At 64.3% G+C, this 56,608-nt stretch carries 54 protein-coding genes and 1 riboswitch; of the genes, 44 read left to right on the top strand and 10 right to left on the bottom strand.

What is annotated here, in order from left to right; genetic code table 11:
* Positions 1-136 precede the first annotated feature (136 nt).
* Positions 137-733, top strand: a complete 597-nt coding sequence (locus tag ACWICV_RS09585; RefSeq protein WP_365942829.1) for a cysteine hydrolase family protein — start codon at positions 137-139, stop codon at positions 731-733.
* Entirely contained in the window at positions 724-1,062 is a 339-nt protein-coding gene (locus ACWICV_RS09580) for a hypothetical protein (protein WP_105656083.1), read from the top strand. Before ACWICV_RS09585 ends, ACWICV_RS09580 begins: the two co-directional genes overlap by 10 nt.
* Before the next feature lie 74 nt (positions 1,063-1,136).
* Here ACWICV_RS09580 and ACWICV_RS09575 read toward each other — a convergent pair whose 3' ends face one another.
* Positions 1,137-1,592: a DUF421 domain-containing protein gene (locus ACWICV_RS09575; protein ID WP_454090339.1), complete on the bottom strand. Its 456-nt coding sequence runs from the start codon at positions 1,590-1,592 to the stop codon at positions 1,137-1,139.
* Positions 1,592-2,128, bottom strand: a complete 537-nt coding sequence (locus ACWICV_RS09570) for a hypothetical protein (RefSeq protein ID WP_454090340.1) — start codon at positions 2,126-2,128, stop codon at positions 1,592-1,594. Before ACWICV_RS09570 ends, ACWICV_RS09575 begins: the two co-directional genes overlap by 1 nt.
* 190 nt (positions 2,129-2,318) lie before the next feature.
* Here ACWICV_RS09570 and ACWICV_RS09565 point away from each other — a divergent pair, with 190 nt between their 5' ends.
* From ACWICV_RS09565 to ACWICV_RS09415, 31 genes are all read left to right on the top strand, one after another.
* Complete coding sequence (locus ACWICV_RS09565; protein ID WP_454090341.1) at positions 2,319-2,969, top strand: 4a-hydroxytetrahydrobiopterin dehydratase; 651 nt, start codon at positions 2,319-2,321, stop codon at positions 2,967-2,969.
* Between the two features lie 141 nt (positions 2,970-3,110).
* Complete coding sequence (locus tag ACWICV_RS09560; RefSeq protein WP_454090342.1) at positions 3,111-4,361, top strand: amidohydrolase; 1,251 nt, start codon at positions 3,111-3,113, stop codon at positions 4,359-4,361.
* A gap of 256 nt (positions 4,362-4,617) precedes the next feature.
* A complete protein-coding gene (locus ACWICV_RS09555; protein ID WP_332731553.1) occupies positions 4,618-6,351 on the top strand; it encodes an ABC transporter ATP-binding protein in 1,734 nt (577 codons plus the stop codon).
* Positions 6,352-8,439, top strand: a complete 2,088-nt coding sequence (locus tag ACWICV_RS09550; protein ID WP_454090343.1) for an ABC transporter ATP-binding protein — start codon at positions 6,352-6,354, stop codon at positions 8,437-8,439.
* 421 nt (positions 8,440-8,860) lie between these two features.
* Positions 8,861-11,068 carry an acyl-CoA dehydrogenase gene (locus ACWICV_RS09545; protein ID WP_454090344.1) on the top strand — a complete coding sequence of 736 codons (2,208 nt, stop codon included), beginning with the start codon at positions 8,861-8,863 and terminating at the stop codon, positions 11,066-11,068.
* A gap of 127 nt (positions 11,069-11,195) precedes the next feature.
* Positions 11,196-13,349 (top strand): acetate--CoA ligase family protein, encoded by a 2,154-nt coding sequence (locus ACWICV_RS09540; RefSeq protein WP_454090345.1) that lies wholly within the window; start codon positions 11,196-11,198, stop codon positions 13,347-13,349.
* 81 nt (positions 13,350-13,430) lie between these two features.
* A complete protein-coding gene (locus ACWICV_RS09535) occupies positions 13,431-14,036 on the top strand; it encodes a TetR/AcrR family transcriptional regulator (protein WP_402471425.1) in 606 nt (201 codons plus the stop codon).
* A gap of 49 nt (positions 14,037-14,085) precedes the next feature.
* Complete coding sequence (locus ACWICV_RS09530) at positions 14,086-14,898, top strand: VOC family protein (protein ID WP_402471422.1); 813 nt, start codon at positions 14,086-14,088, stop codon at positions 14,896-14,898.
* Between the two features lie 45 nt (positions 14,899-14,943).
* Positions 14,944-16,149 carry a thiolase family protein gene (locus ACWICV_RS09525; protein WP_454090346.1) on the top strand — a complete coding sequence of 402 codons (1,206 nt, stop codon included), beginning with the start codon at positions 14,944-14,946 and terminating at the stop codon, positions 16,147-16,149.
* A gap of 18 nt (positions 16,150-16,167) precedes the next feature.
* On the top strand, positions 16,168-16,602 hold the full coding sequence (locus tag ACWICV_RS09520; protein WP_365942819.1) for a Zn-ribbon domain-containing OB-fold protein: 435 nt from the start codon (positions 16,168-16,170) through the stop codon (positions 16,600-16,602).
* Positions 16,599-18,065 (top strand): aldehyde dehydrogenase family protein, encoded by a 1,467-nt coding sequence (locus tag ACWICV_RS09515; RefSeq protein WP_454090347.1) that lies wholly within the window; start codon positions 16,599-16,601, stop codon positions 18,063-18,065. The genes ACWICV_RS09520 and ACWICV_RS09515 overlap by 4 nt, the downstream gene beginning before the upstream one ends.
* A 116-nt stretch (positions 18,066-18,181) precedes the next feature.
* Positions 18,182-19,669 carry an MFS transporter gene (locus ACWICV_RS09510; protein WP_365942817.1) on the top strand — a complete coding sequence of 496 codons (1,488 nt, stop codon included), beginning with the start codon at positions 18,182-18,184 and terminating at the stop codon, positions 19,667-19,669.
* Between the two features lie 318 nt (positions 19,670-19,987).
* A complete protein-coding gene (locus ACWICV_RS09505) occupies positions 19,988-20,329 on the top strand; it encodes a hypothetical protein (protein ID WP_454090348.1) in 342 nt (113 codons plus the stop codon).
* A 209-nt stretch (positions 20,330-20,538) separates the two neighbouring features.
* Entirely contained in the window at positions 20,539-21,429 is an 891-nt protein-coding gene (locus tag ACWICV_RS09500; RefSeq protein WP_402471413.1) for a MaoC/PaaZ C-terminal domain-containing protein, read from the top strand.
* A 149-nt stretch (positions 21,430-21,578) separates the two neighbouring features.
* Complete coding sequence (locus ACWICV_RS09495) at positions 21,579-22,181, top strand: TetR/AcrR family transcriptional regulator (RefSeq protein ID WP_454090349.1); 603 nt, start codon at positions 21,579-21,581, stop codon at positions 22,179-22,181.
* Between the two features lie 763 nt (positions 22,182-22,944).
* Positions 22,945-24,126 carry an acyl-CoA dehydrogenase family protein gene (locus tag ACWICV_RS09490; protein ID WP_365942812.1) on the top strand — a complete coding sequence of 394 codons (1,182 nt, stop codon included), beginning with the start codon at positions 22,945-22,947 and terminating at the stop codon, positions 24,124-24,126.
* Positions 24,123-25,259 carry an acyl-CoA dehydrogenase family protein gene (locus ACWICV_RS09485; protein ID WP_454090350.1) on the top strand — a complete coding sequence of 379 codons (1,137 nt, stop codon included), beginning with the start codon at positions 24,123-24,125 and terminating at the stop codon, positions 25,257-25,259. Before ACWICV_RS09490 ends, ACWICV_RS09485 begins: the two co-directional genes overlap by 4 nt.
* Positions 25,256-26,770: an MFS transporter gene (locus ACWICV_RS09480; RefSeq protein WP_454090351.1), complete on the top strand. Its 1,515-nt coding sequence runs from the start codon at positions 25,256-25,258 to the stop codon at positions 26,768-26,770. The genes ACWICV_RS09485 and ACWICV_RS09480 overlap by 4 nt, the downstream gene beginning before the upstream one ends.
* Positions 26,767-28,479, top strand: a complete 1,713-nt coding sequence (locus ACWICV_RS09475; RefSeq protein WP_454090352.1) for an AMP-binding protein — start codon at positions 26,767-26,769, stop codon at positions 28,477-28,479. Before ACWICV_RS09480 ends, ACWICV_RS09475 begins: the two co-directional genes overlap by 4 nt.
* Positions 28,476-28,994, top strand: a complete 519-nt coding sequence (locus tag ACWICV_RS09470; RefSeq protein WP_454090353.1) for an FAS1-like dehydratase domain-containing protein — start codon at positions 28,476-28,478, stop codon at positions 28,992-28,994. The genes ACWICV_RS09475 and ACWICV_RS09470 overlap by 4 nt, the downstream gene beginning before the upstream one ends.
* Positions 28,994-29,446: a Zn-ribbon domain-containing OB-fold protein gene (locus ACWICV_RS09465; RefSeq protein ID WP_454090354.1), complete on the top strand. Its 453-nt coding sequence runs from the start codon at positions 28,994-28,996 to the stop codon at positions 29,444-29,446. The genes ACWICV_RS09470 and ACWICV_RS09465 overlap by 1 nt, the downstream gene beginning before the upstream one ends.
* Positions 29,443-29,874 carry a MaoC family dehydratase gene (locus tag ACWICV_RS09460; RefSeq protein WP_454090355.1) on the top strand — a complete coding sequence of 144 codons (432 nt, stop codon included), beginning with the start codon at positions 29,443-29,445 and terminating at the stop codon, positions 29,872-29,874. The genes ACWICV_RS09465 and ACWICV_RS09460 overlap by 4 nt, the downstream gene beginning before the upstream one ends.
* Complete coding sequence (locus ACWICV_RS09455; protein ID WP_454090356.1) at positions 29,871-31,046, top strand: lipid-transfer protein; 1,176 nt, start codon at positions 29,871-29,873, stop codon at positions 31,044-31,046. Before ACWICV_RS09460 ends, ACWICV_RS09455 begins: the two co-directional genes overlap by 4 nt.
* Positions 31,039-31,683, top strand: coding sequence for a PaaI family thioesterase (locus ACWICV_RS09450; protein WP_454090357.1), 645 nt, complete (start codon positions 31,039-31,041; stop codon positions 31,681-31,683). The genes ACWICV_RS09455 and ACWICV_RS09450 overlap by 8 nt, the downstream gene beginning before the upstream one ends.
* Positions 31,684-31,855: 172 nt before the next feature.
* Positions 31,856-32,626, top strand: a complete 771-nt coding sequence (locus ACWICV_RS09445) for an electron transfer flavoprotein subunit beta/FixA family protein (RefSeq protein WP_402471386.1) — start codon at positions 31,856-31,858, stop codon at positions 32,624-32,626.
* Positions 32,627-32,638: 12 nt separating this feature from the next.
* Positions 32,639-33,613 (top strand): electron transfer flavoprotein subunit alpha/FixB family protein, encoded by a 975-nt coding sequence (locus tag ACWICV_RS09440; RefSeq protein ID WP_454090358.1) that lies wholly within the window; start codon positions 32,639-32,641, stop codon positions 33,611-33,613.
* Positions 33,614-33,632: 19 nt separating this feature from the next.
* Entirely contained in the window at positions 33,633-34,568 is a 936-nt protein-coding gene (locus ACWICV_RS09435) for a cytochrome b/b6 domain-containing protein (RefSeq protein ID WP_454090359.1), read from the top strand.
* Positions 34,569-34,805: 237 nt separating this feature from the next.
* Entirely contained in the window at positions 34,806-36,137 is a 1,332-nt protein-coding gene (locus ACWICV_RS09430) for an SH3 domain-containing protein (RefSeq protein ID WP_454090360.1), read from the top strand.
* Between the two features lie 140 nt (positions 36,138-36,277).
* Positions 36,278-37,042 (top strand): aquaporin Z, encoded by a 765-nt coding sequence (gene aqpZ / locus ACWICV_RS09425; RefSeq protein ID WP_365942799.1) that lies wholly within the window; start codon positions 36,278-36,280, stop codon positions 37,040-37,042.
* A 138-nt stretch (positions 37,043-37,180) separates the two neighbouring features.
* Positions 37,181-37,951: a CPBP family intramembrane glutamic endopeptidase gene (locus ACWICV_RS09420; RefSeq protein ID WP_105662070.1), complete on the top strand. Its 771-nt coding sequence runs from the start codon at positions 37,181-37,183 to the stop codon at positions 37,949-37,951.
* Between the two features lie 3 nt (positions 37,952-37,954).
* Positions 37,955-39,154 (top strand): MFS transporter, encoded by a 1,200-nt coding sequence (locus ACWICV_RS09415; RefSeq protein ID WP_454090361.1) that lies wholly within the window; start codon positions 37,955-37,957, stop codon positions 39,152-39,154.
* A gap of 41 nt (positions 39,155-39,195) precedes the next feature.
* On the opposite strand, the gene ACWICV_RS09410 is transcribed toward ACWICV_RS09415, so the two are convergent.
* Positions 39,196-40,029, bottom strand: coding sequence for a hydrolase (locus ACWICV_RS09410; RefSeq protein ID WP_454090362.1), 834 nt, complete (start codon positions 40,027-40,029; stop codon positions 39,196-39,198).
* A 152-nt stretch (positions 40,030-40,181) separates the two neighbouring features.
* Between ACWICV_RS09410 and ACWICV_RS09405 the strand changes: the two genes are divergently transcribed.
* Positions 40,182-41,522 (top strand): MATE family efflux transporter, encoded by a 1,341-nt coding sequence (locus ACWICV_RS09405; protein ID WP_332595220.1) that lies wholly within the window; start codon positions 40,182-40,184, stop codon positions 41,520-41,522.
* 29 nt (positions 41,523-41,551) lie between these two features.
* Here the strand turns inward: ACWICV_RS09405 and ACWICV_RS09400 are convergent, their stop codons facing one another.
* From ACWICV_RS09400 to ACWICV_RS09390, 3 genes are read right to left on the bottom strand one after another with little or no spacing between them, the layout of a single operon-like run.
* Positions 41,552-41,707, bottom strand: coding sequence for a hypothetical protein (locus ACWICV_RS09400; RefSeq protein ID WP_166650859.1), 156 nt, complete (start codon positions 41,705-41,707; stop codon positions 41,552-41,554).
* The gene (locus tag ACWICV_RS09395) at positions 41,685-42,047 is read right to left on the bottom strand and encodes a hypothetical protein (protein WP_454090363.1); all 363 of its coding nucleotides are present in this window, start codon (positions 42,045-42,047) and stop codon (positions 41,685-41,687) included. Before ACWICV_RS09395 ends, ACWICV_RS09400 begins: the two co-directional genes overlap by 23 nt.
* Positions 42,048-42,067: 20 nt before the next feature.
* The gene (locus ACWICV_RS09390; RefSeq protein ID WP_105656097.1) at positions 42,068-42,703 is read right to left on the bottom strand and encodes a GntR family transcriptional regulator; all 636 of its coding nucleotides are present in this window, start codon (positions 42,701-42,703) and stop codon (positions 42,068-42,070) included.
* A 130-nt stretch (positions 42,704-42,833) separates the two neighbouring features.
* On the opposite strand from ACWICV_RS09390, the gene ACWICV_RS09385 reads away from it, so the two are divergent.
* From ACWICV_RS09385 to rraA, 6 genes are all read left to right on the top strand, one after another.
* On the top strand, positions 42,834-44,147 hold the full coding sequence (locus ACWICV_RS09385; protein WP_448939049.1) for an MFS transporter: 1,314 nt from the start codon (positions 42,834-42,836) through the stop codon (positions 44,145-44,147).
* A gap of 34 nt (positions 44,148-44,181) precedes the next feature.
* The gene (locus ACWICV_RS09380; protein ID WP_454090364.1) at positions 44,182-45,402 is read left to right on the top strand and encodes an alpha-hydroxy acid oxidase; all 1,221 of its coding nucleotides are present in this window, start codon (positions 44,182-44,184) and stop codon (positions 45,400-45,402) included.
* Between the two features lie 56 nt (positions 45,403-45,458).
* Positions 45,459-46,052 (top strand): DUF308 domain-containing protein, encoded by a 594-nt coding sequence (locus ACWICV_RS09375; RefSeq protein WP_402471367.1) that lies wholly within the window; start codon positions 45,459-45,461, stop codon positions 46,050-46,052.
* A 38-nt stretch (positions 46,053-46,090) separates the two neighbouring features.
* On the top strand, positions 46,091-46,384 hold the full coding sequence (locus ACWICV_RS09370; protein WP_286134039.1) for a hypothetical protein: 294 nt from the start codon (positions 46,091-46,093) through the stop codon (positions 46,382-46,384).
* A 207-nt stretch (positions 46,385-46,591) separates the two neighbouring features.
* A complete protein-coding gene (locus ACWICV_RS09365; protein WP_454090957.1) occupies positions 46,592-47,986 on the top strand; it encodes an amino acid permease in 1,395 nt (464 codons plus the stop codon).
* An 83-nt stretch (positions 47,987-48,069) separates the two neighbouring features.
* Positions 48,070-48,546, top strand: a complete 477-nt coding sequence (gene rraA, locus ACWICV_RS09360; RefSeq protein ID WP_454090365.1) for a ribonuclease E activity regulator RraA — start codon at positions 48,070-48,072, stop codon at positions 48,544-48,546.
* Positions 48,547-48,562: 16 nt separating this feature from the next.
* Here the strand turns inward: rraA and ACWICV_RS09355 are convergent, their stop codons facing one another.
* Complete coding sequence (locus ACWICV_RS09355) at positions 48,563-48,871, bottom strand: hypothetical protein (RefSeq protein ID WP_105656103.1); 309 nt, start codon at positions 48,869-48,871, stop codon at positions 48,563-48,565.
* A 291-nt stretch (positions 48,872-49,162) separates the two neighbouring features.
* Positions 49,163-49,714 (bottom strand): CGNR zinc finger domain-containing protein, encoded by a 552-nt coding sequence (locus ACWICV_RS09350; protein ID WP_454090366.1) that lies wholly within the window; start codon positions 49,712-49,714, stop codon positions 49,163-49,165.
* Positions 49,715-49,838: 124 nt separating this feature from the next.
* On the opposite strand from ACWICV_RS09350, the gene ACWICV_RS09345 reads away from it, so the two are divergent.
* The 4 genes from ACWICV_RS09345 (at position 49,839) to ACWICV_RS09330 (ending at position 54,141) form a co-directional block, all read left to right on the top strand.
* Positions 49,839-50,816 (top strand): EamA family transporter, encoded by a 978-nt coding sequence (locus ACWICV_RS09345; RefSeq protein ID WP_332595217.1) that lies wholly within the window; start codon positions 49,839-49,841, stop codon positions 50,814-50,816.
* A gap of 126 nt (positions 50,817-50,942) precedes the next feature.
* Positions 50,943-52,466: a GMC family oxidoreductase gene (locus ACWICV_RS09340; protein ID WP_454090367.1), complete on the top strand. Its 1,524-nt coding sequence runs from the start codon at positions 50,943-50,945 to the stop codon at positions 52,464-52,466.
* A 170-nt stretch (positions 52,467-52,636) separates the two neighbouring features.
* Positions 52,637-53,089 (top strand): MarR family winged helix-turn-helix transcriptional regulator, encoded by a 453-nt coding sequence (locus tag ACWICV_RS09335; RefSeq protein ID WP_454090368.1) that lies wholly within the window; start codon positions 52,637-52,639, stop codon positions 53,087-53,089.
* Complete coding sequence (locus tag ACWICV_RS09330) at positions 53,086-54,141, top strand: FUSC family protein (protein WP_402471361.1); 1,056 nt, start codon at positions 53,086-53,088, stop codon at positions 54,139-54,141. The genes ACWICV_RS09335 and ACWICV_RS09330 overlap by 4 nt, the downstream gene beginning before the upstream one ends.
* Here ACWICV_RS09330 and ACWICV_RS09325 read toward each other — a convergent pair.
* Complete coding sequence (locus ACWICV_RS09325) at positions 54,125-54,448, bottom strand: 4a-hydroxytetrahydrobiopterin dehydratase (protein ID WP_359185145.1); 324 nt, start codon at positions 54,446-54,448, stop codon at positions 54,125-54,127. The two genes, ACWICV_RS09330 and ACWICV_RS09325, sit on opposite strands and share 17 nt — an antisense overlap.
* Positions 54,449-54,616: 168 nt before the next feature.
* Positions 54,617-56,119 (bottom strand): D-serine/D-alanine/glycine transporter, encoded by a 1,503-nt coding sequence (gene cycA, locus ACWICV_RS09320; RefSeq protein ID WP_454090369.1) that lies wholly within the window; start codon positions 56,117-56,119, stop codon positions 54,617-54,619.
* A 321-nt stretch (positions 56,120-56,440) separates the two neighbouring features.
* A riboswitch (glycine riboswitch) is annotated at positions 56,441-56,539 on the bottom strand.
* Positions 56,540-56,608: the final 69 nt, after the last annotated feature.

The following is a 56,608-nucleotide window of genomic DNA, read 5'->3' as shown; positions in this document are numbered from 1 at the left end:
GCTTCGACAGTTTCGAATGCGCCATCCACGCCATGGCCGAAAGGTGTGCGCACTGCGGTTGCGCCATTCTGGGCCACGCCGTCCACCACGGCTCGAAGGCGTACTGCTGCCAGCACTGCGCCGAACATGCTGAGCCATGAGCGCGACAAGCGACTTCAGCCACCCCGCGCTGCTGCTCATTGACCTGCAAGAAGGATTCTTCGAGGATCCGGCTCTGGCACTGGCCCGCCAGGATCTGGCAGCCCGCTGCAACCAGTTGGCCGTAGCGGCGAGGGCCTGCGGATACCCGGTGATCAGCGTGCGCACCGTTCACAAGGAAGACAAATCCACCTGGACGCTGAAGATGCTCGAAGACGACCAGGGCTACCTGTTCGAAGGAACGGGGCAGGCCGCGTACCTGGCGGAGTTGGAACTGGACGGGGCCATCGAGGTGGTCAAGCGCAGGGACAGCGCTTTCTGGAATACGGCGCTCAAGGACCTGCTGCTGCAGCGCCGCGCCAGTTCGCTGGTGCTCGCCGGGGTCTCCTCCGAGACGTGCATCTCCGCCACCGCGGCCGATGCCTTCGCTGCGAACTTGCCGGTGGCGGTGGCCACCGATGCCACCGCATCGGCCGACCCGGATTTCGAAGGGACTACCTTGGAATTCATGCGCAAGCAGCATCGGCAGAAGCTGAAGACCACCTTGGAAATCATTACCGATTGGAAACACGAGAAGGAGCTGGAATGTCATTGAATAATTCTGAATTCGACGACGTGCGCAAGGACTCGGACACGGACGAGCCGTTGGATGGGCGCGATAGCCAGCCGGCGGCTGGGTCATCGGATGCACCCCAGGCCCAGGACGCCGAGGATCCATTGCGCGGAGCAGACCGGGTGCTGGAGGAAAACGACGGCGATCCCTTGGCGCTCAATCCCGAAACGCTGCTACCCGAACCGATTGACGGGCAGCGTCCGGTCGACGATACGCTGCTGGACTACCCCGACCAGGATGACGAGCAAGGGCTGGACGCCGAGCGGACCGCCAACCTGCCGGACCAGCGGGAAACACCCGATCAGCAGTAGCGCGCCGGCGGGCTGAGAACCGCAGAAGGGGCATCCCGTGCAGGGATGCCCCTTCTTCCAATTGCATTATATGGTCACGGACGGGATTCGGCTTCCTGGGTGAAGAAGGAAACCTTGCCGCTGGCTTCCAGTATCGCCAGCCGGATGCTGCTGTAGTTCTCGATGCCAGCCTGGCGGGCGAGCATGCTCAATTCGTCCAGCCCAATGCGCTCGTTGTGCAGGGCCTTGCGGTCCAGGACCCCGTCGCGGATCAGCACAATCGGGCGGCCCTGCATCAGCTTGCCCAGCTTGGGCCAGCGCATATTGGCGAAGTTCAGCGCAGCGGCCAGGACCACCATGGTGAATACCGCCAGCAGGCTGCCGGTGAGCGAACGGTCCTCCATGGTGATGCCCTGCTGCACCAGATCGCCCAGGACGACGAACAGCACCAGCTCGAAGGAACTGAGCTCGCCCAGGGTCGATCTGCCGGCGGCGCGCGTGACCAGCCACAGGATGATGAAGGCGGTGGCTGCGCGGATGACGATTTCCATCAGGGGATCCTCCAAGTTCTGATCTTCAGGTCGGTGCTTTCGCCGTTGACCGTAATTCCGAGCACGCCTTTGGCGCTCGGCGACCATTCGTCCGAAGCCCGGCCCGTGAGGGTGGCAACCATGTGCCGCGACCCCGGTGCCGGGGCCACCTCGAATTCAATGGTTCCGTCAGCTCGGCTCGACTCGGACTCCGGTTCGGGAAAGGCCGAGAAGTCCTCGAAGAGCATGAGATAGTCCTCGCTCAGGTCCAGCGTGATGGTCTCGGGCAAAGGGTCGGCAGAGCTGATCCCAACCCTCAGCTGGATTTCATTGCCGGCACGGACCACCGCGGGAAACTGCAGCTGGACCGCGAAGCCGTCGGCCTGTTGTTCGATGTTCTTCTTCTGGTCGAATGCGCCGAGCAGAGCCGCCAGCACGAAGGCTGCAATCACGAGCAGGGCGGCGAGGCTCAGCAGCCGGCGTCTGCGATTGCTGTCCTCCGAAGTGATGTCATCCAGCGTCGAGTCGCTGATCTTGGCCTGGAAGATATTCAGCATGGAATGGGGCCCTCCTTGCGCTCTTGCTATCGAGGCTAAGCCGATTCGCCTGCGCCAGGACCAGCCGAGTTCCGGTTCACAGGCGGCATCCAGTTCGCAGCGGCTGGCGCTGGCGCCAACCTGTGCGTTGCGGCCGACCGCTTGAGCCGGCCCGGAAGTGGTGCCACAGTTGCACCAGGAGGAGGAGATCATGACCGTAAACGACCGCATTGAAAGCACCGAATTGGCCTCTCGGCTGGAGGCTCTGCCGCAGTGGCGCAAGCTGGCCGGGAAGCTCTGCACCGTGTACGAGACCAAGAGCTCGGCAGAAGCCATCGAATTGTTCAGCGACATCGCTGGCGCAGCGCAGATGGCCAACCACCATCCTGATGTGGACTGGCGCTACAACCTCTTGTTCGTTTCGACCGTGTCCCACGACGCCGGTGGCGACATCACCGAAAGGGACCTCGCGATGGCCTCGGAAATCACGCAGCGGGCCGCCGCCTTGCATGCCAAAGCGCGCCTGGATTTGATCAAGGTGGTGGAAATCGGCATCGACACCGACGACGCCCAAGCCATAACCGGGGATTGGGCCGCTGGCCTGGGCTACCGCGAGCAGCCCGACGGCAGCCTCGCCGATCCTGCGGGCAGGTTGCCGGCCATCTGGTTCCAGCACTCCCCGACGCCTCATCCCTCACGGCTGCATCTGGATGTGTGGGTTCCCCACACCGAAAGCGCTGCCGTGCTTTCGCAGCTGGAGAGCCAGGGTGCGGTGCTCGATGAGCGCAGCGCTCCGGGTTTCACCATAGCCAGCGACCACCAGGGCAACCGCTTCTGCATCTGCACCGAGCAGGACCGCTAGCGGCCTTGGCCTGAGCCGGCCATTGCTCCCGGTGCAATCGACCGGATTCTGGACTGTCCTGCCGGCCAGGGGATAGATTGACAGCGGATAAGCCAGCGGGGCCTTGGGGGCTCGGATGCTGGGCGCGATGGAAGGAAGCCAATGGGCACCGCACAGGAAATCACCGCCTCGATCTCGCAGCAGCTGCCCTGGCAGACCGAGCTCTATAAGCATTTCCACCGGCATCCGGAACTGGGCCTGGCCGAGCACGAGACCTCGGCGCGAATCTGCGAGGAACTGGAGGATCTGGGCTATGAAACCTGCCTGATCGGCGGTACCGGAATCGTCGGAATCCTGCGCAATGGCGAGGGGCCGGTGGTACTGGCCCGGGCCGACATGGATGCCCTGCCGGTCGCCGAGAACACCGGGCTGGAATATTCCTCCACGGTCCCCGGGGCCATGCACGCCTGCGGCCATGACATGCACATGGCCACCTTGCTGGGAGCGGCCAGGTTCCTGGCCGGGAACCGCGAGCGCTGGTCCGGCACCTATCTGGCGTTGTTCCAGCCAGCCGAGGAAACCGCCGCAGGGGCCAAGGCCATGGTGGCCGACGGGCTGGTGGAGAGGATCCCGACGCCCGATGTGGCGCTGGCCCAGCACGTGATGCCCGTCGAAGCGGGGAGGATCGGCACCACCGCGGGACCGATCCTTTCCGCCGGCGACAGCCTGCGCATCACCGTCTACGGGCGCGGTGCGCACGGCTCGATGCCGCATAATTCGGTGGACCCGGTAGTCCTGGCCTCGTCCATCGTGCTCAAGCTGCAGACCATTGTTTCGCGTGAAACCCGGCCCGGGCAGTTCGCAGTATTGACCGTCGGCGCGTTGAATGCCGGCAGCGCCGCGAACATCATCCCGGACCGGGCCCAGCTGCTGCTGAACATTCGCACCTATGATCTCCAGCTGCGCCAGCGCGTCATCGACTCCATCGAACGCATCGTTCGCGGCGAATGCGCCGCGGCCGGCTCGCCCAAGGAACCGGACTTCGCGTTCTACGACCAGTTCCCGCTGACCAGCAACGACGCGGTGGCCAACGACCGGATCACCAAGGCCTTCGAAGACCACTTCGACCGGGGCCAGGTCTACCAGGCCGAACCGGCCACCGCCTCGGAGGACTTCAGCGTCATCCCCGAGGCTTTCGGCATCCCGTACGCCTACTGGACGGTGGGCTGCGCGGAACCGGACACCTACCGGGCGGCGGTCGCCGAGGGCACCGTTGCCTCGAAGATCCCGGCGAACCACTCGCCATTCTTCGCGCCGGTGATCCATCCGACCCTGGAAACCGGAACCCGCGCCCAGGTGGTGGCCGCCTTGGCCTATCTGGGCCACGGGGCACAGGACTCGGCAAAACGATGATGTCCACCGCAAGAGGAGCTGGTGGCAAGTAACCGGCACCTGTCCTGCCGGTAAATACACGGTTTATGATTAACGCCACCAGACCCGGGACCCTGCGGGAATGCGGATGCCTGACAGTGATTGATAAAAATCAATCGCAAGGATGATTCAAAGTGTCCAAGGCGAGCGCTAGACTGGCAATCGCTCTTCAATCACGCTGCCCTTAATCCGAAGGTCCAGCATGCCGGAGAGCTTGATGCCAGCGAGGATTTTCCACATGCTTCTCAAGCTCATCTTAAAACACTCCAAGCCGTATACGGGGTGGATCATTGCCGTAGTCATTTTGCAGCTGGCCACCACCGTGGCCACTCTTTATCTCCCTAGCCTGAACGCCAGGATCATCGACGTCGGCGTGGTCGAAGCCGATATCGACTACATCTGGCGCACCGGCGGACTGATGCTGGTGGTGGCCCTCATCCAGGTAGCCACCGCGGTGGCAGCCGTCTATTTCGGGGCCAAGACCTCCATGAGCGTGGGCCGCGACATCCGCCAGTCGGTCTTCGAGAAGGTCTCGACCTTCTCGGCCCAGGACGTCAACAAATTCGGCGCCGCCACCTTGATCACGCGCGGCACCAACGACGTGCAGCAGATCCAGATGCTCACCTTGATGGCGTTGAACTTCATGATCACCGCGCCGATCATGTCCATCGGCGGCGTGATCATGGCGATCCGCGAAGATCCCGGACTGTCCTGGCTCGTTTGGGTTTCGGTACCGCTGGTGCTCATTGTCGTGGGCCTGCTGGTCATCAAGCTCATGCCGCTGTTCCGCGATATGCAGACCCGCATCGACGGGATCAACGGCGTGCTGCGCGAGCAGATCACCGGCATCCGCGTGGTGCGCGCCTTCGTGCGCGAAGAGCATGAGACGCAGCGCTATGCCGATGCCAACCAGAAGCTGACCGACCTCGGTGTCAAGGTCGGCAACCTGTTCGTGCTGATGTTCCCGGCGATCACCATGATCCTGCACCTGTCCACCGCCGCCGTGCTGTGGTTCGGCGGGCACCGGGTGGATAACAACCAGGTGGAGGTCGGCGCGCTGACCGCCTTCCTGCAGTACCTGCTGCAGATCCTGATGGCGGTCATGATGGGTACCTTCATGGCCATGATGATTCCCCGTGCCATGGTTTCGGCCGACCGCATCTCCGAGGTGCTCGACAGCGAGCCGAGCATGCTCGATGCCGCCGAACGGCAGGTCGCGCTGCCCACCCCGGGCACCGTGGAATTCAAGAACGTCAGCTTCGGATACCCCGGCGCCGAGGCGCCGGTGCTCAACGATATTTCCTTCACCGCCAATCCGGGGCAGACCACTGCCATCATCGGCTCCACCGGTGCCGGCAAGACCACTTTGCTGAACCTGATCCCGCGGCTCTACGACGCCACCGAAGGCGAAATCCTGATCGGCGGGGTGCCGCTGAGGGAACTGGGACGCGACACCATTTCGCGGAACATCTCCGCGGTGCCGCAGCGCCCCTACCTGTTCTCCGGGACCATCGCCAGCAACCTGCGCTTCGGCGCCCAGGACGCTACCGAAGATGACCTGTGGGATGCGCTGAGAGTGGCCCAGGCCGACGGCTTCGTCGCAGAACGCGAAGGCCAGCTGGATTCGAAGATCTCCCAGGGCGGCACCAACGTGTCCGGCGGACAGCGCCAGCGCCTGTGCATTGCCAGGGCCCTGGCCGCGAAGCCGAACACTTACCTGTTCGATGATTCGTTCTCGGCACTGGATGTGAACACCGATGCCAGGCTGCGTGCGGCCCTGGCCGAACCGACCAAGGACGCCGCGGTGATCATCGTGGCCCAGCGCGTATCGACCATTACCGGTGCGGACCAGATCCTGGTCCTGGACCATGGCGAAATCGTGGCCCGGGGTACCCACGAGCAACTGCTCGAAACCTCGGAAACCTATCAGGAAATCGTGGCATCCCAGCTGAGCGTGGAGGAGGTGGCCTAAATGGCGAAGAAGCAGAAGAATATCGATCCGGAACAGCTCGAAAGCGAGCTTGCGGACGTCAATGAATTCGATGCCGCGGCGGGAACCGACGACTGGAGCGGTGGCGCCCCGGTACGCAAGGCCGAGCATTTCTGGCCATCGGCCAAGCGCCTGGTCGGGCTGATGTCCCCGTACAAGCTGGGCATGGTCCTGGTGTTCGCGCTGATCACCGTGTACGTGGTGCTCTCGGTGATCGCACCGCGGATCCTGGGCAAGGCCATGGACGTGATCTTCGCCGGGCTGATCGGCAAGAACATCCCGGCCGGCACGCCCGCGGAGCTGGTGATCCAGCAGCTGCGCGACTCCGGGCAGGGAACCCAGGCCGACATGCTCTCCAAGGTGGACTTCGTCCCCGGGCAGGGCATCGACTTCACCCAGCTTTCGCAGTACATCCTGATCGTGCTCTCCATGTACTTCGTCGCCTCGCTCTTCTCGTGGGCCTCGGGCTGGCTGCTGAACAAGCTGGTCATGCGCGTGGTCTACAACCTGCGCAAGGACGTCGAGGACAAGATCAACAAGCTGCCGCTGAACTACTTCGACACCCGCCAGCGCGGCGATCTGCTCTCGCGCGTGACCAACGACGTGGACAACATCCAGAATGCGCTGCAGCAGGCGCTGAGCCAGCTGGTCTCCTCGGCCATGACCGTTATCGGCATCGTGATCATGATGTTCGTGGTCTCCTGGCAAATGGCGCTGATCGCGCTGGTGGCCCTGCCGCTTTCGGCAGCTGCCGCGGGCATTATCGGCACCCGGGCGCAGAAGCTGTTCACCGCGCAGTGGAAGAACACCGGCGCGCTGAACGGGCAGATCGAGGAATCCTTCTCCGGCCACGAGCTGATGAAGGTCTTCGGCCGCGAAGCGGACATGGTGGACCGCTTCACCGCGCGCAACGAGGAACTGTACAAGGCCAGCTTCGGCGCCCAGTTCGTCTCGGGCATGATCATGCCGGTGATGAACTTCGTGTCCTACCTGGCCTACGTGGGCATCGCCGTGGTGGGCGGGCTGCGCGTGGCTTCGGGCACGATGAGCCTGGGCGACGCGACCGCGTTCATCCAGTACAGCCGCGAGTTCACCCAGCCGCTGGGCCAGATTGCCGGCGTGGCGAACATGCTGCAGTCCGGCGTGGCTTCGGCTGAACGCACCTTCGAGCTGCTGGACGCCGAGGAACAGGAACCGGACGACGCGCAGGACAGCCTTCCTGCCCGCGCCGACGGGCATGTCTCCTTCAAGAATGTGTCCTTCTCCTACAGCCCGGACAAGCCGCTGATTGAGGACCTGTCCTTCGATGCGGATCCGGGGCACACGGTGGCGATTGTCGGGCCGACCGGCGCGGGCAAGACCACGCTGGTGAACCTGGTGATGCGCTTCTACGAGCTGAACTCCGGGAAGATCATGCTCGATAACCGCGATATCACCGATCTTTCCCGCGCCGACCTGCGCTCGAAGGTTGGCATGGTGCTGCAGGACGCATGGCTCTTCGGCGGAAGCATCATGGAGAACATCCGCTACGGCCGGCTGGATGCGACCGATGAGGAAGTGATCGCGGCCGCGAAGGCGACCTTCGTGGACCGTTTCGTGCGCGCGCTGCCCGATGGCTACGACACCATCATCGACGAGGAAGGCACCAACGTGTCGGCCGGCGAGAAGCAGCTGATCACCATTGCCCGCGCGTTCGTGGCCAACCCGTCGCTGCTGATCCTGGACGAGGCGACCAGCTCGGTGGATACCCGTACCGAATTGCTGGTGCAGCAGGCGATGGCCGCGCTGCGCAGCGACCGCACCAGCTTCGTGATTGCCCACCGGCTGTCCACGATCCGCGACGCGGACACCATCTTGGTGATGGAGTCCGGCCGGATCGTGGAGCAGGGCAACCACGAGCACCTGCTGGGGACCCAGGGAGCCTACTACCGGCTGTACCAGTCGCAGTTCGCTGGCCCGGCCGAGGACGTGGATGCGAATCCGGATACTGCTGCGGTGCCCGCGGTAACCGGCGGAATTCCGCTGGCTGAGACGCCGGTTCCCGGATCGGAGCCGAACCTCGATTCCTAGGAACTAGGGATACCTGGTAAGCAGTGATGCGACAGCCGTGGCTGGGATGGGCATAACCCGTCCCAGCCACGGCTTTTCCATGCCCGTTTTCCATGCCGGGGCGAATGAAGCTGGAAGGTTGCACGCTCGCATAGGGGAAACCAGCAACCCCAGCGATTTCGGTAAGCTTTGGAGCGATGATTCCTGCGAAACCCGCCGGAGCGCACAGCCCGTTTTCGCGTACCTTCGCGTCGAGCGGTCCACGGAAAATCGACCTTGCCGCGGCCCCTTGAATTCTCGCGAATGTCAAGCAGTTTTTTCTTCCGAAAAGGTGTTGCCTAGGTAACAAACTTAAACTAGAGTCTAGTTTCAGTTATTGAATATAAGTAACCCCGGTCACATTCTGGGCGGGGAGCGAAGTTCCCTGATTGGAGCACTGGACATGGCATTGTCGTTGACCGAGGAACAAAATGATCTCGCGTCGGCCGTGGTCGATTTCACCCGCCGAAGCGTAGACACGTTGATCACTCGGGACGAGCACGAGCAGCTGGCCACCGGTGCACTTCCAAGCTTCTGGAACGAACTGCTGGAGACCGGCCTGCATGCCCTGCACATCCCGGAGCAGCTCGGCGGCCAAGGCGGAACGCTGGTGGAGACCGCCATCGTCATCGAGGAATTCGGCCATCGCTACGTCGGAGGCCCCTTCCTGCCGACCGTGCTGGCCAGCGCAGCGGTCACCCTGGCCGAACCGAACGCCTACAACCAGCCGATCGTCGCGGCCTTCGCCGAAGGCGCCACCGGAGCCCTGGTACTGGCCACCGGCCAGCTCAAGGTCGTGCAGATCTCCGAAGGCTGGGCCGTTGCCGGCCAGCTGCAGGTCATCGGCGCACTGGCCGCCAAGTACCTGGTGCTGGGCTTCACCGTTGCGGATACCGTCCGCTACGCGGTCATCGAAGCGCAGGCCGCCGGGGTCTCAATGGTCCCCGCCGAAGGCACCGACCTGGGCCGCGATGCGGCCACCCTGGTCCTGGACAATGTCGTCATTCTCGCCGACGCGGTGCTGGGCAACGCCACTGCCAGCAAGATCGCCGCGCTGCACGCAGGATTCACCGGTTCGGAAGCCGCCGGCATCATGCGTTGGGCCAGCGAGGAAAGCACCGGCTACGCCAAGATCCGCGAACAGTTCAACACCCCGATCGGCTCCTTCCAGGCCATCAAGCACAAATGCGCCAACCTGGCGATCGCGGCCGAAATGGCCACCTCCGCAGCCTGGTCCGCCGTCGTCTCCGTCGGCCAGGACGAAGCCCAGCAGCACCTGGCCGCCGCCGGCGCGCTTGAAGCAGCGATTGTCCCATCCATTGAAGCAGTCACCGAAGCGATCACCATCCTCGGCGGCATCGGCTTCACCTGGGAGCACGACGCCCACCTGTACTGGCGCCGGGCCATCAGCCTGAACGCGCTGAACGCCGCCCTGAGCGGCGAACTGGAGGCAGCCGGCGAAGCCGCACTGCACACCGAACGCAAGATCGAGGTAGAGCTGGACGAGCAGGACTCCGCGTTCCGCAGCCGCATCGCCGCGCTGCTGGACACCGCAGCCGAACTGCGCAACGAGCACGAAGCCGGACGCTGGTACTCGCGCGGCTCGCGCCGCAGCTTCCTCGCCGAAAACGGCCTGGCCGCCCCGCACTGGCCAGCCCCCTACGGGCTGGGCGCCAGCCCGGCCGAACAAGTCATCATCTCCCAGGAATACGCCCGCCGCGACATGCTGCAGCCATCCTCGGTCATCGGGGAGTGGGCCATGCCGACGATCCTCGCTTTCGGTTCCGAAGCGGTTAAGGAACAGTTCGCGCTGCCCACGCTGAAGGGCGAACTGATCTGGTGCCAGCTGTTCTCCGAGCCCGGAGCCGGCAGCGACCTGGCAGGCCTGTCCACCCGAGCCGTCAAGGTGGACGGCGGCTGGAAACTGAGCGGCCAGAAGGTCTGGACCTCCGGGGCCCACGAAGCGCACTGGGGCATCTGCCTGGCCCGCACCGATGCCGAGGTCGCCAAGCACAAGGGCCTGAGCTACTTCCTCGTGGACATGTCGGCTCCCGGACTGGACGTGCGCCCGCTGCGCCAGTCCACCGGCGAAGCCGAATTCAACGAGGTCTTCCTGGATGACGTGTTCGTCGCGGACGACTACCTGTTGGGCGAGCCGGGCCAGGGCTGGCGGATTACCGCCACCACCTTGCAGAACGAGCGCACCCAGATTTCCTCCGGTGTCTCCATGGGCACCGAGGACGGATTGCGCGAATTGATCTTGGGGGAGAACTTCGCCGGAACCCGGCGGAACGCGCTGGAGGTGCTGGGCCGCGCCGCCGCGATCAGCACCGCCATCGGGGCGATGAACCTGCGCGAAACCCTGCGCCAGGTCAACGGCCTGCAGCCGGGCACCGGCTCCTCGCTGGCCAAGGTGGCCCACGGCCGCCTGGCCCGGCAGGCGGCCGGGGACCTGCTGAAGCTTGCCGGACCCGCAGCGCTCTTCGCCCACGCACCGGCCGACGCCGTCAACTCCCAGCTCTCGGTTCCATCGGCGCTGATCGGCGGAGGCACCATCGAAATCCAGCTCAACGTGATTGCCGAGCGGATCCTGGGGCTGCCGCGCAGCTAGGCGCAGCCCACCCGCACCCCTGAACCGCAAGCCCGAGACTCCAGTAATCCCAAGCATTCTTTCGGGCCGTAGCCCGAAATGCGCCCGCCGACGACGACGGAGCGCGCCGTGAAAGGACACCCAAGGCATGACCGCTGCGACCAATGAACTCCGCACCAACGAAACCCTCTCGCCCCAGCGCCTGCGCGAGCTGCTTGAACCGCGTTCCATAGCGATTATCGGTGCGAACACCAACTCCACCTGGTCCCACTTCGCCCACTCCAATCTCCGGGCCGCCGGATTCACCGGGGATTTGTACCTGGTCAACCGCCGCGGGGAACAATGCCACGGGCAGGGGTCCTACGCCAGCATTGCGCAGCTTCCCGAAGCCCCTGAACTGGCCATCGTGCTCACCGGCACGAACTCGCTGCCCGAGATCCAGGAACAGTGCATCGACCGCGGCATCCGCAACCTGATCGTGCTGGCCTCCGGCCTGGGCGAAGCGGGGCCGGAAGGGCAGGCGCTGCAGCAGCAGCTGGTGGACCGCGCCCGCGAAGCCGACCAGCTGATCCTGGGCCCGAACAACCTGGGCTTCATCAATGCGCATGCCAAGGTAGCAGCCTTCGCCCACATGACGGAGCTGCCGCTGGTGGCCGGCGGAGTCGGCGTGGCCAGCCAGTCCGGCGCGCTGGCCATCTACCTGCTACCGTATATGGCAAGCCGCGGGGTTGGCACCTCGATTTCCGTGACCGTGGGCAACGAGGCCATGATTTCGGCCATCGACGTCATGTCGATGCTCGTGGATGACGAGAACACCAAGGTCATCGCCTCCTACCTGGAGCAGGTCACCGACACCGCACAGTTCCTGGACGTGGCCCGCCGCGCCCGCGAAGCCGGCAAGCCGATCGTGATCTTCAAAGCTGGCGCCTCCGAGGCTTCGGCCAAGGCCGCCGCCGCCCACACCGGGTCGCTGGCCGGGGATGACAAGATCTTCGACGCGGTGTGCAAGCAGTTCGGCGTGATCCGCGTGGCGAACATCGAGAACCTGGTCGCCACCGCCGGGATCCTTGAATCCTACGGCGCGCTGCCCGGCCCGCGCTTCGGCGTGGTCACCGGCTCCGGCGCAATGTGCGCGCTGGTCGCCGACAAGGCCGAGGCATCCGGCCTGCAGCTGCCCACCCCGGCCGAATCCACGGTGCGCCAGCTGCGTGCGGACGGCCTGCCGGAATTCGCCGCGGTGAACAACCCGATGGACACCACCGGCTACATCTCGGTGGATCCTTCGATCCTCACCAAGGCCGGCGACGCATTCATCAATGATGAGAACTTCGACTTCGTCGTGCTGAACACCTCCTGGCCGAACAACCAGTTCATGGTGGATTTGGGCAAGCCCACCCAGGAAGGATTGCACCGCCAGCTCAAGAATTCGGCCAAGCCGGTTGTGGCCATGAGTTTCCTGCCCACCGAGGTCAACGAATTCGCGCGCGGCTTCGCCGCCGAGCACGGCCTGCCGCACGCCTCGGACTCCTTTGACCGCGGCATCGAAGCCGCCGGGCACAGCGTCTGGTGGGGACAGCGCACCGCGCAGCTGGCCGCCGAACCGCAGCTGGAGGCTCCGGCCGCTATTGCCAAGCCCGAAGGCGCCGAGCAGTGGAGCGAAATCCAGACCGGCGACTTCCTGCGCGCGCACGGCGTGCCCTATGTGCCGGGCCGTGTGGTCAATAGCGCCGCGGAAGCAGTCGCAACGGCCGAGGAGATCGGCTACCCGGTTGTGCTGAAGGTCGCCAGCGAAGACATCGCCCACAAAACCGAGGTCGGGGGCGTACGCCTGATGCTGAAGGACGCCGCAGAGGTGACCGAGGCCTATGGCTTCATCGTCACTTCGGTGGCCCGGCTGGCTCCGGACGCGAAAATCCAAGGTGTGGCGGTCTCCCCGATGCGCCCTGCCGGCAACGAGCTGCTGGTCGGCATCATCACCGATCCGCAGTGGGGCAAGGTGCTGGCAGTCGGTTTCGGCGGCGTTTTGGTGGAGATCCTCAAGGACACTGCGCTGCGCCTGCTGCCGGTCAGCCTGGCGGAGATCCGCCGCATGCTCGAATCGCTGCGCGGCATCGAGCTGCTCAAGGGCTTCCGCGGCAGCGAGGCCACCGATCTGGACGAGCTCGCGCGGGTGATCTTCCAGATCACCCAGGTTGCGCAGTCGCTGGGCGAGGACTTGGAAGAACTTGAAATCAATCCGCTACGGGTTGCCGGTCAGCAGATCGAGGCGCTGGACGCCCTGATCCGCTGGAAGGACCGGTAATGATTACTGGTGGCAGGCAATTCGCCCAAAACTTGGTGATACCGTTGGAATCCACGGCACACACCACTTACGAGGCACATCATGGCGGGAACAATTTCCATGGAGCAGGCAGAGCTTCCGGCCTACCAGGTCGTCAGGCGCCAGCGCATCATCGACGCGGGCAAGGACCTGTTGCGGGCGCAGGACTACGACTCGATCCAGATCCGCGACGTGGCCTCCGCGGCGAACGTCGCGCTGGGGACTCTGTACCGGTACTTCAATTCCAAGGAGCACCTGTACGCGAACGTGGTCTACGACTGGGCGTTGCCCTTCGCCCAGCGGTCGGGGGCTTCGGAGACCGGGCTGTCCACCACGGAAGCGATCTCGCTGCGGCTGCGCAATGCCTTGAGCAGCTTCGAGAAGCACCCGTACTTCTACAAGGCGATCCTGCAGCTGCGCAGCAGCACCGCGGCGGACGTCGTCCCGGTCATGGCTCGCCTCGGAGAGGCGCTGGAAGCGCCGATCCGCGCGGAAATGAGCGTGCTGGACGATGCCGAAGCCGCGGACATCACCGTGATGGTGTGGGCGGTGCTGTTGGACGTGGTCTCGCGGGTGCTGCTGCAGGACAAGACCATGGAACAGGCCTATGGGGTGCTCGACCGCTTCGTGGCGCTGATCCAGCACCGGCTGGAGCAAGCCGAAGCCTAGGGCCTGGCCCTTTCCCCTCAATTCCTGTCTCCCGGTCCGGGGGTGCCTCATGAGCGCCCATGAACTGGACCATGTTGCTTTCGCCGTGCCTTCCTGGCAGTCCGCCGGGCCCAGCGTGCACCGCACGCTCGGCGCCCGCTGGGTCTCCGGTTTCCACCAGGGCTCCTTCAGCCCCTGCCAGCTGGAACTGGCCGAGGGCATGCGCCTGGAACTGCTGCAACCGCCTGCTGGCGGCGGCGGGTTCGTTGCCGAGCACCTGGCCCGTACCGGGGGCGCAGCCAACCCGCACCACATCACCTTCAAGGTCTCGGACATCCATGCCTCCATGGAGCTCGCCCGCGCCGCCGGGGTGCGAACCATCCTGCAAAACCTTGACAACCAATGGTGGAAGGAACTGTTCCTGCATCCCAAGGACACCGGACTGGGATTCCTGGTGCAACTGGTGCAGACCGAGCTGGCTCTGGACGGCAACGACGGCATCACCGCACCCGGTGCAGCCCCTTGCCCCTGGGAAGAGCAGCCCTCGGCGCAGAATCCTCCGCAACGGCTGGACTTCATTGCCGGCAGCATCCGCGACGCGGCCCAGGCCCGGCTGGTGCTGGGCGCGGTGCTCGGGGCCCGGGTCACGAGCCTGGAATTCGACCCGGCCTCCCAGCTGTTCTCCTGGCCGCAGGGCTCCAGACTGGTGCTGCGGGTTGACGAGAATGCCCCACCGGGGCTGCAGTCGCTGTCCTTCACCGCCTCATCAGCACCCGCACCGGACCTGGATGCAGGGCTGCTGCAGGCGCTGCGCGGTGCCGGAAGCAGATTCCAGGCCCTGGGCCTGGACATCCTCACCGGCCAGCGTGCGCACGCCGCCTGAGACACGAACTTCACTATCAAAGAATTAGCACTAAGGAGACACCTCATGGGACTGAGAGGCGAAGCAGCCATCCTCGGCTATTGCGAACTTCCACCGCAGCGAAAGCTCACCCGCGAACCCTCGTTCAACCTGGAACAGTGGGCCCGGCTGTCCAAGGCCGCGCTGGACGACGCAGGACTGTCCGCCACGGATGTGAACGGCGTAGTCAGCCCGATGATCGGCGAAGCGGACATGTTCGTGCCGTCCACTGTCACCGAATACCTCGGCATCGACGCGAACTTCGCGGAGATCGTGGACCTGGGCGGCGCGGGATCCGCTGCCGGCATCTGGCGCGCCGCGGCCGCCGTGGAGCTGGGCTTGTGCGACGCGGTGCTGGTGACCTTCCCGGGCACCCACCACTTCCCGATGGACGACCGCAAGCCGTTCGTGATGGATGACAAGATGCACTTCGGCGCATCCTCCAACGCCTTCGGCTCCCCGCAGGCAGAATTCGAAATCCCCTACGGCAACCTCGGGCAGAACGGCCCCTACGGGCAGATCGCCAAGCGCTACGGCTACGAGTTCGGCTACGACGAGCGGGCCATGGCCAAGATCGCCGTGGACCAGCGCACCAACGCCTGCGCCACCCCGGAGGCGGTCTTCCACGGCCAGCCGATCACCGTGGCTGATGTGCTGAACTCTCCGATGATTGCCGACCCGCTGCACATGCTTGAAATCGTCATGCCGTGCCAGGGCGGCGCAGCCGTGGTGGTGGGCAACGCGGATTTGGCCAAGAAGTCCAAGAACCGTCCGGTATGGATTACCGGCTTCGGCGAACGCGTGCCGTACAAGACCCCCACCTACGCCCGCGACTTGATGACCTCCCCGATGGTGCACGCCGCCGAGCAAGCCTTCTCCATGGCAGGCATCACCCGCTCGGAGGTGGACATGGTCTCCATCTACGACTGCTACTCCATCACGGTGCTGATGAGCCTGGAAGACGCGGGCTTCGCGCCCAAGGGCAAGGGCATGGATTTCGTATCCAACCACGACTTGACCTTCCGCGGGGACTTCCCGATGAACACCGCCGGCGGGCAGCTGTCCTTCGGCCAGGCCGGCGTGGCCGGCGGCATGCACCACGTCATCGACGGGGCACGCCAGATCATGGGCCGCGCCAACGCCGCCCAGGTGTCCGACTGCAACCGCGCGTTCGTCAGCGGCAACGGCGGCATCATGAGCGAGCAGACCGCGCTGATCCTGCAGGGCGACTAGAAAGGCAAGACACAGAAAATGACCACCTACACCCCGGAAACCCTGTCCCGGCCGCTGCCGGTTCCGACCCCGCTGACCCGGCCATTCTGGGATGCACTTGCCGAGCGCAAGATCCGCATCCAGTACTCGCCGTCGCTGGACGAATACATCTTCTACCCGCGTCCGCTGGCCCCACGCACCCTGGCCGATGACCTCGAATGGCGCGAAATTTCCGGCGCTGGAACGCTGTACTCCTACACTGTGGCCACCCGTCCGCCGGCGGCGCACTTCGCCTCGGCAAAGGAAATGATACTGGCCATCGTCCAGTGGGACGAGGGACCAAAGTTCTCCACCGAAATCATCAACGCCGACCCGGAACAGCTCGAGATCGGCATGCAGGTCCGCCCGGTCTTCTGCGACCACCCCGAGGGAGACATCACCATGCTGCGCTACGAACCGGAGACTGGATCATGAGCATCGAGACCGGCATCCAGCTGCCAGGCCCTTCCCTGCGCATCGGCGCGCAGGTGATCATGGAAAGCGAAACCACCCACGAGCACATCGATCCGGCCACCGGAAAGGTCAACGGCCTGGTGCCCATGGCCTCAACCGGGCAGATCGACCAAGCCGTGCAGGCCGCCCATGCAGCGTTCCTCGAATGGCGTGCCCTGCCTGCCGGGCAGCGTTCGCGCAAGCTGATGAAGCTCGCCGAGCTCATGGAGGAGAACACCGAGCTGCTGGCCGCCGCCGGCATGGCCGATAACGGGGCCCCGCGCATCACCGCCCGGAACATGGTTGCCGCCGCAGTGGAGTGGACCCGCTACTACGCAGGCTGGGCGGACAAGCTGCCGCTGGGCCGGATCACCAGCAATGGCGGAGCTGGCGGCTCCTTCGGCCACACCTTGCGTCAGCCCTACGGCGTCATCGGCGCCATCATCACCTGGAACGCGCCGCTGATGTCGCTGGCCATGAAGGTCCCGGCCGCGCTGGCCGCGGGCAACACCATAGTCATCAAGCCCAGCGAGCTGACACCGTTCACCCCGACTGCCTTCGCGGACCTGGCGCGCGAGGCGGGGATCCCGGACGGAGCGATCAACATCGTTCCCGGCGGCCCCTCCGCCGGCGCCGCGCTGGTCGAGCACCGCCTGGTCAAGAAGATCACCTTCACCGGCGGACCGGCGACCGCACAGGCGATCGCCGCCTCCTGCGCCAAGACCTTCAAGCCGATGATCCTGGAGCTGGGCGGCAAGTCGGCCAACCTGGTCTTCGAGGACGCGGACCTGGACAAGGCCGCCGGGCACGCCGCGTTCTTCGCTTTCGGCATGATGAGCGGCCAGGCCTGCGCGCTGCCGACCCGCCTGCTGGTGCAGGAATCGGTGTACGAGCAATTCATCGGCAAGGTCGTGCAGGCGGCGGAGCAGTTCCCCATCGGGGATCCCGCCGGCGAATACACCATGTGCGGACCGGTCATCAACCAGGACGCCATCGACCGCATGGACTCGATGCTCGGCCAGGCACTGGAAGAAGGCGGCCGCCTGGTCACCGGCGGGCAACGCCTGGGCGGGGAACTCGCCCAGGGCTTCTACTACCCGCCAACCATCGTGGCTGACGTGGACCCTGACGGGTCGCTGGCGCAGAATGAGGTGTTCGGGCCGGTGCTGGCGGTGATCCCGTTCCGCGACGAGGAGCACGCGCTCCAGATCGCCAACGGCACGGATTACGGGCTTTCGGGGTACATCTGGACCGCCGATCTGGGAAGGGGGCTGCGCCTGGCCGAGTCGATGGAGACCGGCGAGATCGCAGTCAACGGCGCCTTCAACGCCACGGCCGAACGCCCCTTCGGCGGCATCGGCCACTCCGGCATCGGAAACGAAGGCGGACTTGAAGGTCTGGAAGAGTTCTTCTGGACCAAGTCAGTGGGTATCGCAACCCGCTAAGCAGCTGCCCGCTCGGGCAAGAACATCACCGCATGGCCTTGCCCGGGCGTCCTGTCCGGAGGGTGCCTAGGTGACCCCTCAAAGCGCCGTTCCGGCGCGGATAAGGCAGGACAAAGATGTCTCAAGCTAGGCCCCCAAAGCTGAGTGCGACGCGTGCATCGGCTCCGGGATTCGTGGCGGTAGTCGCGGTCTTGGTGCTGACCGAGATTGTTTCAGCGTTCGAGCTCTCAATGATGTACGTAACCCTCCCGACGCTCATGGCCGACTTCCACGTGGATGCGAATGCCGTAGCCTGGGTCGTGACCATCTACCTTCTGGTGTCCGCGTCGGCGGCGCTGCTCGGCGGGCGCTTCGGCGACCTGTACGGCCGGCGCCGGGTGATGGTGGTGGTGCTGGCTCTGGCCGCCATCGGCTCGCTGATCTCGCTGGTCGGCAGCAGCCTTGAAATGATCATCCTCGGCCGCGGCATCCAGGGTGCGGCCGGTGCCGTCATGGGGCTGGCCTTCGGCCTGGCTCGCGAGCACCTCCAAGAGAAGAAACTGCCCGTGGGCGTGTCCATGATCGGCGCCTCCGCGCTGATCGCCGGCGCCGGCGGGGCGCTGATTGCCGGCCTGATGATCGACACCTTCTCCTGGCACGGAATCTTCCTGTTCGCCGGCCTGCTGGCGGTGCTGGCGGTCATCGCGGTGCTCGTGGTGCTCCCGAAGGACAAGCCGCGCGAAACCACCTCGGGCCGGCTGGATATCGCCGGGGCGCTGCTGCTGCCGGTGGGTGCTTCGGGCATCCTGCTTGGCCTGTCCAACAGTTCCAAGGCCGGATGGGCCTCGCTTGGCGGCGGCGGGCTGTTGCTCGCTGGCCTGGCGGTCGTCGCAATGTGGGTCTGGTGGGAACTGCGTTGCCAGCGCCCGATCGTGAACCTGCAGATGTTCAAAAACCGCCAGATCGCCCTGGCCATGGCTGCCACCTTCCTGGCAGCGGTTGGACCGATCGGCGGCATGGCGGTGCCGAGCCAGTACGTGCTGCAGTACCCCGCGGAAATGGGCTTCGGCCTGGGCTTCTCCGCCACCACAGCGGGCCTGTTCAGCGGCGGCACCGCATTGCTGGGCTACTTCTTCTCCCCGCTGGGCGGCAAGCTCGCCCAGGCGTTCAACGCCCGCTTCGTGTTCATCACCGGCCTGCTGCTGATGCTGGCCGCTGTCACCGCGATCATGTTCACCCTGGGCAGCCTGCTGGCGTTCCTGGTGGCCATGTCCGTCAACTCGGTGGGCATCGCCCTGACCTTTGGTGCCCTGCCCAACGTGCTGATCGAGGCGGTTCCAGAGACGCATACCTCGGAGAGCGCCGGAACCAACACCATGGTGCGCAACATTGGCCAGTCCGTGGCTACCGCCGTCGGCGCCTACCTGCTGGCCCGCCACCAGGATCCGGTTACCACCGCGGTGGGGGAGCAAGGGGTCTTCCAGGCCTTCGGCTTCGTGGCAGTTTTCGGGCTCGCGGCGCTGTTGATCGCGTTCATGCTCAGCCGCACTCCGAAAGTCTGGGTGCCTCAAGATGCCGCCATGCAGCTGCCGAAGCAGGCGCAACCAGCTGATGATCTGGTCTAGCCGCCGGTAGCACCGCCCCAACGCCGAACAAGACCGGCCCAGCTCTGTTTCGCAACGGAGCTGGGCCGGTCTTCGCTGTGCGCGCAGGCAACCGGGGTTGGCGGGGCGCGGACTGGTGCTGCCCTACCGAACTCCCGGCCTCGGCGCGATCCTACTTAAGTATGAGGGTGTAGAAGAAAATACGGTTGAAATGCTCTGGATTAAGCTAAATAAGTTAGATACGTTGGAAATGCGGGCGCATCCAGGAATGGAGCAGGACCTCGATGGTTGCCCCGCAGGCTCAAAGTGATCGGTTGTGCAGGAGGAGGAGCGATGGGTATGTCGGTGATGATGAGGATCGCGATGGCGGCGGTCTTGGCCGTCGGTGCGGTGGCACTGGGCGCCTTCGGGGCAGGTGTCGCATCATGGATAGCTGCCGGCGCTGCGGTAGCTATCGGTACCGTGGCGACCGCGCGGGTGAGCCGTGGGCCGAACTCAGCTGGGTTCTTCGTGGGTATCGTGGCCTGCACTGCGACCTTGATCGCGGTGCTGGCCGTGTCTACCGCGGCCATGCCAGTTCCGGCGCTCGTTGCGGCGCAATTTGCAGCGCTCCTCGTGGTGTTGTGGGTGGCGTTGGCGATCGTGCATAGCAGGAACCGCCGAACCGACGCGCTAGGCTGAGGCCTATGCTCGCGGCGCCCAGGCCGCGGCTTCTGCTCGATGTCCTAGTTGCGCGACGGCAGGCGGAGTCCTGGGGATTGGCTTCGTCGGTTCGTGCGCGGCCAAGGCCCGAATTCCCTTCAAGCCATAGACGAAAACTAGAATCCAGTTATAGTCTTGATGGAATGAGTGACTCGCGTCATAGATGAACGGGCTGGAGAGGCAAGAGTATGGCAATTTTTACAGAGAATATCGGCAAGGTCAGCGTAGGGGAAACCGTCACCTGGGACCGCGATTCGGCGCTGCTATATGCGTTAAGTATCGGAGCCGGGCGTCCCGACGCAACCAAGGAAATCGAATACACGACGGAGAACTCCTTCGGCGTCCAGCAAAAGGTCTTCCCGACCTTCGCTGTCGTCCTCGGCGGCAGCGGCGGTTCGATGGACCATCTCGGGGACTTCAAGCTGCAACAGATCCTGCATGGCGGGCAGTCGCTGGTCCTGCATCGAGAACTACCTTCGGAGGGTAGCGTTACCCCGCGCAGTTTCATGAGTGCCGTATATGACCAGGGCAAAAACGCCATCATCGAATTGACCACCGAACTGTTGGACCACGAGGGGCAACTGGTTGCCACCACCGTAACCTCCATGGTCATCCGCGGCGAAACCGGCTACGGCCCGCGCCCGGAAGGCACCGGCGGCTGGGCAGAGCCGGGGACCGAACCCGACGAGGTTATCGAGCAGGCGACCAGCGTGGACCAGGCCCTGCTCTACCGCCTGAACGGCGACCGCAACCCGCTGCACTCCGATCCGGTGTTGGCAAGCAGGGTAGGCTTCCCCCGGCCGGTGTTGCATGGCCTGTGCACCTACGGCATGGCGGCCCTCGCGCTGGTGCGCAACTCGACGCTGCTGGCCGAGCGCGGCCTGGGCTCGATCACTGCACGCTTCGCCGCCCCGGTCTTCCCGGGGCAGAAGCTGGAAACGCTCATATGGAACACCCCTGACGGCGCGTTGTTCCAGGTGCTCGCCGACGGGAAGATCGTACTGGACCGTGGAGTCGCCACCGCTGCCGCCGCGATAGCGCAGGATGCCGTCGAACTCCAGGATGCCGCCGCGAACTAACCGGCAGTTCCTGGATCTTCAGCCGCCCCCGGCCGCCGATGACGGCCGGCCGGGGGCGGTGAATTATTCCGCAGGAAATCGACGGCTCAGTAGCACTGCGCGTACCCGATATGATCGGGTGGAGAATCCATAGCATAGGAACCAAGAACGTGAAGACTGAGCAACGCACCACGAAGCCGTCTGGCGAAAAGCAGGGCAGTCGCGAAAAGATCCTGGCAATAGCCACCGACTTGTTTCTCGAGCATGGCTATGCGGGAACCCCGCTCAGCGCCATCGCAGCGCAACTGGATTTCACCAAAGCCGCACTGTACTACCACTTCAAGAGCAAGGCCGATATCCTCTCCGGGATCCTCTCTCCACTGCTGGACGCCATTGACGACCTGCTGGAGCAGGCGCCCGAGCAGTTCCCCGATGCGCAGCGGCGCTGGGAATTCCTCTACAGCTATTCGCAGGTTCTGCTCTCGCATTCCCGCGCCGTAGCGGTGCTGGCCAGCAGCAGCAACAACACCTGGCTGCCCGACGAGATCAAGGAGCGGATTGAGTACCATCGCCTCCGCACCATGGAGCTGGCCATGCTCCCGGACATGAGCGACGAAGACCAGGTGAAGGCCATCCTGGTCATGGACATGCTGCATCGGGAGATGGTCTTCACAGATGACCGCATGGTGGTCCCCGGGATGAAGTCCGCGCGGCGACGCGAGATCGTCTACGGCTTCATCCGCGAAGCACTCGACTCCACTACCGCCCACTGACTCTTCGGCCAGACAAGCTGGCACGCTGGGGTGCCTGGTGAAATGAGACTGCCGAACCGCTAGCCGGCGTTCGTCAGAGGACCAATGCCGACCACCTTCCGAAGGCCCGAACTAGCGGGTTTATTACGAGCAAATCCCTCGTTGATCGCGTAGCTTCGGCAGTTTTATGCCACCGATCTTCCCCCGGAAAAATTTCCGGGGGATTTTTCGTCTCAATAACCGGGACTGCAGGATTCCCATGGGATCCGTTTGCCATATTCCGCCGAGTTTTCGGGCAGTCTCGGCGCTGGAAGATTCTCGATTCTTCAGCTTCGGCAACGCTTTCCGCCCGCGGTCTCCAGCGCGGCCCGCAGCGGTCCAAGTCCTGACTCAAGGGTCGCCGCAAGGGGCGCCGCCCATGGCCGATCAGGACTGGGGATGCCGACCAAATGGCAACTGAACTGCAATAAGGTTCTAGTTTCTATTCTGCAGATGCTCCGCTGCTCCTTCGCGACTGGCTGCATCTGCCGTGGATCCGGCTTGCGGGATCAATATCGCAGGGCTTGGGCCTGCAGAAAGAATCGCCGTTCTTCTCATCTGCCGTCCGGATTCCCCACGGCAAAGCCGCTGCGGAAAGAAATATTTTCCCTCTGGGATTCCTCCGGGACTAGCTCAAGAATCTGCTGTGCGCAAGATATTGATTGCTTGTCGGCCGGTAAGTAATCTGGATCACATTCCACCGTTACTTACGGTAATCGCCTAGTCAAAGACGAAAGGCAACGTAATGCATTTACGTTCTTCCACGGAGATACGGTCACTCCGCGAGGAGCTTCGCTCCTATTTCGCCGCGCTCCTCACCGACGAGGTGCGCGCGGGCTTGAAGCAAGAAGGTGAGGCCGGGGGACCGGTCCACTCCGCAGTGCAACGGCAGATGGGCCAGGACGGATGGCTTGGCATCGGATGGCCCGTCGAGTATGGAGGCCAGGGCCGCGGCCCGGCCGCGCAGTTCGTCTTCTATGACGAGGCCTACCGCGCCGACGCCCCGATCCCGATGATCACCATGACTACCGTGGGCCCGACCCTGATGAGCCATGGCAGCCAAGAGCAGAAGGACTATTTCCTGCCCAAGATCCTCGCCGGCGAGCTGGTGGTGTCCATCGGCTACACCGAACCGGAGGCTGGCACCGATCTGGCCTCGCTCACCACCCGCGCCGTGCGCGACGGCGACGAGTACGTCATCAACGGCTCCAAGGTCTTCACTTCCGGCGGCGACGGCGCCGACTGGATCTGGCTGGCCGCCCGCACCGATCCCGATGCCCCGAAGCACAAGGGCATCTCGCTGATCCTGGTGCCGACCAGCGACCCGGGCTTCTCCGCCACCCCGATCCATACCGTGGGCGGCTTCAGCACCACCGCCACCTACTACGACAACATCCGGGTTCCGCTCACCAACGTCGTGGGCAAGGAAAACGAAGGCTGGAAACTGATCACCACCCAGCTGAACCACGAGCGCGTGGGCCTGGCCGCCTTCAGCGGCATCTGCGAAGGTCAGCTGGACGAGGTTCGCACATGGCTCAAGGACCAGGTCACCGCCGACGGCACCCCGCTGGGCGATGAGCCCTGGGTCCGCTCGCTGCTGGCCACCTCAACCGCCCGGCTGCGCGCCATGCGCTTGATGAACTGGAAACTCGTGGAGACCACCGCGCAGGGATCGCTGGATCCGGGCTCGGCCTCCGCGGCCAAGGTCTTCGCCACCGAAACCGTGATCGACGTGTACCGGTCGTTGCTGGAGATCGTGGGTGGCACCGCCACCCGCATCTCCGATGCCCCGTGGAACTTCGACACCGGACGCCTGGCACTGATGAACCTCGGCGCGCAGATCAATACCTTCGGCGGGGGAGTCGCCGAAATCCAGCGCGAAATCGTCGCCTGGACCACCCTCGGCATGGCAAGGAGCGCACGTTGAGCACCGCGAGCATGAACAACACCATTGAGGCCCCGAGCATGGAGTTCGCCCTGGACGAGGACCAGCAGGGCCTGGCCGACCTCGCCGCGCAGATCTTCTCCTCGCTGGGCACCGACGAACTCAACGCCGCCGGCGAAAAGGCAAGAGTCGCCTACGATGCGGCCCTGTGGAGCCAAATCGCCGAGTCCGGGCTGATCGACGCGCTGCTGCCCATGGGCGAGGACGAACCGGGACTGGGTATGGCCGGGCTGGCGCTCGTCGCCCGCGAACAGGGACGCACCCTGGGCCGCGTCCCCTTCATCACCACCGCCGTCGCGGCCCTGGCCATCGCCGAATTCGGAGGCCACGAGCAGCTGCTCGAAGGCATTGGCGCCGGCTCGGTGCGCATCGCCGCGCTGCAACCCGAGGTGCGCCGCCGTGTCAACGGCACCGCTTCCGGCGAGGGCTGGGTGCTGGACGGGGCCATCGAGCTGGGATACCTGGTTCCGTCGGCCACCCACCTAATGGTGCAGTTCCACACCGAGGCCGGTGAGCTGACCGCGCTGATCGAGGCGAACCGCGCGGGCATCACCCTGGACGAGTACCACGGGCTGTCCCGCCAGCAGCACGCCGAGCTGGCCTTTGCCGGCGTCCAGGTGCAGGCCTCGGACCTGATCGGGGCCAACCGCGGCACCGGGCAGGCGGCCGCGTGGATCCGTTTGCGCCTGCTCACCGCGGCGGCCGCACTCATGTCCGGCGTGGGCGCCGAGGCACTGCGCCGCACCGCCGCGTACACCAACGAGCGCAAGCAGTTCGGGCGCGCCATCGCCACCAACCAGGGGGTGGCCCTGCGTGCGGCGGACGCGTTCATCGACACCGAAACCACCTGGCTGTCCACCATCGACGCCGCCTGGCAGCTGGACCACGATGGCGACGGGGCCGAAGCCGCCCTGGGCGCATCCTGGCTGGCCCGCGAGGCCGGATTCCGCGTGGTGCACACCACCCAGCATCTGCACGGCGGCATGGGCGCCGACCTGGACAACCACATCCACCGCTTCTTCCTGTGGATGCGCGAACTGGACGTGCTCTGGGGCACCGCAGGACAGGTATCCGAAGAACTCGCAGCAGTCATCCTGGACGGAGAGAGCGCATGAGCGCACCAGCCACCGCGGGCAAGGCCCGCACCCACGCCGGGCAGAGCGTGGCCGGGGTGCTGGCGATCCTGGTGATCGCCGAGGTGGTCGCGGCCTTCGAGACCTCCATGGCGGTGCAGCTGCTGTACACCCCGGGCGAGTTCTTCACCGCAGACCTCTCCCAGCTGGTCTGGGTGGTCACCTCCTACTCGCTGGTCGCGGCGCTGGCCACCAGCTTCGTCGGACGCCTCGGCGACCAGTTCGGCCGGCGCAAGATCCTGGTCTGGGTGCTGCTGCTCTCCGCCCTGGGCTCGATCATCAGCGCCATCGCCCCCACCTTCGGCGTCCTCGTCGCCGGCCGCGCCTTGCAGGGCGTGTCCGGTGCGGTGCTGCCGCTGGCCATCGGCATGGTCCGCTCCACCTTCCCGGAGCACAAGATCGGCACCGGCATCGCGGTGGTCTCCACCTCCGCGCTAATCGCCGGAGCCGGCGGCATGCTCGGCGGAGGGTTGTTCCTGGACTACGCCACCTGGCACTGGATCTTCTGGACCGCGGCAATCTTCGCCTGCGTGGCCGCGGTGCTGGTGCACTTCGGCATCACCCGCGAACCGAAGTCATCGCTGGCTTCCGCGGTGCATGTGGACTGGGCCGGTGGGCTGACGTTCGGCATCGGCATCGCCGGCGCGCTGTACGGGCTGACCCTGAGCAAGGGCTTGGGCTTCGCCAACCCGCAGGTGCTGCTGTACCTGGTCGGCGGACTGGTGCTGCTGGCGCTGTGGGTCCGCTGGGAGCTGCGCACCCGCGAACCGATGATCGACGTGCGGATGTTCACCCAGCGCAAGTTCGCCCTGGGCATGCTGGCCACCGCGCTGATCGCCGTCGGCCCGATCGGCACCACGAATATCCTCACCGTCACCCTGTACCGCAACCCGAACAGCATCCCGCTGGCGGACGGCAGCGTCATGGAACTGCCGGTGGGCCTGGGGCTGAGCGCCACCATGACCGGCCTGCTCGGCTTCATCACCGCCGCCGCGGCCTTCGCGATCTCGCCGCTGATCGGCCGGATCTCCAGCCGCTTCGGCGCGCGCATGGGCCTGATGATCGGCTCGCTGCTGACCATCATCGGCCTGCTGATCGTGTGCATCGACCCAACCAGCATCGCGGTGGTCGTCACCGGCATGGTCGTGGTGATCTTCGGAACCGGCTTCCTCTACTCGGGCATGCCGACCGTGATCGTCGAATGCGTGCTGCCCGAGCAGACCAGTACCGCCACGGGCGTGAATGCAGTGACCCGTACGGCCTTCCAGGCCGTGGCCGCCTCGGTCGTGGGCCTGTTGCTCGTGTTCTCGCCTGTTGCAGCAGGCGAGAACACGTTCGTCTCAATGACCGGCTTCCTGCTGGTCGTGGGCGTACTCATCGCCACCTGCCTGCTGACCATCGTCGTGGTCCTTTTCATTCCAGCGACGAAGCAGCCGGGCGCGGACGGCGGCAAGCCTCAGGTCTCCAACCTCACCCTTAAGGATTATCAATGAACACCGTTCTCGAAACGAAGCTTCAAACTACCAGAGATCTACTTGACCTGCGAGCCGAGGACCACCACCCCGGCCTGCTCTTCGAAGGCCGCATCTGGACCTGGGCCGAAGTCGTGGCCGAATGCAAGCTGCGCGCCCACCTGATGCTCTCGCTGCACGACGAAGGCAAGCCCTTCCACGTGGGCGTGATGCTGGAAAACGACCCGGAATACCTCTTCGCCATCGGCGGCGCGGCCTACGCCGGCGCCACCGTGGTGGGCATCAACCTCACCCGCCGCGGCGAGGAACTGGCCCGCGACATCGCCTACACCGACGTGGAGATCCTGCTGACCACCCGCGAGCTGGAAGGCTACTTCAACTCGGTGGACTCCGGGGTGCCGGCTGCGCGCACGCGCTACATCGAAACCGCCGAGTACGCCCGCGAACTCGATGCCCTGCGCCATCTGCCAAGCCCTGACGCTCCGGCCGCCGCGGACCCGGACACCACGCTGCTGCTGCTGTTCACCTCCGGTTCCACCGGGGATCCGAAGGCTGTCATCTGCAGCACCGGGCGGCTGTTCCGCACCGCGCAATTCCAGCACATGGGTTTGGGCCGGCAGGATGTCAGCTACAACTCCATGCCGCTGTTCCACGGCAACGGCATCTTCGCCTGCTGGGCCAACCCGCTGTACACCGGCGGCACCTTCGCCCTGGCCCGCAAGTTCTCCGCCTCCGGGTTCCTGCCTGACCTGATGCGCTACAAGGCCACCTACTTCAACTATGTGGGACGCTCGCTGTCCTACCTGCTGGCGCAGCCGGAGAAGGCCGCCGAAGCCGAAACCTACCTGAGCTCCTGCTTCGGCACCGAAGCCAGCGAATTCGACCTGGCCGAATTCCACCGCCGCTTCGGGGTCTGGCCGACCGAAAGCTACGGCGCCTCCGAGGGCGGGCTGACCCTGAAGCGCACCGACGACTGCCCGGCCGGCGCGCTGGGCGTCGCCCCGGAAGGCATGGACGCCGCGGTGGTCAACCCGGCCACCATGGAACCGTGCCCGCCGGCGGTCTTCTCCGAGAACGGGCGCCTGCTGAACGCCGAGGAAGCCATCGGTGAACTGGTGAACCTCACCGGTGCCGCCCTGTTCGAGGGCTACTACAAGAACCCCGAAGCGGTGGCCGAGCGGGTGCGCGGCACCGCCTTCCTCACCGGGGATCTGGCCTACCGCGACGAGGCAGGCTTCTTCTACTTTGCCGGACGCACCTCGGACCGGCTGCGCGTGGACAGCGAGAACTTCTCCGCCGCCCCGGTGGAACGCGTGCTCTCGCGCTACCCGGGCGTCACGCTGGCCGCCGTCTACCCGGTGCCCGACGCCCGCACCGGCGACCAGGTGATGGCCACCCTGCAGTTCGAGGACCCCGAGAGCTTCGACCCGGCGGACTTCGCCGCCTTCCTGGAAGCCCAGCCGGATCTGGGCACCAAGTGGGCCCCGCGCTTCCTGTCGGTGGTTTCCGACGTGCCGGTGACCGCCACCCAGAAGATCAACAAGCCCAGCCTGCGCCGCGACGCCTGGCTGGTGAACGAGAACGTCTTCCACCGCCCCGGAAGGGACATCGCCTTCGAGGTGCTGGATGAGAACGCCCTGGCGCAGCTGGAGGCCCTGTTCGAGCAGAACGGCCGCGCCCACCTGCTGCCGCTGAAGCCAGCCGAAACGACGATTAAGGAGAAAGTATGAGCCAGGATCCCCATGTCCTGATCGGTGAGATGATCGCCGCCGGCAACGAACGGATCAGCGTCGCCCGCGACGAGGTCAACCGGCCGATGATCCACCACCTGTGCGACGCAATGGAGGAAACCAACCCGATCTACCTGGACCCGGAAGCCGCCCGCGCCGCCGGGCACCCGGACGTCGTGGCCCCGCCCTCGGCGCTGCAGGTCTGGAACATGATCAACCCCTCGGACCCGGACATCGAATCCGATGTGGACCGTGCCTACGCCCACCTGGCCGACTGCGGCTACCCGAAGGTCGTGGCGGTGAACTGCGACCAGGAATACGACCGCTACCTGGTCCCCGGCGACCTGCTGACCGCCAGCGAGAAGGTCGAGACCTTCGTGGGCCCCAAGCAGACGGGCCTGGGCGAGGGCTACTTCATCACCACCCTGACCACCTACACCGACCAGCAGGGCGAACGCGTGGGCACCATGCGCTTCCGCACCCTGTGGTACAACCCTGAAAAGAGGAACTCGTAATGAGCGAAACGCTGACCGAGACCGTCGCCACGGCCAAGAGCCAGGCCCTGCGTCCCCGCCCGGCCATCAACCTGGACAACGCCTTCTTCTTCGAGTCCCTGAACGAGCGCGGCGAACTGTCCATCCAGCATTGCGACGACTGCAACGAGCTGCGCCACCCGCCGGTACCGATGTGCCCTCAGTGCAACTCGCTGCACTGGTCCCCGAAGACCATGTCCGGCCGCGGCATCCTGCACAGCTACGTGGTCATGTACCACCCGATCGTCCCGCCGTTCGAGCCGGGCTACATCGTGGCAGTGGTGGAGCTGGAGGAAGGCGCCCGCGTGGTCATGAACCTCGAGGGCGTGGCCAACGAGGACGTGCAGATCGGCATGCCGGTGCACGTGACCGCCGAGCGCATGGACGCTGATCTGGTCCTGCCGGTCGCCCGTCCGGCAGGGGGCGCCGCATGAGCACCGTAGATACCGCCGCCCGCGCCGGCATCGAGGCCGGCGCCCAGCTGCCCGAGCTGCGCATCCCGATCACCGCGACGCTGATCGTCACCGGCGCCATCGCCACCCGCGACTTCCAGAAGGTGCACCACGACAAGGACGTGGCACAGGCGGCTGGCACGCCGAACGTCTTCATGAACATCCTGACCACCAACGCGCTGGTCAACCGGTACGTGGGCGAATGGGCCGGACCAGCTGCCCGCGTGGGCCGGATCAACATCCGCCTGGGCGCCACCAATTTCCCGGGCGATGAAATGGCCTTCAACGGCACCGTCGACTCGGTCGACGGGGACAACGTCGTGGTGAAGGTCATCGGCACCAACTCCCTGGGCCCGCATGTAACGGGCACCGTAGACCTCGTGATCCCATCGAAAGGGGAATCGGCATGAGCAACCTGCTGAACAAGGCAGTGATCGTAGGCATCGGCGCCACCGAGTTCTCCAAGAACTCCGGGCGTTCCGAGCTGCAGCTGGCCCAGGAAGCCGCACTGGCCGCCTGCCGCGACGCCGGGGTGGACCCGCATGATGTGGATGGCATGGTCACCTACTCCATGGACACCAACCCGGCCATCGAGGTGGCCCGCGGCCTGGGCTGCAAGGAGCTGAACTTCTTCAGCCATGTGGACTACGGGGGAGGTGCCGCAGCCGGCACCATCCTGCACGCGGCGATGGCAGTGGCCACCGGCGTGGCCAAGACCGTGGTCTGCTACCGCGCCTTCAACGAGCGCTCCGGCGCGCGCTTCGGGCAGGCGATGAGCACCGCGGGCATGGCCCCGGATGCCCGTGCCGCAGCCTACGCCTGGACCCTGCCCTTCGGCCTGATGACCCCGGCCTCCTGGGTCGGCATGTTCGCCCAGCGCTACATGCACCTGACCGGCGCAACCTCCGAGGACTTCGGCCGTGTGGCGGTGGCAGACCGCAAGCACGCGGCCACCAACCCCAAGGCCTGGTTCTACGAGAAGCCGATCACCCTCGAAGACCACCAGAACTCGCGCTGGATCGCCGACCCGCTGCACCTGCTGGACTGCTGCCAGGAATCCGACGGCGGCCAGGCCTTCGTCATCACCACCCCGGAACGGGCCAAGGACCTGCCGGGCAAGGCAGTGACCATCCGCGCCGCCGCCCAGGGCGCGGCCTACGACCAGCACACCATGGTCAGCTACTACCGCAAGGACGGCGACCGCGCACTGCCGGAAATGGGCAACGTGGCACGCCAGCTGTGGAACGACACCGGGCTGCGCCCGGAGGACATCGACACCGCGGTGCTCTACGACCACTTCACCCCGTTCGTGCTCGCGCAGCTGGAGGAATTCGGCTTCTGCGGCCGCGGCGAGGCGAAGGACTTCATCAAGAACGGTGCCATCGAGCTGGGTGGGCGGCTGCCGATCAACACCAACGGCGGCCAGCTGGGCGAAGCCTACATCCACGGCATGAACGGTATCGCCGAGGGCGTTCGCCAGTTGCGCGGCACCGCGGTGAACCAGGTGGACAACGCCCGCAACGTGCTGGTCACCGCCGGCACCGGCGTGCCGACGAGCGCATTGATCCTTGGCAATGACTAGGCAGGTGGCCCTGCCGGACGGCGGAAGGCAGGTTCGGGCCGCTGGCGGGGAGAAGCTGCTGGACGCCGCCGGGCAGGTGCGCGAGCTGCTCGATGCGATGGTCCGGCTTCCGGTGGACACCGAAGTAGCGCAGGAGTTGGGCGAGCGCCTGGACGGGGTGCTTGAACTGCTGCGCGGCGCTGTCATCGAGGAGCAGGACATGGTGCTGGACCCCTTCGGCGAGCGCGGCGAGGACTACATGGACCGCTCGCCGGTGTCCGGGGTGCTGAACCCGATCGCCCCGCCGATTTCAATGCGCATGGACGGGCCGAACCGGGTGCGCACCACCACCCGGCTGGGCCTGCCCTACCAGGGGCCTCCGGGCCGGGTGCACGGGGGATGGGTGGCCACGCTGCTGGACCATCTGATGGGCTATGCCGCTGGCACGGTGGCGCAGTGGATCTTCACCCGGTCGCTGACCGTGGACTACGACCATGCGGTGCCATTGTTCGAGCAGCTGGAGCTTTCTGCGTGGGTGGAGGAAATCGATGGCCGCAAGATTTGGGTCAGGGGCCAGATCGAGGCCGGCGGCCAGGTGGTGGCCCAGGCCCGCGGGCTGTGGGTGCCGCCGCGCGAGAGCCAGCCGGAGCAAAGCTGAGCAAGCCGACCAGGGCTGGGCAAGCCCGTCGGGGCGGGGTGCTCAGGCGGCGTCAACGCGGTCCGTGCCCCGCCCTAGACAAAAACTAGAATCTAGTTATAGTATTTCAGAAACGTGACCCGCGCCACGCGGCTGCGCCGGGTGTGGAATCGAACCGAGAAAAGAGCAAACCATGAAGATTGCAGTGCTGATCAAGCAGGTGCCGGACACCGAAGAAGGCCGCCACCTCACCTCCGATGGTCGGGCAGACCGTGCCGCCAGCGACCGCGTGATCGATGAGATCACCGAACGCGCGCTGGAAGCCGCGCTGAAGCAGAAGGACGCGGACAAGTCGGTGGAAATCACCGTGGTGACCATGGGCCCGGCCGCCGCCAACGAAGCGCTGCGCAAGGCCCTGAGCATGGGTGCCGACAAGGCGGTGCACGTGCAGGACGACGCACTGGCAGGCTCCGATGCGCTGGCCACCGCCCGGGCCCTGGCCCAGGCGCTCTCCGCGCTCGATGCCGATTTGATCGTGGCCGGCAACGAGTCCACGGACGGCCGTGGCGGCGTGGTCCCGGCGATGATCGCCGAACTGCTCAACCTTCCGTTCCTCGGCCCGCTGGGCACCCTGGAGATCTCCGGCGGCACCGTGCGCGGCACCCGCTCCGATGCTTCGGGCACCACCGCGCTGCGCGCGGCCACCCCGGCGGTCATCTCCGTGGCCGAGGGCATGGGCGAGGCCCGCTTCCCGAAGTTCAAGGGCATCCTGGCCGCCAAGCGCAAGCCGGTCACCGTGCAGGGCACCGCCGAGCTGGGCCTGAGCGCGCCGGAGCATGCAGCAGGCAACCTGATGCTCTCCTCCGCCGCCCGCCCGGCGCGCACCGCCGGCGTGAAAATCATCGACGAGGGACAGGGCGCGCAGGAACTTGCCGCCTACCTGGCCGCCGAGAAGCTGATCTAAGGAACCAACGACATGACGAACATCCTGGTACACATCGAACTGGCCGAGAACGGCACCCCGACCGCCAGCGGCGCGCACCTGCTGGCCCTGGCATCCCAGCTGGGCACCCCGGTGGCCGTGGCCGCCTCCGCTGACCGCGACGGCACCGCCGCCGCCCTCGCCGCGCAGGGCGCCGCGCAGGTCTTCATCGGCGAAACCCAGCAGGCTGCTGCCCACCCGGCAGCCAGCGCCGTCGCCGCCCTGCAGGCTGCCATCGAGGCCTACGCCCCGGCCGCCTTGCTCGCCTCGACCAGCGCCGTGGCCCGCGAGGTCATCGGCCGGCTCTCGGTGCGCACCGGCAACCCGGTAGTGCTCGAAGCGGTCGAGCTGGCGCAGCGCGATGGCCGCATCGCCGCCACGCACTCGGTCTTCGGCGGCACCTACGTCACCGAATCCACTGCAGGTTCCGGCATCCCGCTGATCACCGTGGCTTCCAGCGGCGCCGAGCCGCTGCCGGCCGCCACCGCCCAGGTGGATTCCGCCGCCATCGAGGTGGCCACCGCCGCCTCGGCAGAAATCGAATCCGTGACCCCGCTGGCCGCCGCCTCTTCCCGCCCGGAGCTGCGCGCCGCCAAGATCGTGGTCTCCGGTGGCCGCGGCGTGGCCTCGAAGGAGAACTTCGCGCTCATCGAAGCGCTCGCCGACTCGCTGGGTGCAGGACTGGGCGCATCGCGTGCCGCCGTGGACTCCGGCTACATCCCGCAGAGCCACCAGGTCGGGCAGACCGGTGTCAGCGTCTCGCCGGACCTCTACGTGGCAGTGGGCATCTCCGGGGCCATCCAGCACCTGGCCGGCATGCAGACCGCCAAGCGCATCGTGGCCATCAACAAGGACGAGGACGCACCGATCTTCGACATTGCCGATTTAGGCATCGTGGGCGACCTCTTCGAGATCCTCCCGCAGCTCACCGCGCTGCTGGAGTCCAAGCAGCCGGCCAACGCCGGCTAGACCAAGGAGAATCGTTTCCATGTCGCTGACAACCAAGGAGGGCGCCCGCACCGCCACGACGGCGGGCAACCCGGCGCTGAAGAAGATCTGGATCGCCGCCGCAGTGGTGGTTGTCCTGGCCCTGCTGGTGCTGGCCGCCCGCTGGTGGCGTGGAACCGGAGCAGGGGAGCAATTTATTGCCGCCTATCCGGGGCACTCGGAGCTGCCGGAGAACGCCCCCACCGGCATCCCCGCCTGGCTGGGCTGGCAGCATTTCCTGAATGCTTTCTTCCTGGTGCTGATCATCCGCTCCGGCTGGCTGATCCGCACCACGGCTAGGCCGAAGGCCTACTGGACCCGGAATAACACCGGCCTGTTCAAGACCAAAACCAAGCCTAAGAAGATCAGCCTGGAAATCTGGCTGCACCTGAGCCTGGATGTGCTGTGGATCGTCAATGGCGTGGTGTTCATTGTGCTGCTGTTCGCCACCGGCGCGTGGATGCGCATCGTGCCGACCAGCTGGGACATCTTCCCGAACGCGTTCAGCGCCGGCGTGCAATACCTGTCGCTGGACTGGCCGAGCGAGAACGGCTGGCTGAACTACAACGCGTTGCAGGTGCTGGCCTACTTCGCAATCGTATTCCTGGCCGCCCCGGTCTCCGCCATCACCGGGCTGCGCATGTCCCCGGCCTGGCCGGCCAAACTGGATAAGGCATTCCCCATGGAAGCCGCCCGCAAGGTGCACTTCCCGGCCATGCTGTTCTTCGTCGGCTTCCTGGTGATGCATGTGCTGCTGGTGCTGCTCACTGGTGCGCGGGCGAACCTGAACCACATGTTCGCCGCCCGCAGCGACGACGGCTGGATGGGTGTCATCATGTTCCTGCTGGCCGTTGCAGTGACCGCCGGAGCCTGGTTCGCCTGCAAGCCGGTGGTCATCCGGGCCCTGGCCGGGATGTCGGGCAAGATCTCCAAGTAGCGGCTCGCCCGCGGGCAACGCACTGAAACGCCGAAACCGGCGCTGGGCAGGAAAAAATCCTGCACAGCGCCGGTTTTTGCCTGCCCGTGACCGGTGGCCTGTGGCGGTGTTCCCGATTCGCTGTGGCTGTTGCATTATTAATGATGTCTGGCGCCGAATCGGCAACCTCGCTCGCACCGAGAACGGCTTTGCGCAGGACACCAGCCAAGCCCGCGCCTTTCGGAAGACTCCACCGCCGTGAAAACACTCTTCAGTTCCCCTCGACAATTCGCCGTGTCCACCGCTGGCGTGTTGCTGGCCGGTGCGCTGGCCTTCGGCGGCCTGATGCCAGCCAGTGCCGCGCAGGCAATCCCAGCCGCCCAGCCATCCACGCAACTTGCAGCGCCAGCAACCCTGCAGGTGCACGCCGCCAAACGGGTGGTGCAGGTCAAGACCACGAGCAATCTGAATATGCGCTCCGGTTCCAGCACCAAGTACCGCGTTGTCCTGACCATCCCGAAGAACAAGACCGTCACCGTCAAGTCCCAAGCGTCCAACGGCTGGTACCAAGTCACCTACAACAAGAAGACCGGGTGGATCTCCAACAAATACACCAAGGTCACCAAGACCTCCGGCACCGGCAAAACCTCGCCGCGGGCGAAAAGCGTGAAGCTGTGGGTCACCCCGAAATCGACGATGAATATCCGCAAGGGGGCGGGAACCGGGCACGCCGTCGTTGGGAAGATCAGCAAGGGGCAGCCAGCCTACGCGAGTTCCAAGGCAACCAACGGATGGTACAAGATTTCCACCCAGGGCAAGACCGGATGGATCTCCGGCACCTACGTCACGACCTGTTCCAAGGGCTGCGCCATCGACGCTGGCCCGTACACCACCAACCGCGCTGGCCTGTCTGACCGCTACTTCATCAAGTCATCCGGCGCAGACCTGTTTGCTTCCGTCAAGGGCAAGAAGCGCATCGGTGATATCCCGAAGAACTCGATCGTCTATCGGGATAAGGTCTGGGAAAGGAAAGCTGGCCAGGTCTCCGGCTGGTACTACGTGCGCACCCAGGGGGCCGATGGCTGGATGAAAGTTTCAGCGCTGAAGCCCAGCACCAACGCCAAAACCAGCAACACCTCAAAAATCACTCGCGCCATGGTACTGAAGCAAGCCAACGGGAAGCTGCCCGCGTCGATGCTGGTGGCCCTGCACTGGGACAAGGAGAAAACGCTCGTCGCCGCCCCGGCCGCTGCGGACCTGGGCCGGCTGAACTCGGCCTTCAAGAAGAAATTCGGGAAGAATCTGGATATTGATCTGGCCTACCGCACCCTGGATACGCAGAAATTCCTTTACCAGGAGCTCGGCCACTACATCGCGGCCAAACCGGGCACCTCGAACCATGGTTGGGGACTGGCCATCGACGTCCCGGAGACCTACAGCTATTCGTTCAAGGGCAAGTACTACAAGTGGCTGAAAGCCAACACCAAGAAATACAACTGGATCCACCGGAAAAATCTGGAAGAATTCCGCGCTAACGGAAGCAGGAATCCATACGCCGAAGCATGGCACTTCGAATATGTCGGCAAATAATTCCCATGTCATGGCCGGCCACAAACCATTGTCGAAAATGAACGTCGCAGATCCTCCAATAGAGAATTCTTCCAGTAGCCTTAGGTTACAGCTCTTGCTGTCATGGAACTCGCGTCACCTTTTGAGGAACGGAACAAGACATGTCAGATACATCCGCGCCGACGACCGGCGCAAAACTTTCGGCCGAGTTCTTGGGCACATTCGTGCTGGTCTTCGGCGGCTGTGGTTCAGCGATCTTCGCGGCCAAGGTCATTGCAGATGAAACCGTGAACATGGGCATCGGATTCCTGGGCGTAGCTCTGGCTTTCGGTTTCACTGTGCTGATCATGGCGTACGCAGTAGGGCATATCTCCGGCGGCCATTTCAACCCTGCCGTCACCCTGGGCACGGCCTTTGCCGGGCGCACCCCGTGGAAGGATGTCCTCCCGTACATCGTCACGCAGATCGTCGCTGCTTCGGTGGCGGGTGCCGTGCTGTTCTGGATCGCTTCGGGCAAGGACGGATTCAACGCAGTCGAATCCGGTTTCGCTTCCAATGGCTATGGGGAGCGATCACCAGATGGCTATTCGCTGGTTGCGGCACTGGTCGCAGAGATCGTTTTGACTGCGATCTTCCTGTACGTGATCCTCGGCTCCACCGACAAGCGCGCGCCGCAGGGTTTCGCGCCGATCGCTATCGGCCTGTCATTGACCCTGATCCACCTGGTGTCCATTCCCATCACCAATACCTCGGTCAACCCGGCACGTTCCCTGGGCGTCGCATGGTTCGCCGGCCCGGAAGCCTTGGGCCAGGTATGGCTGTTTATCCTGGCACCGGTTATCGGTGCGGCCATTGCCGGTGTCAGCTACAAGGTGCTCTTCCCGGCCTTCGTGGACAAGGGTCGCGAAGGTTTCGACAAGAACTAGCAGATGATGGGAGCTCGCGGTTACCGCAGCTCGCTGAACCCAGTCCAGCAGACTTCGACGTCGGCCGGACTGGGTTCGTCCTTTCACGTGGAACGATGAACTTGGGAAATCCACATGGAAGGCGATTAGGCTTGTCATATGCAACAACGGCCAGAGTACATGAACCCCTATTCGGCTCCGCGGCCCAAGCAACGCGTCTTCAACGCCGGGCAATTCACCAAGGGCGACTTCTGGACAGTTCTTGCCTACCTCGTCTTCTTTGTCGGGGGCGCAGCAGGCCTCATCGGCTTGATCCCTGGCTACATGGGCGCCTTCTCCACCCAGGAACAGGCGCTGTTCGGGATCAACCTGATCCTGTATGTCACCTTCTTCATTCTCGCGATGATCCAGTGCGGTCCGCAGTTCTTCGAGTCGTTCAAGACCATGCGCTACCACCCCTGGGCCAAATGGCTGATGCTGCCCGGTGGCTGGTTCCTGACCATCATGGCCAACGGAATCATCGCCGCATTGACGGGCCAAGCGGCCACCAGCGAGAACCAGGCGGCCCTGGAATCCATGGCCGGAACGGTGCCGCTGCCGGTCATGCTGGTCGTCACTGCGCTCTTCGGCCCATTCGTCGAGGAATACCTGTTCCGCCATCTGCTCATTGGCAAGCTTTCACGCAAGCTCAACGTCTGGATTTGCGCACTGATCTCCACGGTGCTGTTCGCCAGCATCCACTTCATTGGCGCGGGCATCGGCTCCTGGCTGGAAGTCGTGCCGTACTTCATGCTGGGCGTCATGATGGGTGTTGCCTACATCCTCAGCGGCAAGTCGCTGGCCTACTCCTACATGCTGCATGTCATTAACAATGCAGTAGCGTTGCTGGTGGTGTACCTGATCTACCCGCTGCTTCCTGTGGGAGCCTAGGCAGTGGCATTTACCGGACTCGAACCGAACACCCCCGCCTATCGGGGCATGCTGCTGGCGCTTTTTGCCGGCGGCGTTGCCACGTTCTCCCAGCTCTATGCGGTGCAGGGGCTGCTGCCGGTGATCGCCGGCTATTTCCACATCAGCTCTTCGCACACGGCACTTGCCGTTTCATCAGCGACACTGGGGCTGGCGTTGGCCGTGACTCCATGGGCCATCATTTCCGACCGCGTCGGGCGCCGCAAGGTCATCAGCATCGCCCTGATCTCTTCGGTTGCCCTGGGACTGCTCAGCTGCCTGTCGCCAAGCTTCGAGTTCCTGGTGGCGATCCGGTTCTTCGAGGGAATTGCCTTGGCAGGTGTTCCCGGCTCTGCACTGGCCTTCCTCGTTGACGAGGTCAATCCGCGAGCCGTTGCCGTGGCCAGCGGCACCTATATCTCCGGCAACACCCTTGGCGGGCTGGCCGGACGCTTGGTCGCCAGCTTTGTCGCAGACCCCGCCGGCTGGCGCTGGGGGGTCGCGGCAGTGAGCATCATGGCCGGCCTGGCGACGCTCTTCTTCCTGTTCAAGGCGCCCAGCGCCCAGGGCTTCGACCCCATCCACGGCCAGAACCTGCGCAGCATCGCCAAGAAGTTCGCACATGCATTGCACGGCAAAATGGCACTGGTCTATGCCCAGGGATTCTTGCTCATGGGCGGATTCGTGGCTGTCTACAACTACCTGGCTTTCCGGCTGGAAGCACCGCCCTACCTGATTCCGGCTTCGTGGGCGGCACTGGTCTTCTTGGCCTACCTTTCTGGAACCTACACCTCGGTGGCCAGCGGCAAACTCGTCGCCAAGGCTGGACGGCGAAATACCCTGCGCATCAGCATTCTCACCAGCGCCCTGGGCTTGCTGCTGACCCTGGCCGGGAACCTGGTCGTGATCATCAGCGGGTTGCTGATCTTCACCGCTGGCTTCTTCGCGGCCGACGCGGTCGCCAGCGGGTGGGTGCCGGTGCTGGCCACCGAAGCCAGGGCACAGGCCTCCAGCCTGTACAACTTGTTCTACTACGTGGGCTCGTCACTGCTTGGCTGGCTCATCGGCATCCCCTTCATGCACTACGGCTGGGCCAGCGTCGTGCTCTGTGTTGGCGCGTTGCAGGTGGTTGCCCTGATCATGGCTTCCTTGCTCTCCAAAAGGGACCCATCCCTTCGCGGATAATTCATATTCCGCATTCGGAATACTCAACTTTGCGCGAAATATCAGGTCAGATCGTCGAATTCTCCTGATACCCACCTGGCATAGCGTTCCGCAGAGAACTGGACCACCCGGTGGGCATCGGCCTGGATGCAGGCGGCGAAGTTGTTGTAGAGGCGGTCGAACTTCACCGGCTCCAGATCCTTGGCCATGCGCCGCACCACGGCAGCCGAGAGCGGGATGCGGTTGGGGTAGCTGCGCAAGAAGGTCGCATTGCCATCGGCCACGGGGAAAATCGCGTCGCCAGCCAGCAGGACTCCGCGGCCATCGGCCCCTGCTTCCCAAACAGCCGCAGTGCTGCCCGGGAAGTGGCCGCCGAGCTGCATCAGCCTGATCCCGGGCAGCACCTCAAAAGGCTGGGACCAGGTCCTGACGGCGGCTGAGGAATACTGGACCCACTGCGCATCTTTCTCGGCGACGAGGATCGGCGCATCACCCAGCGCCTGGCTGTATTGCTGCTGCACCCCGTACATGTGCGGATGGCTCGCCACAATGGCCGCCAGCTTTCCGCGGCTATCCAGCCAATCAATGATTTCTCCTGTAATCAGCCCGGGCACGTCGAAGAGCAGGTTGCCCGCGGTGGTCTCCACGAGTAAGGAGCTTTGGACTATGCCGATTTCGGGAGAAGCAATCGCATTCAGTCCCGGCTCCAGCGAAGTGATCGTCAGCTGGTGGCCGGCTGCTGCCAGGTCTTCGGTGCGCACCCAACGCTGGATTCCGCCCGGAATATACTGGCGTTCATCGGCGCAGATGGGGCAGGTGCCGGTGGGTTGCGGGCCCGGCGGGAACTCCACGGCGCAACCCGCGCATTGCCAATGGCCAATCTGTTCTTGTCCCATGGGAAACCTGTTTTCTGGTGGCGGTGCTGGCTGTGCCCTGCTTGCTTCCAAACCTAGTACTCGCTCCGGACGCAGGAAAGAGGACTGCACCGGGAATCCTCCTGCGCGCAAGCAAATGGTGAAAGTCCACTCTGCTTCGTAGAGTTGAGGTTGTGAATCCTTCAACCCCCACCGAATCCCCGCGGAGCTTGGCCCGGCAGATCCTTGCCTTGGCAGTTCCCGCCTTGGGTGCTTTGATCGCCGAGCCGCTGTTCTTGATGGCCGATTCGGCCATCGTGGGCCACCTTGGTGTGGCCGAGCTGGCCGGCGCCGCACTGGGCACCACGGTGCTGCACACTGCGGTGGGGTTGATGATCTTCTTGGCCTATGCCACCACGCCAGCTGTAGCCAGGGCCCTGGGCGCAGGCAACCCCGGCAAGGCCATGGCGGCGGGGCGTGATGGCATGTGGTTTGCCATAGTCCTCGGGGTGGTGCTGTCGCTGCTCGGATACTTCAGTGCCGATCGGCTTGTGGGCTTGATGGGCGGCGAAGGGGAAACCGCTGGATTCGCCGTCGATTACATCCGCTACTCGATGCCTGGCCTGACCGCGATGCTGCTGGTCCTGGCAGCCACCGGCGTGCTGCGTGGCATGCAGGACACGAAAACACCGTTGATCGTGGCCACCGCTGGCTTCGGATTGAATATCGTCCTGAACTTCGTGCTGGTCTACTGGGCCGATATGTCCGTAGCCGGTGCCGCGCTTGGCACATCGATCGCCCAGTGGATGATGGCGGTGGTGTATTTGTGGATGATCTTGCCAAGAATCCGCAAGCAAGGAATTTCCATGGCGCCGAGCTGGTCCGGGTTCATTTCCACCGGGCAAGTCGGTTCCTGGTTGATGCTGCGCAACCTGAGCATGCGCGCGGCGTTGCTCCTCACGGTTCTTGTCGCCACCAACGCCGGCACCCAGACACTGGCAGCGCACCAGCTGGTCTTCACGATCTTCAGTTTCCTGGCCTTTGCACTGGATGCGTTGGCTATTGCGGCCCAGGCCATGATTGGCCAGGAGCTGGGCCGCGGGGATGCAGAGCAGGTCCGCAAGCTCACGGGGATCATGAGCCGCTGGGGCATCTGCTTCGGCGTGGTAACCGGGATCCTGCTGCTTGCCACCTCGTGGGTCTTCCCGATGATCTTCACCCCGGATGAGCAGATCCGCCAGCTGACCACCGTTGGGCTATGGGTGCTGGCATTGTCCCAGCCGTTGTGCGGTTTGGTGTTCGTGCTGGACGGCGTGCTCATCGGTGCGGGGGATGCCCGCTATCTCGGGTTGGTAGGTGTAGCGAACCTTGTTCTCTACGTGCCGATGCTCTGGGCGGTTCAGGTCTTTGCCAAGGATTCCACGTCAGCGATTTTGTGGATCTGGGTTGCTTTCGCCATCGGCTACATGGCAGCTCGCGGCGTGAGCCTGTCCCTGCGTGCCAGGAACAGCGCTTGGATGCGGTTGGGCAGCTGAACCCAGGCCACCGGGCCGCTCGCCACCGATTACTCCTGGAGCTCCATTGCCTGGGCGGCAATCTCATGGGTGACCGCATGGTCCAGTGAGCTGGTGGTGCCCCGGCACCCGGATCCGGGCTGGGCAACGAGCTGTTGCGCTGGGCTGGTCAGGTGCTTGGCGCTACCGGTTTGCGCGAGCTCCAATGCGTATTCGAGGGCGTGGCCGATACCGGTACAGGACGCTACCGTTTTCCGGATGACGGCGTTCGATGCCTTCGAAGATGTTCTCGCGGACCACGAGGAAGTCCACGTCCCCTGGCTGGCGGAATTGCAGCAGGCTGCCCACGGCGCAGGAGAAGAGCGAGTCATGCACGCCAAGCCGCTCAATCCGGTTATCGGGCATCATCTGCCTGTGCTTGGCGTTGGATCCAGCTTGAACCAGAAAGTCGTCAGCGGACTCGTTCAGTGAGCGCAGGCCTTCTGGCATGGCATCGGTGCTGACGCCAGCGCCGGCAAGCACGGCGATGCTGTGTGCCTTTCCCATGATGCACCAGTGGTTGGCCGCTAGTGATGTCCCAGCATGGCTCGGCGGATGGATTCCAGATGCAGCGTCATGGCCTCGGCGGCCGCTGAAGGATCTGAATTCTGTATGGCGGCAAAGATCGACTGGTGCTCGGCCAGCTCGTCCGATTGGGACATGTATGGCTGCATGGAAGGCAAGACGTAGTGGGCTCGGGCGGTTTGCGTGAAGCAGTTCTCCAGGCTGTCCACAATGCGGGAGTTGCGCGATGCCGCGGCCAGTTCGCTATGGAAGCACTGGGCGGCATGCATGGAGGCAATGGGGTCGGAGACCGCCAGCTTTTGCTGGGCTTCAAGGTGCCCGGCCAGGGAAACTACAAGCGCTGCCGAATGCATGCTGGCTACCTGCCCCGCCACATGCGGTTCGAGCAAGCTGCGCAGTTCCAGGACTTCATAGACATCATTCATCGAGATGGCGCGAACCAGATAGCCCTTCTTGGGCAGCACCTGCAGCAGGCCCTCGCTGGTGAGCTGGCGCAGGGACTCGCGCACCGGGGTCTTGGAGACCTCGAACTCCTGGGCCAGTGCCGGTTCGATGATCAGGCTTCCCGGGGCAAGTTCCCCGCGGTTGATGCGTTCGCGCAAGGTGAGCGTGAGCTGTTCGGAGAGCGAGCTGGCCATGGTTTTCCGATTCCTAAGGGGCGTAACTTGGCGACCTGATCTAGCTATCGCTCTGGGCAACACTCTAGTCTGGGATGAAATATATTTCAGGTATCTTACGGAACACCACTTTATCGCAAGGACTACGACTGTGCCGATCACCCAGAACTCTGCCAGCACGCAGCAAGCGCGAAACCGGCGCCGGGCCCTGTTCGCCTCTGTCTTCGGCACGGCCATTGAATGGTACGACTACGCGCTGTATGGCGCGGCCGCATCGGTGGTGATCGGTCCGCTGTTCTTCGCCGGAGCCGGAGAAGCGGCGGCCTCGATCGCGTCCTTTGCGACCTTCGCGGTGGGCTTCGTGGCCCGCCCGCTGGGCGGTGTGCTCATCGGCCACCTGGGGGACCGGTTCGGGCGCCGCCCGGCCATGCTGCTCTCGGTCATCCTGATGGGCATCGCCACCGTGGGCATCGGCCTGCTGCCGACCGCGCAGACCTGGGGCGTGTGGTCCGTGGGCCTGCTGGTGCTGCTGCGCCTGATCCAAGGATTCGGCGCTGGCGCGGAACTGACCGGTGCCATGACGCTGGTGGCCGAATACGTGGAGCCGAGAAAACGCGGGTTCTACACCTCGCTGGTGCTCTCCACCCCGCCGCTGGGCATCGCCCTGGCCACCGTGTGCTTCTTCCTGGTCTCGCTGGCCGGTGACGAGGTACTGCTCGGGTGGGCCTGGCGCATCCCATTCCTGGTCTCGGCACTGCTGTTCGTCGTGGCCATCTACATCCGCAACAAGCTGGAAGAGACCCCTGACTATGCCGCCGCCATGGCCTCGGCCCGTGCCGAGCAGCAGCAGGCCAAGCTCCCCATCGTGCAGGTTTTCGCCGCGCACTGGCGCCGCGTCGCCCTGGGCTTCCTGGCCATCACCGGGCACAACGCGGTGAACTACATCCTTGCGGTCTTCGCGCTGAGCCTGATGGTCACCAGCGGCATGGAACGCAGCCATGCGTTGCTGGCGGTCACCCTGGGCTCCTTGGTCTCCGTACTGCTCACGCCGGTGGGCGGCTGGCTGGCCGATCGGTTCGGCGCTTCCAAGGTGCTGGCGGCAGGAAATATCTCAGGCTTGGTCCTGGCTTTCCCGATCTTCGCACTGATCTCCACCGGCGAGTTCGCCTTCGGATTCCTGGGCATCGCCGCCGGCTACGCGCTGGTGATCCCGTGCACTTCCGGTGCCCAAGGGGCCTTCCTCACCGAGCTGTTCCCCGTCTCGGTGCGCTTCTCCGGGATTGCCATCGCGCGCGAACTGAACGGCGCCATCGTCGCTGGGCTCTCGCCGCTGATTGCCGCCGCGCTCTTGCAAGCGGGCAACGGCTCCATCGCGATGCCAGCGGGATACCTGGCGCTGTGCTGCCTGTCCTCGGCCATTGCAATCTTCATCGGCACCCGCGCAAGCTCGCGCACCCTGTACTAGACCGGCAATTTCTACCGAAGTAAAGGAACAATCCATGGGTAATCTCAAGCGCCAACTGCCCGACGTGGCCGAACTGGTCAGCCTGATGAAGTTCAAACTCCCCAGCACTAGCCCTCGCGCCGCCCGGCTGGCCGGTGCCGCCGACATCTGGGATCTGCGCAAGATCGCCAAGCGCCGCACCCCCGCCGCGGCCTTCGACTATGTAGATGGCGCTGCCGGGCGAGAAATCACCGCGACCCGCGCCCGAGCGGTGTTCGACAACGTTGAGCTGTTGCCGCGAATCCTGCACGGAACCGCGCAGTCGGATCTTTCCACCACCATTGCCGGTGCCCCATCGGCATTGCCCTTCGGCATCGCCCCCACCGGTTTCACCCGCTTCATGCACTCCGAGGGCGAAATCGGCGGCTTGCGGGCTGCCCAGAAAGCAGGGATTCCCTTCAGCCTGTCCACCATGGGCACCCGATCCATCGAGGAGGTCGCCGAGGCGGCACCCGAGGGCCGCAAATGGTTCCAGCTCTACCTGTGGAAGGACCGGGAAAAGTCCAGGGCGCTGGTGGAACGTGCTGCTGCAGCGGGCTATGACACCTTGCTGGTCACCGTGGACACCCCGGTAGCCGGCCAGCGCCACCGCGATACCCGCAACGGCATGAAGATCCCGCCGGAATTGACCGTGAAGACCGTGCTCGATGCGTCGTACCGACCCGAATGGTGGTACAACTTCCTGACCACCGATTCGCTGAAGTTCGCATCGCTGTCGGATACGTCGGCAGACCTGCCAACGATCATCAACTCCATGTTCGATTCCTCCTTGGACTTCGAGGATCTGAAATGGATCCGCGAGCTGTGGAAGGGCCAGCTTTTCGTCAAGGGCGTGCTCACCAGCGAAGACGCTGCCAAGGCACAGGCCGCCGGTGCTGACGGACTGGTGGTCTCCAATCACGGCGGACGGCAGCTGGACCGCGCGCCGATCGCCTTCGAGGCCTTGGGCGAAGTGCGTGCCGAAGTCGGTGAGGACATGGAAATCATCATGGATTCGGGCATCATGTCCGGCGCGGACATTGTCGCCGCGCTGTGTGCCGGAGCGGACTTCGTGCTGATTGGCCGCGCCTACCTCTACGGCCTGATGGCTGGGGGAGAGGAAGGCGTCAGCCGTGCCATCGAATTGCTGGCCAAGGAAGTGGAAGTGACTATGCAGCTGATGGGCGCGGCGAGCATCGGGGATCTGGACCAGTCGCTGATTCGCCGCCGTGGCTGATGTGATTAACCCCGGGCGAAGTGGCGGTTAGTTCTATGAGCGGTAGAATAGAAATTGTGCCTGCACCAAAAACCACCCCAGTTCAAGCTTCAGATGTTTTCCGCCCGGTCTTCCTGCGCGGCCTGACGGCCCTGGCCTATGCCCTGATGTCGATTTTCTGGATCGGCGCAGATGACAAGGTTGTCACCTACTCGACGGCAGCGTTCCTCGTTGTCACTGGCGTGTTCATGTGGCAGTACGTATCTGTGGAAAGCGCGCCGGAGAAGTCGCGCGCCCCCTACGCGCTGGGTGCGGGACTGATGCTTCTGGCTGGTATTGCCACCATCTTCGTCAGCTCGATTGCCTGGGTCGGCTATGTGGGTGCCTTTGCATTCCTGGCCGGAGGCATTGCCGAGCTCATCGTCTTTGCCAAGCATCGCGAGGCCTTCCCGCCGTTCAGGAACCAGCTGGTTTCCGGCGCGGTGGGCGTGATCTTGGCCATTTCGCTGTGCTTCAGCGGTGGCATGGATGCGCACGCATTGTTCGGCCTGATTGGCGGCGGAACTATCGTTCTGGCCGTTTTCGCGCTGATTGCCGCCTTCGGCCATCGCCATGAAATGAAGGCAGCCGCCCCGACCACGATCAATTCGCCGGACCAGGAAAGCAACTAGTCTTTAGGTCTGCAGTAAAAGTAGAAACGGAGTTCCTGGTGGGAAACAACAAGAAGAAGCAACCGTGGAGCCAGTCAATCAAGGGCCCACTGAGCTTCTCGCTGATCCTGGCCATCGTCGCCGGCGTGGTCGGCCTGGTTAGCTCCACCGGCGGATCGCAGAATCCCTTGCGCTTCGATATCGGTTTGGCCTGTTTCGGCATCGCCTTTGTCGCAAGCCTGCTGGTCATCTCGGTGATGACCATGGCCGCCAAGGACAATGATCCTGACCTGGGAAAGGGGACCGGGGTAAACCGATCCTCATCCAACCCGGACAAGAAGTTTGAAGACTGATAATAAAGCTTAGCCACGCGGCATGACGCGCTGGGACTGTCCATCCACAGATAGTCCCAGCGCGTTGTCGTTTGCCGGGCCAATTGATCGAGGCAGGACGCCTCAAGCACGCACCAAGGATTTCAAGTGAGTAGCACGAGTATCTCTGAGCAGCATGGCCGCACCCCACTGGGCAAGCAGCTGCGACGGCGCAAGTCCATCCAGGCGATGGCCAACGACGCCGCGAACAACGCCGGGCTCGGGACGCTCAAGCGCTCGCTGGGCGTCACCCAGCTGGTCATGATCTCCGTCGGAGCCACCCTGGGCACCGGCATCCTGGTGATCCTCGGATCTGCCGTTCCGGTCGCCGGCCCGGCGATCTGGATCGCTTTCGTGCTTGCCGGCATCACCGCGCTGCTTTCGGCGGTCTCCTATGCCGAAATGGCGGGCATGGTCCCGGTCTCCGGCTCCAGCTATTCCTATTCCTACGCCACGCTGGGCGAAGGCATGGCCTGGGTGTGCGGTTGGTGCCTGGTGCTGGAATACGCAGTTTCCGCGGCAGCGGTGGCGGTGGGTGCCGGCGCCTACGTGAACCAGACGCTGGAGATCTTCGGCCTGGCTTTGCCCCAGGCCCTGGCCGCCGGTCCGGGCGACGGCGGTGTCATCAACCTCTCGGCATTGATCGTGGTCATCTTGGCGACCCTGCTGCTGGTTCGCGGTGCCCGCGAATCGGCCCTGGCCAACACCGTCATGGTGATCGTGAAGATCGCCATCCTCGTCTTCTTCGTGGTGGTCGCCTTCACCGCTTTCAATGCCGGGAACTTCGCTCCGCTGCTGCCCATGGGCGCCGCGGGCGTGACCGGGGCAGCGTCCATGGTCTTCTTCTCCTACATCGGCTTCGACGCGGCCTCGACCGCCGGCGAGGAAGCCAAGAATCCGCAGAAGGACCTGCCGCGGGCAATCATGATCGCCATGGTGCTGGTAACCACCATTTACGTGCTGGTTGCTGTAGCCGCCATTGGCGCCCGGGAGTGGAACTGGTTCGCCGAATCGGAAGCCGCCCTGGTGCAGATCGTTTCCGAGATCACCGGACAGAAGTGGATGGTCTTGGCCTTCGCCCTGGCTTCGGTGATCGCGATCGTCTCGGTGGTGCTGACCACCTTGTACGGGCAGACCCGCATCCTGCTCTCCATGGGCCGCGACGGCTTGATCCCTCGCTTCTTCGCCAAGGTTTCGCCCAGCACCAGCACCCCGGTCATCGGCACCTACGTCACCGGCGCGGTCGTGGCCATTGCCGCCTCGCTGATTCCTCTGGGCCAGCTGGCCGAAGCGACCAGCATCGGCACCCTGTTCGCCTTCTCGTTGGTAGGTGTCTCGGTAATGTACCTGCGCAAAACCCAGCCGGACACCCCGCGGACCTTCCGCGTCCCGCTGTATCCGGTGACCCCGATTCTGGGCATCGCTGCCTGCCTGTTCCTGATGTTCAACCTGGCTGGCATCACCTGGCTGGTCTTCGCCATCTGGATGGCTGTGGGAGCTGCGATCTATCTGGGCTTCGGCCGCCGCAATTCGCGCCTCGGCGCCTTGGACGCCAAGGCCTATGAAGCGGAACTGAATCTCTGACACTTTCGTCATGCGCTGGGGTTGCGGGCACTGCGGGCTAAGCTGTGTGTTGGACCACTATCGCAGCTCATGAAGGAAACACCATGCACCAGGAACCGATCAGCACCGCCGACCTCTACGACCAGCATGGGGATGCACTGCAGTCCTTCTCGGCTCAATTCCAGGACTTCGGCGGGCGGCTGTCCTTCCACGGGCCGGCACGTACCGTGAAGTGCCATGAGGACAACGGCCTGGTCAAGGAGATCCTGAGCTTCCCGGGCAATGGCGCAGTGCTCGTGGTCGATGGGGGAGCATCCCTGCGTTACGCCCTGATGGGTGACATGATTGCCGCGAATGCCGAAGCTAATGGCTGGGCCGGGGTCATCATCAGCGGCGCCGTACGCGACCGTGCGGCACTGGCTGAAATGGAACTCGGGATCAAGGCACTAGGCAGCAACCCGCGCAAAACCGTCAAGCGCTCGCACGGTTCGGTGGATGAAGTGATCAGCATCGGAGATGTGAAGGTCCGGCCGGGCGCGATGGTGTACGCGGATATCGACGGGATTCTTGTCGAGAACTAGCCGCTAGCCCATCTAGCTAGGGCTTGTCGCCTGCGCCTTCCCACTCCGCCTTGAATTCCTCGGTGCCCAAAGCCTCCAAGTCCGCGCGAATCTGGACGATTAGCCGCTCAGCTTCTTCGAGGCTGGAGGTTGTCATGCGCAGAAGCACCGAATCATCTTGGCGGGAATGCACGACTACCTGGGGCTCGTTCGCTTCGTACTCTGCATCGCCCAGCGTGGCAGAAGCCAGAGCTACAACCCAACGGGCCGCGGCTTTCAATGGTCCGCTCTCAGCTGCTTCTATTCGTGCCTCGTAATCATCCGAAGCGTGGGTTTCCTGAGTCATGACCTGCCCCTTCCACTACTGCAACTGCCGGTATCCCGGTTGTGTGTTCATCATATGGCCCGGGCAAGGTAAAAGGCGAGGGGCATCACCCAACGCCATTTTGGCCACGTGCTGGCCCCCCATGCAGGAAACCTGATGGCCATGACAGGCGCTCCGCGCTGGTCACGGGCATGGGCGGTGGGCCCGAGGCCACAGCGAGCTACTCGGCCACGCTGCGGCGATGAAGCGCGCAGGGGCGCTGGCCGATCACGGACGAAACTAGACTTGGTGTGCTCAGTGTCGGGGTTCTGGCTAGTCGATACGTTTTCCGGCTTTGCGCGCACGGTAGGCGCGCACGTGCTCGCGGTTGGCGCAGTTGCCGGTATTGCAGTACAGCTTGGAGCGGTTGCGCGACAGATCCAGCAGGGCCGCCTCGCAGTCCTCCGAGGCGCAGATCCGCAGACGCTGCAATCCGCCGGAGCGGATCACTTCCGCCAGTGCCATCGCGGCGTCCACGGCCATGCGGTCGTAGAGCGGGGTGCTGTTGGTGGTGGCGTGCAGGTGGTAACCCAGCGATTCGCTCTTGATCAATTGAGGCTGGGCGTTGGCGTTGCGCAGGATCGCATTGACCCGGAAGACGGATTCTTCTTCGGTACCTATCCAGATGTTCTTCAGCTGGGAACGCAACTGGCGAATGGAGCGAAGCTCTGCCTGGTTGTGCGCGCGGGAGCCTTCGAAATTCTCGGCATCAAGGAACTCATCGAGATCAGCAACGGTGGAGAGCATATCCACGATTTGCACCTCGGTATTCAGAAGGTTCACCACGGACTTCAATGAAGCTTCGATATCTGGGGCAAAGGTCATAATTCGTTCCTGGAAGCTGGGTAGATTGACTGCCACTCAAGCCTAACCGTATCGTCATGCTCATACCCCCATTTGCCTCTGAACGGCGGCATGAAATTCTCCGCGAAAGACTTCAAAGATCCTCATGAGCGACCTGTCTGATTCCGGCCTTCCGGCCGCCACTGCCGGCAGTCCAGTACTGCGTCAAAGCCAGTCCCGGGGGATCTGGATTGCGCTGGCATCCTCCGCGGCCTTCGGGATTTCCGGCTCCTTCGCCAAGGGGCTTTTCGAAGCAGGGTGGAGTCCCACTGCGGCCGTGGCCGCACGCATGGCCGGCGCCGCGCTGGTCCTGGCGATCCCTGCGGTCCTGGCGATGCGCGGCCGCTGGACGTTGCTGCGCACCAACTGGGTGTCGATTGTGCTCTTCGGATTGTTTGGAGTGGGAGCCTGCCAGCTGTGCTATTTCTTGGCGGTGCAGCGCTTGGATGTCGGGGTGGCTTTGCTGCTGGAGTATCTGGCTCCGGTGCTCATCGTGCTGGTGCTCTGGGCCAAGCACCAGAAGCGCCCGTCGGCGGCAACGATCGCTGGCACCCTATTGTCATTGGCGGGCCTGGTGGCGGTGCTGGATCTGACCGGCGCCACGCGGATTGATCCTATCGGCGTGCTCTGGGGCTTGGGGGCAGCGGTGGGCCTGACGGTCTACTTCTTCATTAGCGCCAAGGTCGATGGCGCGCTGCCACCCATCATGCTGTCGGCCGGTGGCATGGCCGTTGGCGCGCTAACCATGCTGCTGGTTGGCGGCTTGGGAATCCTTCCAATGCAGTGGGCCGCCGGCAGCGGATCATTTGCTGGATATGAAACCCCGTGGTGGTTGGCCTTGACCGGGCTGATCCTGATCGCCACCGTGTTCTCCTACACCACCGGGGTGATGGCCGCCCGGGAACTGGGGTCCAAGGTGGCCAGCTTCATCTCGTTGACCGAGGTGCTTTTCGCGGTGCTGTGGGCTTGGCTGCTGCTCTCCGAGCTGCCGGGTGCGGTGCAGCTGTTCGGCGGCCTGCTGATTGTGTGCGGCGTGGTGCTGGTGCGTGTCGATGAACTGCGTGCGGCACGCAAGGGGATCTAAGCGGCCCGTAGGGTAAAACGCGCACGCGATGCCAATTGTTGTGCGCCGGATGCCAAGGGAAAACCCGTTGGCCTGTACAGGCTGGGAGAAACAAGTTTCGCAGGCATCCTAGCTGGAGGAAAACCCATGGGCAGCAAGTCGGTCATAGTCGTAGGCGCAGGTTCGGCTGGCTCGGTGGTCGCGCGCCGGCTCGTGGATGCCGGGGCGCGGGTGACCTTGTTCGAAGCTGGCTCCGAGGACACCAACCCTGCCATCCACGACCTCTCGCGCATGGGCGAGCTGTGGCATAGCAAGGACGACTGGGATTACCACACCGTCCCGATGGCCGGGGCAGCGAACAAACCGATGCACCTGCCACGGGGCAAGGTGCTCGGCGGTTCCCACGCGCTGAATGCGACCATCTGGGTGCGCTGCGCCCCGCAGGATTTCGATGACTGGGCCAAGGACTGCGGCGAGCAGTGGGCCTGGAAGAATGTCCTGCCGATCTACAAGGAAATCGAGAACTTCTCTGGCGGCGCCAGCGAATTCCACGGCAGCGATGGGCTGGTGCCGGTGGACAACGACTACGAGCTGGATGAGATCCACCAGTCGATTATCGACGCCGCGGTGCAGTCCGGAATCGGATTCAATCCCGACTACAACGGCGAGCAGCTGGAAGGCGTTTCCAAGGAGCAGATCAACGTTGCTGGCGGCGAACGCATCAATACCTGGAAGGCCTATCTGAAGCCGGTGCGCGAGTGCATGGAAATCATCACGGACGCCGAGGTGCATTCGGTGATCCTCGAATCCGGATCCGCTGTAGGCGTGCGCTATCGGATCGGCGGGCAGCTGCAGGAGCTGCGCGCGGATGAGGTGGTGCTCAGCGCCGGTGCCCTGGGATCCCCGCAAATCCTGTTGCGCTCAGGCATCGGCCCGGTGGCCGAGCTCGAAGCCGCGGGCGTCATGCCGCTGCATGAGCTGGATCAGGTCGGAAAGAACCTGCATGACCACCTGCTGGCACCGGTGATTGCCGAAACCACCACCCGCGCGATACCCGCCCCGCGTGCCGGGGTCTCCGTCTCGCAATCGCACATGTTCACCCGATCCCACGAGGGCCTGGATCGCCCGGACACCCAGCCGATCTTCTTCGCCGTGCCCATGTACTCCCCGGGCATGGAACCGGTCGATGGCACTGCCTTCACCTTGCACTCCGGGATCGTCACCCCGCACAGCCGCGGCGAAATCACCCTGGGCGGGCCCGGCCTGGATGACCCGGTGAACATCGATTTGAATGCGCTGGATGATCCGCGGGATATGCAGGCATTCCTGGTATCGATGAAGCAATGCCGCGCGATGGTGGAGCAAGATGCCTTGGCCGGGGACTGGGGAGCGAGGGAAATCTACCCGGGCGAAGAAATACGCGGCGATGAGCAGCTGGAGGATTACATTCGGAACAACGTCGTGACCTACCACCACCAGGTGGGTACCTGCCGCATGGGCACGGATGCGCAGGCCGTGGTGGATCCGCAGCTGCGGGTACGCGGCTTGGAAGGGCTGCGCGTCATCGATGCCTCGATCATGCCCAAGATCACCACCGGCAACACCAATGCCCCGGCCATCCTCATCGGCGAACTGGGCGCCAAATTCCTCTTGGCTGATCTTCGGCTCTGACAGGCGGCGCACTATGGCCGTGGCCAAGGAGAACGAGCCCTCACCTTCCAAAAGACGACGATTCCGCGGACCGCAGCTGGCGATGGAACGCGCGCCAGCTGCGTGTGAGATACATCGAATAAACTGCTTCAGGGCGAAATCGTTTCAATCTGAAATGATATTTTGAAAGGATGAACGAACACCGGATTCCGCAGTTCCAATGGAACTCGCTGAGCTATCTCACCGCCCGAGCCGGACGCATCGGCACCCAGGAGCTCACCGAGCTGATGGAATCCGAGTCCTTGTCCCGGCATCATTTCACCATCATCTGCGCGCTGGAGGAGTTCGGCGGCATCTCCCAGAACGACTTGGCAGATCGCTCGAATGTGAACCGCGGCCATTTGGTGGCCTACCTCGATCAGCTGTCGAGCCGTGGGATCCTGGAACGCGAAGTTGATCCGGAGGACCGCCGCCGCAACGTCATCACGCTGACTCCCGAGGGCCGGAAATTCGCTGCCCAGGCGATGGAGGCTGCCTCGCATAACGAAGCCAAGGTCTTCGGCGCATTGGATGAGCCGCAGCGGGAGCAGCTGCGCGCCTTGCTGCAGCTGGTCGCTACGCAGGACGGCGAGGCACGCCAGTGAAGCGCCACCTGGAAGAAATAGTGCAGCGCAGCGTCGTCGTGGCCCCGCACCGCCCGTCGCTCATCCCGGCAGCCAAGGCGACGATCAGCCTGGCCGCGCCGCTGATCCTGTTGGCCGGCCTTGGCCGCCTTGACTGGGCAATGTATGCAGCGTTCGGCGCCTTCTGCGCGGTCTTCGGCCGTTTCGACGCGTACGCGCCGCGTTTCTGGCAGCAGTTCTCGGCAGGCATCGTGCAACTGGCCGCGATGCTGCTGGGCACCTGTTTTTCGCTTATCGAGGCACCGTTCCCGGTACGTGTGCTAGTGCTGGCATTCATTGGTTTTGGCGCCAACTACGTCTCCCATGCCGCGCGCTGGATGCCGCCGGGACCGGTCTTCGCGGTCTTCGCCGGCGGCGCCTGCCTGGGCATCCCGGCCAGTTCGCAAAGCTTCACCGGGGTGCTGCTGGCCGGCGGCGGAACAATGGCCTTCAGCATGCTGCTGATGCTTGGCCTGTCGATGCGCAAAGCCAACCTGCTCCATACCCTGCGCTCCGGATATGCCTGGGCGCCCTCGCCCCTGGCCATGGCCCAGTCGCTCCAAATGGGCTCGGGCGTGCTGCTGGCGGGCATCGCAGGGCATCTGCTCAGCGACGGCCACTGGTACTGGGCCAGTCTCGGCGCGATCGCCGCGGTCACCGGCGCTGATGCCTATGCGCGGGTAGCCCGCGGGCTGCAGCGCTGCGCAGGCACCTGCATTGGCGTAGCGCTGACCGCAATAGTTTTCGCCTTCGATTCCCCGGTCTGGGTGATCCTGGCCGCTGCGCTGGCCTCGCAGTTCGTCATCGAGCTGGTGATCCTGCGCAACTATGCGGTGGGGATGGTCTTCATGACGGTCACCGCACTGCTCATGGTCCACCTGGTCAGCCCTGAACCGGCCGCGTCCCTGCTCATCGACCGCATCTTCATGACGGCGCTGGGCGCCTTGGTGGGTGCGGTGCAGAGCATCGCCATCTCGCTGCTGGTGGCCCGCCGGCGCCAAGGCCGAACGCCGGGGGCTACCAGTGCTCGGTGACCACCTGCGCTTCGAGCTTGCCGGCCTCGATGGAGATATGGCGGGCTAATTCCAGGTCCAGTGCTCCCAGATGCTCGGGCTGGTTGTGCGTTAGGCGCAGCTCGACGATGGAAACCCGCCACTCCAGGTGCGGATGCCGGTTGTCCTGCTCGGCGCGCAGGCCTACCTGGACAATGAACTGCAAGGCCGTGCTCGCGCAATCGAAACGGTAAGCGGCCCGCAAACCCAAGTCATCACGCTTCCAATCAGGCAAGGCGCCCAGCCTCTGATCGAATTCGAAGCGCGGTAACGGACCGGTTGATGCCATGGTTCTCTCCTCCAAGCGGCAGCGGGTCGGACTATGCAAGTGGTTGCTGCCTGCCATCATGATCGCATCGACCCCGGCTATCGCGGTAGCGATCCCAGCGACTATGCAGTTAGGCCCCGGCATCGGGTGATGCCGGGGCCCGGCTGAGACAGCTGTCAAGTGCTCGGGCTACTGGCGGATGTCCTCGGCAACCTGTGCGGCGGTTTCCGCTTCAAGCTTGGAGAAGGACTTCGCATCGCGGTAGGCGGCGGCCTCATAGCGTTCGTGCGCCACCTTCGCCAGGTGCGCGGCGCGCAGTGCCTGGTGCTGGGGGTTGCGGCGGATGTACAGGTAGCCTGCGCCCAGGATCAGGAACCATGCCGGGGTGATCAGCAGGGCGCTGAAGGTATCGGCCTGGGTGGTTAGTGCCCACAGGATGAAGCCGAAGAAGCCTAGTACCACGTAGGGCATGACAACCCCGCCGGGCACCTTGAACTTCGAAGCATCATGAAGATGCGGGCGGCGTGCGCGGAAGACCAGGTAGCTGAGCAGGATGATGGTCCACACGAACATGAAGCACAGGGCCGAGACGGTGGTGACCAGGGTGAAGGCACCCATCACAGAGTCGCCGCTGTAGAGCAATGCGACGCCTGCCAGCAGGAACATGCAGGAGAACATCAGTGCGTTCTTCGGCACCTTGCGACTGGAAAGCTTGGCGAAGCCCTGGGGCGCATCGCCTTCCATGGACAGGCCGCGCAGCATGCGCGAGGTCGAATAGATCCCCGAGTTGGCGCTGGAGGTCGCGGAGGTGAGCACCACGAAGTTGATGATGCCTGCCGCACCGGCCAGGCCGGCCAGGGCGAACATGCCCACGAACGGGGACTGCTCGGCGGAGAACAGGTTCCACGGTTCCACGGTCATCAAGATGATCAAGGCTCCGACGTAGAAGAACAGGATGCGGATGGGGATCGAATTGATCGCCTTGGGCAGCGTCTTTTCGGGGTCCTTGGTTTCCGCCGCGGTCGTGCCAACCAGCTCGATGCCCACGAACGCGAACACCGCAATCTGGAAGCCGGCGACGAAGCCCATGAAGCCGGTGGGGAACATGCCGCCTTCGGTCCACAGGTTGGAGAAGGAAGCGGTGGCCGAGTCGTGCTCGAAGCCGGTGATGACCATGACCAAGCCGACCACGATCAGCGCGCCGATGGCCACGATCTTGATCAGCGCGAACCAGAATTCGGTTTCGCCGAAGGCCTTCACGGTGGCCAGGTTCAGCACCAGCAGCAGTGCGATGCAGCCCAGCGCCGGGATCCACAGCGGAAGGTCGCCCCACCAGAAGGCGACGTAGTGGGCGATGGCCACCACGTCGGCAATGCCGGTGACTACCCAGCAGAACCAGTAGGTCCAGCCGGTGAAGAACGCCGCCCACGGGCCCAGCAGGTCCCCGGCGAAGTCGGCGAAGGTCTTGTATTCGAGGTTGCTCAGCAGCAGCTCGCCCATGGCGCGCATGACGAAGAAGAGCATGAAGCCGATGATCATGTAAACGAAGATGACCGACGGGCCGGCGACCGAAATGGTCTTGCCCGAGCCCATGAACAGGCCGGTGCCGATAGCGCCGCCAATGGCGATCAGCTGGATGTGACGATTGGAGAGCCCGCGCTCGAGAGTGGGATCAGAACTGGTGGTACTCATGCTGGTTGCCTTCCAGGAGTGTGGCGTGACGCCCCGAAGGTGTCCTGCCTCCAAGCCTTCATGGCTTGGAGCACAGGGACTCGCTTCGATGAGCACATCCGATAGGGAGGGGGCCAGCTGGCGTGCCTAGCAAGCTGCGCAGGGAGCAGGAGCCAGGTAAGCCACGGGGAGTACCTCGAAACCGGTGCGCTCGGTGCGGCACTGTTCTTGGTCCCTCCCCAATCTGTATGTCTACCTGAGAGTTTTCACTTCGGCCCGAATACTGGGCGAAGCTTGCTCCTTCGGTGAGCGCGGTACAGCCGCGCTGCTTTCCAGATTTGCCTCGTCGTGGCGGTACGGGTGCCTGAGAGTTTCCCGGGGAGGAAATTGCTCCTACGGCGCCCGCCCATGGTGTGAGCGGATCTCTCCCGCCACGCATCAACGGCATATGTGGTGATTGCCATCACAGTATGCGCAGAAAAATGAACGTGGTGCAAGTCGCGATTTCAC

The organism is Glutamicibacter sp. NPDC055354, from assembly GCF_053644955.1.
This window is presented reverse-complemented; position numbering and strand designations above follow the sequence as displayed.

What these genes read in the sequence shown, in the direction of transcription:
- ACWICV_RS09530 (WP_402471422.1), top strand. Translation starts at nt 14,086, where the DNA reads ATGAGCGCCCATGAACTGGACCATGTTGCTTTCGCCGTGCCTTCCTGG.
- ACWICV_RS09460 (WP_454090355.1), top strand. Translation starts at nt 29,443, where the DNA reads ATGAGCACCGTAGATACCGCCGCCCGCGCCGGCATCGAGGCCGGCGCC.
- ACWICV_RS09355 (WP_105656103.1), bottom strand. Translation starts at nt 48,871, where the DNA reads ATGACTCAGGAAACCCACGCTTCGGATGATTACGAGGCACGAATAGAA.
- ACWICV_RS09435 (WP_454090359.1), top strand. Translation starts at nt 33,633, where the DNA reads ATGTCGCTGACAACCAAGGAGGGCGCCCGCACCGCCACGACGGCGGGC.
- ACWICV_RS09565 (WP_454090341.1), top strand. Translation starts at nt 2,319, where the DNA reads ATGACCGTAAACGACCGCATTGAAAGCACCGAATTGGCCTCTCGGCTG.
- ACWICV_RS09340 (WP_454090367.1), top strand. Translation starts at nt 50,943, where the DNA reads ATGGGCAGCAAGTCGGTCATAGTCGTAGGCGCAGGTTCGGCTGGCTCG.
- ACWICV_RS09505 (WP_454090348.1), top strand. Translation starts at nt 19,988, where the DNA reads ATGTCGGTGATGATGAGGATCGCGATGGCGGCGGTCTTGGCCGTCGGT.
- ACWICV_RS09455 (WP_454090356.1), top strand. Translation starts at nt 29,871, where the DNA reads ATGAGCAACCTGCTGAACAAGGCAGTGATCGTAGGCATCGGCGCCACC.
- cycA (WP_454090369.1), bottom strand. Translation starts at nt 56,119, where the DNA reads ATGAGTACCACCAGTTCTGATCCCACTCTCGAGCGCGGGCTCTCCAAT.
- ACWICV_RS09395 (WP_454090363.1), bottom strand. Translation starts at nt 42,047, where the DNA reads ATGGGAAAGGCACACAGCATCGCCGTGCTTGCCGGCGCTGGCGTCAGC.
- ACWICV_RS09510 (WP_365942817.1), top strand. Translation starts at nt 18,182, where the DNA reads ATGTCTCAAGCTAGGCCCCCAAAGCTGAGTGCGACGCGTGCATCGGCT.
- ACWICV_RS09490 (WP_365942812.1), top strand. Translation starts at nt 22,945, where the DNA reads ATGCATTTACGTTCTTCCACGGAGATACGGTCACTCCGCGAGGAGCTT.
- ACWICV_RS09520 (WP_365942819.1), top strand. Translation starts at nt 16,168, where the DNA reads ATGACCACCTACACCCCGGAAACCCTGTCCCGGCCGCTGCCGGTTCCG.
- ACWICV_RS09535 (WP_402471425.1), top strand. Translation starts at nt 13,431, where the DNA reads ATGGCGGGAACAATTTCCATGGAGCAGGCAGAGCTTCCGGCCTACCAG.
- ACWICV_RS09575 (WP_454090339.1), bottom strand. Translation starts at nt 1,592, where the DNA reads ATGGAAATCGTCATCCGCGCAGCCACCGCCTTCATCATCCTGTGGCTG.
- aqpZ (WP_365942799.1), top strand. Translation starts at nt 36,278, where the DNA reads ATGTCAGATACATCCGCGCCGACGACCGGCGCAAAACTTTCGGCCGAG.
- ACWICV_RS09580 (WP_105656083.1), top strand. Translation starts at nt 724, where the DNA reads ATGTCATTGAATAATTCTGAATTCGACGACGTGCGCAAGGACTCGGAC.
- ACWICV_RS09390 (WP_105656097.1), bottom strand. Translation starts at nt 42,703, where the DNA reads ATGGCCAGCTCGCTCTCCGAACAGCTCACGCTCACCTTGCGCGAACGC.
- ACWICV_RS09470 (WP_454090353.1), top strand. Translation starts at nt 28,476, where the DNA reads ATGAGCCAGGATCCCCATGTCCTGATCGGTGAGATGATCGCCGCCGGC.
- ACWICV_RS09555 (WP_332731553.1), top strand. Translation starts at nt 4,618, where the DNA reads ATGCTTCTCAAGCTCATCTTAAAACACTCCAAGCCGTATACGGGGTGG.
- ACWICV_RS09380 (WP_454090364.1), top strand. Translation starts at nt 44,182, where the DNA reads ATGGGTAATCTCAAGCGCCAACTGCCCGACGTGGCCGAACTGGTCAGC.
- ACWICV_RS09410 (WP_454090362.1), bottom strand. Translation starts at nt 40,029, where the DNA reads ATGGGACAAGAACAGATTGGCCATTGGCAATGCGCGGGTTGCGCCGTG.
- ACWICV_RS09365 (WP_454090957.1), top strand. Translation starts at nt 46,592, where the DNA reads ATGGCCAACGACGCCGCGAACAACGCCGGGCTCGGGACGCTCAAGCGC.
- ACWICV_RS09545 (WP_454090344.1), top strand. Translation starts at nt 8,861, where the DNA reads ATGGCATTGTCGTTGACCGAGGAACAAAATGATCTCGCGTCGGCCGTG.
- ACWICV_RS09480 (WP_454090351.1), top strand. Translation starts at nt 25,256, where the DNA reads ATGAGCGCACCAGCCACCGCGGGCAAGGCCCGCACCCACGCCGGGCAG.
- ACWICV_RS09515 (WP_454090347.1), top strand. Translation starts at nt 16,599, where the DNA reads ATGAGCATCGAGACCGGCATCCAGCTGCCAGGCCCTTCCCTGCGCATC.
- ACWICV_RS09450 (WP_454090357.1), top strand. Translation starts at nt 31,039, where the DNA reads ATGACTAGGCAGGTGGCCCTGCCGGACGGCGGAAGGCAGGTTCGGGCC.
- ACWICV_RS09500 (WP_402471413.1), top strand. Translation starts at nt 20,539, where the DNA reads ATGGCAATTTTTACAGAGAATATCGGCAAGGTCAGCGTAGGGGAAACC.
- ACWICV_RS09570 (WP_454090340.1), bottom strand. Translation starts at nt 2,128, where the DNA reads ATGCTGAATATCTTCCAGGCCAAGATCAGCGACTCGACGCTGGATGAC.
- ACWICV_RS09445 (WP_402471386.1), top strand. Translation starts at nt 31,856, where the DNA reads ATGAAGATTGCAGTGCTGATCAAGCAGGTGCCGGACACCGAAGAAGGC.
- ACWICV_RS09335 (WP_454090368.1), top strand. Translation starts at nt 52,637, where the DNA reads ATGAACGAACACCGGATTCCGCAGTTCCAATGGAACTCGCTGAGCTAT.
- ACWICV_RS09525 (WP_454090346.1), top strand. Translation starts at nt 14,944, where the DNA reads ATGGGACTGAGAGGCGAAGCAGCCATCCTCGGCTATTGCGAACTTCCA.
- rraA (WP_454090365.1), top strand. Translation starts at nt 48,070, where the DNA reads ATGCACCAGGAACCGATCAGCACCGCCGACCTCTACGACCAGCATGGG.
- ACWICV_RS09325 (WP_359185145.1), bottom strand. Translation starts at nt 54,448, where the DNA reads ATGGCATCAACCGGTCCGTTACCGCGCTTCGAATTCGATCAGAGGCTG.
- ACWICV_RS09345 (WP_332595217.1), top strand. Translation starts at nt 49,839, where the DNA reads ATGAGCGACCTGTCTGATTCCGGCCTTCCGGCCGCCACTGCCGGCAGT.
- ACWICV_RS09550 (WP_454090343.1), top strand. Translation starts at nt 6,352, where the DNA reads ATGGCGAAGAAGCAGAAGAATATCGATCCGGAACAGCTCGAAAGCGAG.
- ACWICV_RS09540 (WP_454090345.1), top strand. Translation starts at nt 11,196, where the DNA reads ATGACCGCTGCGACCAATGAACTCCGCACCAACGAAACCCTCTCGCCC.
- ACWICV_RS09585 (WP_365942829.1), top strand. Translation starts at nt 137, where the DNA reads ATGAGCGCGACAAGCGACTTCAGCCACCCCGCGCTGCTGCTCATTGAC.
- ACWICV_RS09350 (WP_454090366.1), bottom strand. Translation starts at nt 49,714, where the DNA reads ATGACCTTTGCCCCAGATATCGAAGCTTCATTGAAGTCCGTGGTGAAC.
- ACWICV_RS09440 (WP_454090358.1), top strand. Translation starts at nt 32,639, where the DNA reads ATGACGAACATCCTGGTACACATCGAACTGGCCGAGAACGGCACCCCG.
- ACWICV_RS09420 (WP_105662070.1), top strand. Translation starts at nt 37,181, where the DNA reads ATGCAACAACGGCCAGAGTACATGAACCCCTATTCGGCTCCGCGGCCC.
- ACWICV_RS09465 (WP_454090354.1), top strand. Translation starts at nt 28,994, where the DNA reads ATGAGCGAAACGCTGACCGAGACCGTCGCCACGGCCAAGAGCCAGGCC.
- ACWICV_RS09560 (WP_454090342.1), top strand. Translation starts at nt 3,111, where the DNA reads ATGGGCACCGCACAGGAAATCACCGCCTCGATCTCGCAGCAGCTGCCC.
- ACWICV_RS09475 (WP_454090352.1), top strand. Translation starts at nt 26,767, where the DNA reads ATGAACACCGTTCTCGAAACGAAGCTTCAAACTACCAGAGATCTACTT.